We start from the raw sequence: 57671 nt of genomic DNA on the forward strand, positions 1-57671 counted from the left end.
GGTCCATATCCTCGATAGGCTGGCCGCAGAAATAAATCCTCCCGCTTCGCTCACCGTGCGGTGTTAGAATCGTTTTCAGCTGCCTGAGCAGCGTGCTCTTCCCGCAGCCCGATTTGCCGCAAAGCGTTATGAACTCCCCGCTTGCGATCGTCAGGTTAATATGGGAGAGCGTCTCTCTTTCCTGTCCGGGAAACGAAAAAACTAAATCCTCGATTCGATACGTTTCCATTTCATATCCTCCACCACATTGATGATTACAGGCACCATGCATAGTCCAAAATAAGCGATGTAGACGGCGATGCTGCGCGGCGTTACCGCTAGCCATTTCACCGACGGAAAAAACCGTATCGTGTTCTCCCCCATCAAGGCGCCGAACAATACGAGGGCAATTAATCCGATTAAAACAAGCATGACGCTTTGATCCCGGGCATCGAACCGAAACAATGAAAAGCTTGTGCGCCCCGGCAGCCCGTAGCCGCGCGATTTCATGGAATCAGCCGTTTCGATCGCATTTTCGAGCGCCCAGGTCGTCATAATGGACAGAATCGTCATCCCGTTGCGCGCTCTGGCAAGCAAATTGCCTTGCGTAACATCCCTGCCGATACATTTTTGCGCATTCGAGATCACCTTGATCTGAGCCAAATACCTCGGAACAAAACGCAGCACCATCGAGAAAATCAGCGATAGCGCGGGCATGATTTTGCCAAACAGATAAATAAATTTATCCGAAGTCATTACCGCATTATAGCAGGAGAACCAGACGATGACCGTCACATACATACAAGCAGCAGATATCCCGTACAAAATGGATTCCAGCGTGATGGGATTCCCGTTTTTTAAATAAAACAAGATGGTAACGCCCGCATGGTTAAACACCGGATTTAAGACCGCCGCAACCAATAATAACGGCAGCATGTAAAGCAAATTGAATTTCACCGCTTTTTTCCCATTAAGCATAATGGAATAGACAACGGCACTAGTCAAGGAAGCGGCCTGCAGCACCGGATGCATAAAGACCATGCTAAACACGAGAATGGAAGCAAAATAAACAAAATTAACAAGGGGATGAAAGCTCGCGAACCGGTCCTTCATTATCCTTTGCTCCCCGCGGCGCCATTTTCCCCGCCAATATCTCTTCCTAAATCACAGGTGTACACCCAGTCGATGACATCGCCGTCCTTAAGCAGGTAGCGGCTGCTCCCGTAATTCGGAAACCATCCATTTACTTTGTACATCCAGCCACTCAGCTCGCCGCAGTCAAATTCATAGATATTGTTAATTCCTTCTATATAATTGCTGTTGTAAATGGGCGTCATTTCAAATTCCATATGGATTTTGCTCTTTTTCATTTCCCTAAGCAGGACGTCAAACACAGACTCCCCCTCGTAAAAGGTAACCTTCTGAGCTTTATAAATAATGCCGTCTTCGGGCAGCACTTCCAGCTTGTCTTCATTGAACAAGTCCATGTTGTCCAAAATGGTAGCCGCCGTAACGGACAACGTTACCGTTAGCTTCTGGTTCTTATCAACGGTGGTGTCCTGCCATTCGACCGGCTTCGGCTTTCCTTCCGGCACCGGGTCCGTCAAATATTTATCCTTGCCTGTGTCCGGCTTGCTAGTTTCCTTCACCGGCGCTTTGGTAGCAGGCGGCGCTTTGCTTTCATTCCCTGCTGCCGTTGCCGTCGGTTTTGGCGTTGCTTTCTCGTCAGGTGCAGCAGGTTTGCCCGACGTTTCCGGCTTCGCAGTCTCATCTGGATCTGGTGTAGCCGTAGGCTCCAGCGCTGGCTGACTCGATGGTTCCATGCTATTTGTTGCTGTCGCTTCTTCACCCGCACTTGGTTCTATCGTATCGGATTGTTCAGCTTGCTCGGTGGACGCTGGCTCAGCGGATGACTGTGCTTCCAGACTGCTTTCATTCAGCTTTACCGAGCCTTTCGGATAATTGCCGCCCCAAAAGAATGCAATCGCCAATACGCCGATAACCACAATCGCGGCCAGCCACTTTTTTTTGCTCATTTCACCCATTCCCTCCTTAAATAACTAAGCAAGGGTCCACTAGCTACCCTTGCTCAGCATCCGATTTAATGGTTATTTCACATCCGTCATATCATAAAGACGCGTTTGCTTGGTCACGAACCGATCATAAGCGACCAGTGCATAAAACGCCTGATCCGATGCCATGAGGTCCACTTCCCCGGGCTTCGCCCCGCCATTATCGACGCCGCCTTGCTTCACATGGTAGAAGCCGCCGCCAGCCGCAGCGTAGCCGAGTAACGCGTCAACAACCGAGTGGCCGTTTTTCACAAATCGCGAATCTTGCTGCGGATCAATGCCAAGTCCGGATAAAGCTACAACGACCTGCGCGGCGCTCTCCGAATTGGCAGAGCCTCCGCTCGCATAACCGCCATCCGCTTTCTGAGCTTTCGAGAGCCAGTCAAGGCCGCGATCGACGGCAGCTTTGGCTTTATTATTCGTTTCGTAATAAGGCGTCAGTCCTTGGATGACCATCGATGTAATATCCGGGTCCGCTACCTCGGCATTCGCCCCTAAAGCCCAGCCTCCGGCTTTAATTTCCCTGTTCAAAATAAAATCGACAAGCAGCTCCCTTGTTGTCTGCGTCTTCACGCCTGCCACGACAGGAATCTCGTAATGCTTGCTGTCAAGAGCAATCAGCGCGAAGATCGGTCCGTTAATGCCTTGCTTGATTACCGTTTCGTAATCAGCGAGCGGTTCTCTAAGGTTATAACCCGCTACGTCATCGATGCCTTTGCCAATGGCTGTCAAAGCCAAAATGACGCGGTCATACTCCGTATATTTAACATTATGCAGCTTGCCTGCTTTTTCCTTCAACGTTTTTTCTACGTTAGCGTAGTAATTGGCATAATATTCATCCGGAATCTTTACGCCTGAACGGGCCAGGCTGAGTACGGTCCACTCCCCGCCAACGCTTGCTATAACCGGATTCGCCACAGCCTTCTGCATAAAAGCAGCCGTCGCTTTTATCTGCTTCGTTACCGCTTCGTGCTTGCTTGGATCGCTATTTCCTTCACTCGGCTTGCTAATCATCTCAAAATCATATGCTCTCATGGCTACTACGGCAGCCATTTCTCTGGTTACGAATGCTTTTGGTTGGAATTGGTTCTGGTCGCCCTGCATTAATTCAGAAGCGACGATCGTTTCGATATCGGATTTGGCCCAAGCGGATGCTGCTTCGATATCTTTGATGTTGGCGGCCGGTTTAGCCGGCTCCAAAGCCAATGCCCTTGCAAGCGTTGCTGCCAATTGCTCGCGCGTAATGCTTGCCTTCGGATCAAATTTTTGGTTAAACCCTGTCATATAGCCCGCATTGGAGGCTGCTGTTACGTAAGGATAGAACCAATCCTTTGCCGTTACGTCAGTGAAGCTGCTGGTTGCGCCGGCCTTGGCTTCCAGATTCAGCACAGCAACAAGCATCTTGGCGAATTCCGCTCTGGTCACGGTTGACTTCGGATTGAACTTCCCATTGCTGCCTTGAACGAAACCGTTGTGCGTAGCCTTGCCAATCGCGCCAGCAGCCCATGGGGAGATGGCATTGGCATCGGAGTATAACGATTTTATATCCACGTCATTTTCCGCATCAGCTGCATAAGAAAGATTGACATTCGCAGAGAAGATAGACAAAAACAGGCTTCCAACCAACAGCCACGCAAGAAATGGTTTGCGAATTTTCATAAATAAGTCCCCTTTCTATTTAGATAGATAGTCAGACACAAACAGCAACTGCACAGAAAAAAACCTCTCAACAGGAATTGTTAAGAGGTTTAATAGAGTATACAGTCACATTTTGCATGCACTAATAAACACCTTCCTATCCATCGTAGAGTTCATGGTGTATTAAAAACAGGCAGGTCTTCTGGCTCAGAATCATCGCCCTCGCAGCCTTCCCGGTTTCCCAGTGGCATTCTTGCAAGGGCTCCTCTCTTACAGTGGCGGGACCGCGCAGGAATTTCACCTGCTTCCCTTTTAACCAATCCATGCTTTTATCGTTTAAACGCATCGTTGGCACCTGTTTTTCATATTAAATTATCTTGCTCATCATATCGAATTATGGCCTGTTTGTCATGTTAAACTTTTTATTGGCAAACGCTCATCCCGACTTTTCCTAGTTTTCCGATCTTTTAACCTTTCGTCCCGCCTTGCAACCCAAAGCCTTTGGACATAAACTGCTGCGAGAGAACATACATTACGATCGACGGCACGGCATAAAGGACGGAAAATGCGGCCAGCTTGCCGTACTCCACCATGCCGTACTGGCCAAAAAACTGATAAAGCTTCAAGGATGCCGGAAATTTCTCGGGCGATTGAAGCAAAATGTAGGGAACGAAAAAATTACCCCAGCTGCCGGAAAAGGTAAAAATGGCAACCGTGCATATCCCAGGCACCATTAATGGCGCGACAACTTTACGAATGCCTGCAAAAACAGAAGCGCCATCCACCCACGCCGCTTCCTCCAAATCATTCGGTACGGAGTCCATGAAGTTCTTCAACATCCAAATGCCATACGGTATGGAAGAAGCGACATAAAATAGAATGACTCCGAAAATATTGTCATATAATTTCAGGCTCAGAAACAATTGGTAGACCGGCACCATGACCGCCGTAATCGGCAGCGAGGTCATAAATAATATGGTCAGCATAAACGACTTCTTAAACTTCAACTGGTAACGCGACAATGGATAGGCAGCAAGCAAAGCCAGCGCAACAACAAGAACAGCTTGGCCCAAGGACATAATTAGGCCAATCAAATAAGCGCGCTGATTGACGGGGCTGGTCATCACATCCGCATAGTTGGCCCCCGTAATCCGATTCGGCATTTTCAGAGACTGCATGGCATTCGCATCCACCGAGGCCACGAGAACCCATAGCAAAGGCAGAAGGAAACAGATCGCGATCAGGACGAGTATCGTGTACGGTAAAATTCGGAAAATCGCTTTACGATGTTTCGCATTCATACGAAGTCTCCTTGTCCATTTACTCTTTCATCGAACGGATATAGAACAAACTCAGAACGACGCCAATCATGAGCAGAAGCAGGGAAATGGCCGTACCGTAGCCGAGCTGGTAATTGACGAAAGCCTGATTGTACATAAAGATAGGCAGCGTTGTCGTTGAGGTGCCGGGTCCTCCTCCGGTCATGGCATAGATTAACCCAAATACCCCCAGCGTTTGCAGCGTAACGAGCATCATATTCGTTGTAATCGTATCTTTTATGTAGGGAAGAGTGATCCGCGTCAGCACCTGCCACCTTGAGGCTCCGTCCACCACAGCTGCCTCTTCGATTTCCGTCGGCACATCGTCCAGCGCCGCTTGGAAGACAAGCATAGAAAAGGCAGTTCCATGCCAAATGTTTGCTAAAATGATGGTCAGCATCGGAACGGTAAACAGCCAAGCAACCTCAGTAAAGCCAAACGACGTAACGATAGCGTTAAGCGTTCCTTCATCGCCAAAAAAGCTGTAAAGGCAAAGGGCGCACACAATCTCGGGTGTCACCCAGCCCGCTAGCACAATGGTCCCGACCACACGACGAAACAGCTTGTTTTTGCGTTTCATCAGAAGAGCGATCAGAAATCCGAGCACCTGCTGGCCAATGACGGCAGAGCCGATTAGAAATACTAGCGTGTTCCAAATGCTGACCCTAACTGTTGGGTCCTCAAACATGCGCACATAGTTGCTAATGCCCACAAATTTCAGTTCCTTCGCAGCCTCTCCCGTCAATGCAAGATTCGTAAAGGAATAAAAGAACGTTAACAAAATCGGATAAACAAAAAACACCAGCATAATGGCTATCGAAGGAATCAAGAAATAAAGCCAAGTGTACGTTTTTCTTTTCTTATAGAGAACATTACCTGCCAAGCTGCTCATGCCCCGTTCTCCTCCCGCACGTTGAAAATCTAAAAAAAGCGGCTGCCCAAGCCAATTTTCTGATAAAGATTGGCTTGAGCATCCCCGTTTTCTCTATTTTTCCATCACATGGTCTTTGCCAACGATTCTTGTGACGTCCTGCGCATATTTTTGCATGGCATCGGCCGGAGATGTTCCCGTGGTGACGGCTTCCACCATCGTCTGGATTTGAGTAGACACCTCGGGATATTTATCCTGCGCTGGTCGGAATTCCGCATTTTTCAAATATTCCGTAGCAATTTCGTTAAATGGCAACTGCGTATAGCCAGGGTCCTTCGCAACATCGGCCCGCACCGTAATATTGCCTGTGGCAATGACGAGCTTCTGCGTATATTCCTTGCCAAGCGCGTATTTGATAAATTCCCATGCCTCATCCTTGTTTTGCGAATTGCTCGGAATCGACAGCGCCCAGCCGCCGGCCAGCGTAATCGATCCCGGCGCTTGCCCTTGGCTCGTCGGCATCGGAGCGAAGCCGAGCACATCCTTGTATTCCGGCCACGGCGAGGCGCCATCCTCAAAGTAATTGCCGGTAATCCATGAGCCGTCCAGCGAGATCGCAAGCTTGCCTTGCGGCAAATATTCGCGCGAAGCGGTATTTCCGGCCTGACCGTTTAGAACTTTGGAAAGCGGCGGACCAAGCTTCTCTTTGTTGATTGTTTCAATAAAGGTTAGCGCATCCAGAATGCCTTGGCTGTTGATGATCCATTTGCTGCTGGCATCGTCATACAATCTCTCTCCCGTTCCGTAGAGCAGCATCTCATACGTCTGCATGGAGGTCGCTTCCCCGGTTGCCTTGCCCATGTTCATCCAGATGGGAACTATGCCGTCGCCTGCTTTTTCCTTGATCGTTCGCGCGGCCTGCAGCACTTCGTCCCATGAGGCCGGAACCCAATTCTCCGGCAGTCCGGCTTTTTTGAATATCTCCTTGTTGTACCAAAGTCCCCTTGAATCCGTATTATACGGCACGCCATACACTTTGCCGTCACTAGCGGTGACTCCCTTCTTCATCGCTTCGATGAAGGAGCCGTTGGTCCAGTCTTCCCACCCTTTTAATTTCTCGTCCAAGGGCTCTAGATAACCGGCGCTCGCATCGGAATTCAGAATAAAGGTGTCTTCCGTCACGATATCCGGCGCCGTATCCTTCGATTTGAGCGCTAGCGCGATTTTGGCAAAATAATCTCCTTCCGATGCTTGGATCGGCGTTGGCTTGATCTCCACGTTTTTATTAGGGTAGCTGGCGGCGACCTCCTTGATCCATTTGTAAAGAGCTCCCTCCTCGCCAATGCCATCGTCTCTATAGGTAATTTTTATTACTTTTTTGACCGTTTCCGTCTTGCCTTCCTCTGCTTTTGTATTGGCTGGCGTGTTGTTGTTATTCTTGCTGCTGGTGCATCCAAACAACAAGGAAATGCTCAATAACGCTGCCGTAATCAGCATCCATCTTCTTTTTCCGATTCTCACGCTGTTCCCTCCTTTGAGTACTTGCAATTGCTTCGTCCATGGCCTTTAAAATTGAATGCGCTTTCCAATCGTATAAGCTATGCTTATTTGCTTAACAAACGATATATTCAAACTTTTCTTAGGTATCTGGACTAGCCTAACGCTAAACCCCCGCCACAGCGCTATCCAAAAAAAAAATTGCCATGATCCTAGACCAAGGTCCTGCCAAATTTCAGCCCGGAGACAAATGCCTAAGCGATGCTAAGCTTCTATACTGGTAACAATATGATCCGGAGAGGAATACGAAGATGAAAAAACAAAATGCATTTAAAGCCTGGAACCTGCTTATCCTGTCATTGCCCAAAGGAATCATTGCCTTTGTCGTTGCCATTGCGGGGATATGCGTTAGCTTGCCGCTCGCCATTTTATGGATTGGATTGCCTATGCTGGCACTAACCTTTGCTCTATGCCGAGGGTTCATGGAACAAGAAGAACAACAAGTCAGCCGATGGATGCGGGGCAGCGATCCGAAGCATTCAATCACAGACCATTCGGCAGCGCTAAAATCCGAAGGCTCATCGTTCTTTTCCCTGCTCAAGGAGGGACGCTCCTATCGCAGTATCCTGTATAGCCTAGTGCAGCTTCCAATTGGCATTGCGGCTTTTACAATCGCTGTCGTTCTGCCGATTACGGCCTTTGCCGTTATGCTAGCCCCTTTAGCTTATAAAATCAGCGAATCCTTCTTCTCCTATGAGCTTGATGCGTTCGAATGGGTGAACTATCCGTTGTTCACAGAACTAACCTCCTATGAACGGTCGTGGGTAGCTGCCGGCGTAGGTTTGGTGCTCGTATTGCTGCTGCCGCTCATTCTGCGCGGCTTCGGAAGGTTATATGCGGCATGGATCCAAGCGGTTTCCCACGCGTAAGCTTTATTATCAAACACGCAGTTAGAAGAAAAAAAAGCTGTTCCTGCGATTCAAGACCGCAAGGAACAGCTTTTGATTAGCCAAATCATGTCATACTCCATTACTCAGCCGTTACCGTTTCTCCCTGCAACGGAGCCATGCCGTTCTTCCAGTTAATATTTAGCGAGAGGGACGTGAACAAATCTGCGCCATCCGATACCTGATAATGAAGATGAGCTTCGCTGGAATTGCCGGAATTGCCGAGCAGCCCGATTTCATCGCCGCTTTTCACTTTGTCTCCTACCTTTATCGTAACGGAACCTTTCTTCAGGTGGGCCAGCACGCTATACTCCCCGCCATGATCAATGACAACCTCATTGCCTGCGGGCACCTTTTCGTTCATGACGCCTACCGGCTCGTTATCTGGCACGTCATTGACGACGGCGACTACGGTTCCGTCCGCTGGCGCAAGCACGGGCTTGCCGAAAGCGTAGTAGCTTTCATTTTTTAGCGGGTCGCCCTTATAGGAATAACCATCCTTGGTCTGAATAATGTCATAAGCGTATCGCTGGCCTTCATGCTCGTAATGATAATTAACAAGCGCGTTCTGACCGCCCCAGAATATAAACCAATCCCCCTTCAGAGGGAAATCCAATTCCGTCTTCGTCAAGCGGTTGTCTGTTTCCGGCCACGTGGAAAGCGGTTTAGCCTGAAGCCCCAAAATGACTCCTTCTTCATCGAATACGACCGTCATTCCCATTTTCCCGGAATCACTAATCCATGAGCGGTAATCGCCTCCATTAAGCTGCATAGTCGAAGCCTGCTTGAACGAGCTTATATCCTTCAAAAATTCGTTAGACATGCTCACAAAATCGGCTTCGCTGACTTGTTTTTTAAATTCATCGCTAAATCCTGTATACACTTCCGCGTACTTGCCATCAAGCAAAGCCTTTGGCAGATCCTCGGGCTTGATCCGCTTAACCTCCGTGCTCGTTGTTTCTGTCGGTACCTCCGTGGTCACTGCCGGTTTGTCCGTTGCCACTGCCGAATTCCCTCCTCCGCATGCCGTTAAGAGCGCTGCAAGCGCACCGGCCGCCAGTACTGTTTTGCTATAATGGAGCATATTCCAATTAACCTTCCCGCCTGTTCTCTTCACTCCCGCACCTCCGTTTATATGGATGTCTTCGCTTCTGCCTTTCTTAGTCTAGCAAGCCAGACTTAGCTTCCGCATAACACAGATTTAACTGCGGCTTAACTCTTCGCCACAGACTTTGCAGACAATTAAGGTTCCGTTAAGGCAGCGCTTCGTTCATTTACAGCAAAACATGCTATGATGAGGGTAACGATACAACGAAAGAAAGGAATATACGAATGAACGATGCGGCTATATTGCTTGTCGATGATGAGCAATCCATCCTTGAACTATTGCAAACCGTACTGCGTAAGGAAGGCTACACCAATATAGATATGGTCATAACAGGAGAAGCGGCCATTGCTGCTTGCGAAGCCAAAACCTATGATCTGATCGTATTAGACGTCCTTTTGCCTGGACGCAGCGGAGTTGAAATATGCCCTTTTCTCCGTCAAACGACGGATGCGCCCATATTGTTTCTCACTGCTCGCGAATCGGATTTTGACAAGCTGACCGGCTTTGCGGTAGGCGGCGATGATTATATTACAAAGCCGTTTAATCCGCTGGAGGTCGTTGCCCGCATTCGCTCCCATCTGCGCCGCTACTTGGCCGCTCGTCATCAAGCCCAAGATTCGGCAGCAGTATCCGATCTCTCCTCCACCAAAACAAAAACTGTCTATGATTATGGACATTTCCAGGTCGATGAAGCGGCAGGAGAGCTTCGCGTCGGACAAAGCCCCGTAGCTTGTCCCGCACTTGTCTTCCAACTGCTACTGTTTCTGTGCAAAAACCCTAATCGCATATTCAGCAAAAGCGAGCTGTATGAATGCGTTTGGGGCGAAGAGGCGCTGCATGACGACAATACGGTTATGGTTCATATCCACCGCATTAGGGAACGGATCGAGCCTGACCCTTCCAACCCAATCTTTATCGTAAATGTGAGAGGGCTTGGCTACAAGCTTGTTCAGCCGGAGAGAAGGGGCTCCGATCGATTATGAATATCAAACGGAAACTCACTCTGCGCTTTGTGCTTCAGCTAGCTACTGCCGGCGCCTTCGTTCTGCTCATAGCTGCTATCACCATCCTTTGGGCCCTAAACCGTTTTGTCGAAATCCGGATCTCCCACGATTTTGCATCCATTGGCCTAGCTCAACTGGTCGAATCCTCGGAGATGGGCAAGGATGGCATTCATTTCGATCCCGATTTGCTGGACAGAGTCAAGAAAAACGGCGGCTGGCTGCAAAGCATTGACGAGAATGGCGTGGTCGAGCAATCCTATAACACCCCCAAGGATGTACCAAAAAAATATGCGCCCGGCGAGTTTATGTCTTATTGGATGGGAACCACACCGTTTCCCTACCAATTGTATCTATGGATTCAAGAGAAAGACGAAAGGATATTTACTTTGATATACGGTGAGCATAATGATTTAGGCATGCTATTAGCAAACATAAGCAGCCAAGGAACCTTCTCTTCCGAGGATGGACTTCTGCTGCCCGGTGACACGGCTGCTAGAGTTAAGCAGCTCGGGGGCTTCATTCAGCTTCTTAATGCAGACGGATCCGAGCTTGTCTCCTACAACCGTCCTGAATCAGTACCGTCTGCCTATACGCTGCAGGAGCTAGCCCTGCGCTCGATATATAATGAAAGATACGGTTATCATCTGGCTTCAACCTACGATAATGAAACCGGCCGCACATGGGTCGTCTGCCTTCCCAATGCTGACGGCATCGCTATCGGCAATCGCTTGTTTCTGCCCGCGGAAGAGCGTACGATTCTAATCGGGATCACGGCCATGTTTACGGCCATCTTCCTTTCATTCGTCTTCCTCTCCCTATGGCAGGCGCACCGCTTTGGAGTCCCCCTGCTGCATATGCTCACCTGGCTCGACGCGCTTGGCAAAGCCGTATATCATGAGCCTGTGGATCACCGGGGCGTCCATCGCAGCCGGATGCGGTCAGGCAAATGGAGGCGTCGTTACCGTATTTTTGCCGACGTCATGAATTCCATCGATAAGCTCTCGGGTACTCTGCAGAAGGATCAGGCGCTGCGACAACAGACGGACAGCCTAAGAGAGGAATGGATCGCAGGAGTTAGCCATGATTTGAAAACGCCGCTCGTTTCAATTAAAGGTTATGCCCATTTACTCGCTGAACCGCAATATGATTGGACGACCGAGGAGGTGCGCAAATTTTCCGGCACCATGCTGGAGAAATCTGCGCATATGGAAAATCTGATTAACGACCTTGCTCTGACCTATCGCTTAAAGAGCGGGGCTCGGGCGCCGGATTCCGAGGAAATGGAGCTCAATAGCTGGCTGCGCGACATGTTAAAGCAAGCAGGAGCCAGTCCCAGCTATGTCAAAGAATCGATCTTGTTTCAGGCTGCTCCTTTCGACATCACGGTTACGCTGTATGCCCCTTGGCTCGAGAGGGTCATTCATAATTTGGTCGCCAATGCCCTGCTGCATAATCCTCCGGGGACGATCCTTACCGTCTCTGTCGCAGCAAGCGCGGATGGCGAACAAGTAACGATTCAATTCGCAGATAATGGAGCAGGCATGGATGAAGTTACTGCGGCTCGGCTGTTCGAACGCTACTATAGAGGAACCGACACATCCGCCACACCAAACGGGACAGGCCTTGGCATGGCCGTATCCAAAGGACTGATCGAAGCCATGCACGGCCACATTCAAGTGGATACGGCTTTGGGCAAAGGCACTGTCATTCGCCTCATTTGGCGCGACGCGGCCGCTCGCGCTAAACACCGGGAGCAGCTTACCATTGATGAATGAACGGAAAAGAAGCTGTCCTTTATGAAGGAACAGCTTCTTTTCTGTGATATCCGATATTGAACGATCTTTTTCGCAGCCATTAAAGCCTATAGCTGCGCTTCTAACCTCTCTATCGCATTCAAGATGCGGACGTCCAGCTCTCCCATGCCTCTTGTTATATTCACCTCAGAAAAAGAAGACGGCTGCAAAAAATCGAGCATCGCCTCGATTGCCACCCGTGGATCGACGGTTTCACCGCATGTATAACAATCCAGTGCAGCGAAGCCTTTCTCGGGATAGGTATGAATCGACATATGGCTCTCCGACAACAGCACAAGCACCGTAGCGCCCTGTGGCTCGAATTGCTTGGACTGAACCGATAAAACCGTTGCACCGCTAGCTTCAGCAGCTTGTACCATTTGAGCGAGCAGCAAATCCGCCTCATTTAAATGTTCAAAGGCAATCCCCCAAGCATCAACCGCCATATGCCGACCATACGTTGAATATTCCACCATTTAGCACTCCCCTATTGTCATTTTGTCCGATAGCTTCTCGTATAGAGCAGGTCGGCGGTCATAAAAAGGCGCTACTGCGCCATTCGTACGGTTTTCATGTAGAAGGCTAAAGTCCAGCTCCCCCAAAACAACCTCATCCTCATTCAGCCTTCCCGCTCCGATTAAACCAGAGGCTGTAAAGGGCATATCGCATGGGGAAAATAGCCCTGCTTGGCAGTAGCCCTGGTCGATTTGTGGACGCTGCTCGGGCAGCGAGCCTACGATTCCGCTTAGCGCAACAAACAGCTGATTCTCGATCGCCCTAGCTTGGCAGCAATAGCGTACGCGGTGATAGCCATAAGCCGTATCCGTGTAGGATGGGCATAAAATCAGCACTACGCCTTGGTCTGCTGCGATTCTTGAAAGCTCGGGAAATTCAATGTCGTAGCAGGTCAGAATCGCCCAGCGTCCCCATTCCGTTTCAATGATATTCAGCTTATCTCCTTCAGAGAGCGGCCATCTTATCCGTTCCTCGGGTGTCAGATGAAGCTTGTTTTGCTCCTCGATACGGCCATCCGGGAAGAACAGGCTGGCTTTGTTCACAAACCTTTCCCCTTCCCGGCAAATGTGGGTACCTCCCAAAATCATCACATTCAGCTCCCGGCTGCTTCGCTGAAAAAAAGAACGGTACTCATCGGTATACGTTTCTAAATGCATGCATGCCTCTTCATGGGACAGCTCCGGCTGGAAGCTAAGTAAATGCGCAGTCATATATTCGGGCAAAAGAATCAGTTCTGCGCCATTCTCGGCTGCTTTACGCATCTTCCGCGCTAATCCAGCCCAGAACGCCTCTTCGGACGGAACATCCGAAAGGCTGTATTGCGCCGCTGCGACGTTTAATGTATTCATGGCTCTTCCTTATCTATGAGCGAATTTGAAGGGAATAGATATCCGTTCGGCGATCACGGAATGTGAGCACGTCAGTCGATTTGCGGTGACGCTGCAAAATTTCCATATCCACCTCGGCCATAATCACCGTCTCCGTATTTTCACTGCACTCTCCGGCAATGCCGTCGCGCGGAAACGAAAAATCGGCAGGCGTATATACGCCTGACTGCGCATACTGAATATCGACGTTATCCACATGCGTAAGATTGCCAACGGTTCCTGACGTCACGGTAAATACTTGATTTTCAATTGCGCGTGCCTGCGCGCAATATTTGATACGCAGAAAAGCTTGCCGATCCTCTGCGCAGAACGGCACGAAAATGATTTGAGCCCCTTCCTCCGCGACGATTCGCGAAATTTCCGGGTACTCGATATCGCTGCTCAGCTGAATGGATATTTTGCCGCAATCGGTATCGAATACTTCCAGCTTCGAACCGCCGTTAATCCCCCACCACCTGCGTTCATTCGGCGAGATATGCAGCTTATACTGCTGCTCAATCGTGCCATCCCGCCGGAATAAGTGACCGACATTATAAATCCGGTTGTTCTTCTCAACAAAATGGGAGCCGCCGATAATGTTCACGTTGTACTTTACGGCAAGCTCGGAGAACAGCTCGACATACTGAGCGGTAAACGTCGTCAGCTTCCGAACGGCAAGGCTTGGTGAGCGCTCCTCCAAAAAAGAGAGCAGCTGCATCGTAACGTTTTCCGGAAACACGGCAAAATCCGATTTATAATCCGCTGAAACGTCCACGTAATGCTCGCACTGCGTGGCAAACTCCTCGAAGGAATCGATTTTTTTCATCATATATTGAATGACGCAAATCCGAACGGGAAACGAGAGCTTATAATGCGTTTTGCTGCTGCTTATCTTATAGTCAATGTTATTCCACTCAAGCAGCGCAGCGAAGTTGTGCGAATCCTCGTCATCGGACAAATAATTCGTAATGATTCGCTTCAGCGTGAAGCCGTTCATCATTTGAAAAGTTAGCACCGGATCATAAATATTTTGCTGGAGCACCTCTTCGGCATATTCTCTTGGCGACATCTCGTCGCTATGCTTGTGATAACCCGGAATGCGCCCGCCGACGATGATGCTTCTAAGGTTCAGCTTCTCGGCCAAGCGCTTGCGCGCCTCATACAGCCTTCTGCCGATCTTCATCCGGCGATAGTCGGGATGCACCATAACCTCCATCCCATACAAGCTCCCGCCGCGCGGATTATGGTTGCGGATAAAGCCGCGGTCCGTAATTTCTGAATACGTGTGCTGCTCTAAATAATCGTCAAAGTTAACGATCAGGCTCGAACAGGAGCCAATGATCTCCCCATCCAGCTCCACGCATATTTGCCCCTCGGGAAAAATTCGAATGTGACTCTCCAAATGATCCATTTGCCAAGGGTTCATATTCGGAAAGCAAATATGCTGCAGCGCGATGATTTTAGTAAAGTCTGCCGCTTCAATATTTCGGATGATCACTTTCTTTTCAAATTGCGAAATTTGATCGGATGTCATATAGTCTCCTCATGCAAACGTTAGTTTGACTTCATTATAAGAGGAGAGTTTTATAGCCGTATTAATGGATAGTCATCGGATTGTAAATTTTTGAGGTCATTTGGATGTAAATCGTGGTTATACCTAAGCAAGATGAGGTATGATTTAGATCAAATCCTTCAATACAGAAAAGGATAAGGTATTCAGGATGGGAAAAACAAATAGGAAATCCAAGAGGTTTCGATGGTTAAAATTACTGGGGATTATGTTTCTGCTGCTTATGATCGGGACAATTTGGCAGCATTACATGATGCTTCGCGAAAGCAGCATGTTCTCGCGGCCTGGAGAGATTTTTGCAAATAAATCATTTGACTTGCATGCCTATCGCACAGGAGAAGGAGATACTGCGGTTGTGTTTGTTGCTGGCTCCGGAACCCCTTCGGCTTATACCGATTATTATCTTTTACAGAATCAACTGCGGCCTTACGCAAGGACGGTAAGTTATGACCGGGCAGGATTTGGATGGAGTGGGGAAACTGACAGACCAAGGTCAGTAGAAATTATGGTTGAGGAACTGCATGATTCGCTTGAACAAGCGAATGAAGCGCCGCCTTACTTATTAGTGGGCCATTCGCTTGCTTCGCTTGAAGTTTTACACTTCGCCCAAAAATACCCGGATGAAGTTATGGGCATCGTACTGCTCGATGGAGGAAGCCCTGAGTTTTACGCTAAAGAATGGGAAACCAAATCTTATATTGTGAATCGGTTAGTTGCGGCTCTTCGGGTGACCGGGATTATTAGGGCATTAGGTACTGCTGGGATTTTATTGCCGTTTGCTGCTGAAAACCTGAGGAATCCACAGCTCCCTGAGGAAGTAAGAGCGATGGACAAAGCGATGTATTACAACAAAGCAGGAAATACGAGCAATCTAAGCTTTATAAGCCTAATGAATGAAAATGCGCAAATCGTTCTGGATCACGGTCATTTAAAGGAAATTCCCCTGCTTATCCTGTCATCAGACAGTGGAGCAGCATGGCAAGACGTACAGCATGAGCTTCTCCAATGGTCAGGCAACAGCATGCAAGAAACGATCGCGAATGCGAATCATTATGTCCATTGGAACAACAGCAATCTCGTGTTCAATAAACTATTAGACATGTTGAACAAGAAATAATGGGGCTGCCGCAGCTCACTACGGCGGTATTCAGCATTTATTTATTACTCATCATACTTCTTTGGGCTCGTGCAGTTATGCGATGCGTTGCTTTGGTATCCGATCTATCCAGCCAATCGCTGCAAATGCGTTTCACCCAATCCGGGTTAGTCTTGCTGGCGTCATTTAGCCAATTGCCTACGGAATCTTGGACATATTTAGACGGATCGGACATTACGGGTGCCAAAAGGGAAATGGCCATCGCAGGGTTCAACTTCAGCTCCTGAATATGTTTGGCCCAAACGCCTTGAGGGCGCGTCAATTCCACTGCAAAACGTCTAATATTGGGATCAGGATCAATGACCCATACGCTTAGCAAATCAAGTGCCCGCTTCAAATCTTCAGCAATGGGCTGCCTTAAAGCCATCCAAGCGATCTCACGAACGCCAAAATGCAGATCTGCGGCAAATATCCGAATGGCTTTCAATTTTTGTTGCAGGTCGGAACGCGCATCCAGCCCAATGATATATGCTGCCCAGCAGCGAACACTATCGGATGAATGCGCGGAGAGCCTATCAAAGATATGGGCTGCCTTCTCATCCTGTTCAATAAGAATAAGCCATTCTTTTGCAATCGCAGGTATAAGCTTCATCACTTTCGTTTCGTTTAATTGCTCCAGCCTCTGCAGGATAGAACCTGATTCGCTCTCAAGCCCGAACTCAATCAGTACATTTTTCAGCAATAGCAGATGATTAACAGATAACCACTCCGTTAAATTAACCGATTGCAGTTTCCCTTCCTGCAGCAGCAGCCTAACTTCCTCCATAATATCACAAATTCGGATAGCACCCTTTCGCTCCAAAAGCGTATGGGAACCTCTCCGATTGTTCTCCTTATCCATTGTAACCACACTTCCTCTGCAAGTCCGCCGTTAAACCGGCGTTTCCAATAGCATACACCCTTTTGGCAGGATAGGATGTAATGTGGTTTACAACTGGACTTGATTTCGCTGAATGTCCAATAATTTGTCTTTGTGAATCCAGACGGTTTTAAACCCTGTTTTGATCGCTTCTTCCTTCACCAGCTCTTGCAAGGCTACAGTTACAGCCTCTCTTGTTGCGCCTGTAAAATGAGCAATCTCCTGATGGGTCAAGGATACACCGATTTTGCAATAGGAACCCTCATTAATGACCCCAAATTGATTGGACAGCTTCACGAGCGCAAACAAAATTTTATCATGCAAGTTCCCAAGGGCCAGATACTGGGATAAAAGACTCATCGAAGCGATCCGCTCACTCAATACGCCTAGCAGTGCCATCATAAACCGAGGATGGTTGATGAGAAAATCGTCAAACCTTGGTTTGTCCAGCAAACAGATATCGCTAGCCTCGATCGTTTCAATGTAATGATCCCGCGTTCCGAACGAGATTTTAGCCATCTCGCCAAATACATTGCCTTCATTGAGTATATCTGAAGTAAATTGCTTTCCTTCGGCATTGAGCCTATACAGGCGAACCATTCCTTTTTTCACAAAATAAAGTCCTTCGTGAAAAGTATCCGGCGTTTGAATAAACGTACTCTTGGGAAACGTCGTGATGGAGGTTAGCTTATCCATTTCAATCAAATCTTCTATCGATAGCGAGTGAAGCAAATTAAATTGTGACAAATACTGAATTTTATCCATAGCTTCTCCTTGTTTGAATATAACCCCCTTAGGTTGGTTGTGTTCATTATATTACTTTGCCTAAAGTACTGACAATTTTAACGACTTAATGAATGCCAACCGTAGCGCCATCTGTTGCTTTTCCTGTGGAAGGGTTCGTTTTTAAGCGAGTGCTCGCGAGCAGGCTTAGACAAATCAATACGAGATTAAGCAGCATCGCGCCGAAAATGCCAATTTCCATAAATAGCCCGGCAGCTTGGCCAATAGCAATGATTGCGCCTCCGATCCCGATAACGACGCCTGGCGTAAATGAATCGGCAAACTGGAGGTTGGCGGATACCTCGCCCGATTCTCCTTCTTTGGCATTTGCAAAAGCAACGGCCCCGCTAGTCGGATGGGCCAACCCGATTCCTATTCCAGTGATCATCTGGCCGATAACCGACAGGGCAATATTAAGGCCAGGCACCCAAACCACGATGCCGATTCCGACAATCATGAGCAGCACGCCTATTCTTATACGCTTGTGTCGGCCTCTTCCTTGATCCGCAGCATCCCAGTGCGACTGCAAATAGGATACGATACACCAGCTAAGTGCAGCGCTTGCTACGATAAGCCCCGCCAAGTCTGCCGTCAAGCCTTTGGTTTCCGTCAATGCCAGCACTAGAAAGTTTTGCGTACTTACATACGCCGCAAAAAACAATCCGCGCGAAGCAATTAGCGATGGCAAACCGGTGCGCAAGCCCAGCGTACCGGCCGGAAGCAATTTCCGAAGCGGCTGCGCCATGAGCACTAAGCCAACCAGCACCAGCATGATTCCCGCTATGCTTGGAAGCATGCCTAAGCCGCTTAAGAATAGCCCGGTTCCAATCGCAAGCAGGATAGCCAGCAAGGTCGCGCCTCTGCCGTTTTGCTTTTGAACACTGGGAATTTTCAGCTTTCGGAAAACAGGAAGGCTTAGAAAGGTTGCGAGCACCAGAAACGGAAGCACACCCCAAAACACGAACCTCCACGAAAATTGCTGGGCAATGAGGCCCGCAACATACGGACCGATCATGGAAGGCAAAACATACGCGGTTCCGAAAGCACCTAATATTTTCGCCCTCAGCTCATCAGGGTAGCTTAATGAAATCGCCGTATAAACACAGGTCATCATCGCGCCTGCGCCAAAGCCCTGCAAGGCACGGGCCACGATCAGAATAATCATATCGTTAGCCATGGCGGCTGCTGCTAATCCAACAGCAAACAAAACAATGGCTGCCGTAAAGAGCAATGCAGGCCCTCTTCTGTCAATCACACGTCCAACGACCAGTGTTCCGATAATTTGCGCTAACAAGTATGCACTAAAAATCCAACCATATAGCGCCATTCCTTTTAAATCATTTGCAATCGCCGGCGCAACCGTCGTTACGGCCAAGCCTTCGAATCCAACAGCCATAACAGCCAAAATAATTCCAATCGTCAACGCAACATAACGCGGTCCAAAAATACTTTCGTTCTCAGTCATCATGCCTAGCCTCCCTAAATCTGCGGTTTATGTATACGTCGTATCCGAATACTTTGTAAACATATATCTATACAAAATCAAATATAAGGTTTCGCTTTGACTTAGTCAACTTTTTTCTTTACAATGTTAATATATCGTTTCATCTACTTTTCTATAAAAAGAAGGTGCTGCAACATGGCAAAAACAACCACAGCTTCGAAAGAAGGAACGGCAATACGAACGAAACGCGAGATCATCAAGCTGCTGAAGCAAGAAGGCGCTATAGACGCCCTTCAACTGGCCAAGCTGCTTGGATTAACAGGCATGGCCGTACGGCAGCATTTATATAATCTGCAAGAGGAACAACTGGTCGCATTTGAAGAGGAAGCGAGACCCATGGGCCGTCCTGCGAAAATGTGGAGACTCACACCTGAGGCAAATCGCCTTTTTCCTGACGGTCATGCGGACCTACTGGTGAGCATGATTGAGTCCATGCGGGAAGCCTTCGAAGAAGAAGGCTTGGAAAAAATGCTAGAGATCCGCAACCGAAAGCAAATTCTCCAATATTTAAGTAAAGCCCCCTCCGTTCTTCCGTTGAAGGAGCAGTTGGAAGCACTTGCGCATGCGCGCACGGCTGAGGGATATATGGCGGAAGTCATCGACAATGTTGATGGTTCCTATAGCTTTGTGGAGAAGCACTGCCCCATCTGCGAAGCAGCGAAAGTATGCTCCGGCTTTTGCAGCAAAGAGCTGGAGATGATTCAGCAGGTGCTTGGGGAGGATGTTGACGTAGAGCGCAAAGCGCATATGCTGACGAACAGCAACCGCTGCATTTACTCGATCAAGCCTAAGGATAGCATAGTGCTTTAAGTAAACTATCCAAGCCATATATGAAGAAAACGCCGCTCCCGAACCTTAATGCCCGGATACATGATCAGGGCCCATGGTTAGAAGCGGCGTTTTTATTTTCGAATAGAGATGAGTGCCGAAATTCGGAAGCTGAACATAAAGAGACATGGCTGCGGAACCGTCTAATGTCTAAAGCGCGGTCTTTCCCAAAAGGCTCAGAAGCGTTTCGGGCTCACGCGTTGTTATGGCATCCACGTTCATCTCAATAAAATGCTGCATAAGCTCTTGTTCATTGACGGTATAGACCCAAACCTTTAGGCCACGATGGTGAGCCGCTTCTACGATGTAAGGGCGGCAAGTCGTCCCCTTCATGTTCAGCCCGGTATATCCGCGTTGCTTCGCCTGCTGGCATGTCGTTTCCGCATAACTCTCATAGTTGTCTAATTGTTCCGGCGTAAGTTCAACGGGGGTATTCAGCATCACTTGAATATCCGGATATTTCTCTGTAATTGATTCGGAATAACCCGTAATGTACGACCGCTCCTGCGCACCGTATTTACGGATTAGTGCGATCGTGGGTTCAATGCTTGCAGCCGATTTGATATCCAAATTCAGGTTAATGCCGATCGGCTCGGCTGCCTGGAAAATTTGCTCCAGCGTTGCGATCTCATGCTCCTCGTAAGCCGTATTCAGCAGCACTCGCAAATGGGGCTGATTCCATTCCTCATAGGTATGCAATAGAAGTTGAGGTGTATCGTCATGCATAAGAATGGCAGTCCCATCCCTCGCTACAACAATATCCACTTCTACAATATCAGCGCCAGACCTTACGCCTTCCACAAAAGAAGCCATCGTGTTATCAGGACTCTCCCCGCAGCCCGTATGCGCGGCAGCCAGCGTTCGGTTCATATTAACCACCTCATTGACTATAAATTTTGAGCATATACCGTTTCAGCGATATTATAACGATTTTCCAATCCGTTTATCAACCCCTACTATCGCAAAAAATCCCTGAACAGCCAAAGTGTTATTAATCGAAAACAGAAGAAGCCCACTCATCACGAGCGGGCTTCTTCTGTTTGGTAAATCATCGATTAGCCATTCGCTTTCCGCTTGTCTCCTTTGGCAGCTCTAACCGACAAAACGCAGCATAAAAACAATACGATGGATGCTGAAATATACGGAAAATTAATATCGATATCAAAGAGAAACCCTGCAACGATCGGGCCAACGATGTTCCCCAAGCTGGTAAATGCCGAGTTCAGCCCTGCAAGATAGCCTTGCTGCTCATTTGCCATTTTGGAAATTTGCGTACCGATGGCCGGCCGCAAAATGTCGATCGACAAAAACAAAACAAAGGTAACGGCCAAAATCATCCAATAGCTCTTCGTAAACAGAGTAAGCAATACAAACAGCCCTGCCGTAAGCAAAGAAGCGGAGATGACATTTCGCTCTCCAAATCGGTTTAAGATCCATCCGAATATAGTGACCTGTACGACTGCACCCGCAATCGAGCCAAACGTTATAATAATGGCAATGTCTTTTGCGGTAAAACCAAACTTTTGATCCACAAACAAACCAAATACCGTCTCATAATTCGCTAATCCGAAGGAAGCAACCAGCACGATAATCAAGCTTAAAAAATACGGTTCCCGGTAGGAACGCAGCAGCTGCGAGGCAAAACTGGTCTCCGTCGCTTCCCTCAGCTTGGCGCTCTTCTGTACTTTCCTTACCCCCGAGTCCGGTAAAATAAATATGGTTAACAGGGCTGAAATCACGCCTGCAATACCTGCGGCATAGAAGGGCACACGAGTGCCGTATTCAGCTAATATTCCTCCTATTCCCGGACCAATGATAAACCCGGTCGTAATAGCCGCATTAATATAGCCCATCCCTTTGGCTCTTTCCTCCACGGTCGTTACATCTGCGATGTAAGCCATGACGGAAGGCATAATAAGGGCTGCACCAATCCCGCCCAGCATACGCGCTGCAAACAAATATACCGGTTCGCTAACCATCCCGAACAGGAACTCCGAAGCGGCGAAAATAATGACTCCAAACACGATATTCTTTTTCCGGCCATACGTATCGGACAGCCTGCCCGCCAGCGGCGAGAACAAGAGCTGCGTCAACGAAAAGGCGGCTACCATCAACCCAACGATGCTGCCATTCAAATGCAGCTCTCTCATATAAGTTGGCATGACAGGTATAACGAGACCGATGCCGATAAATACTAGAAGAATATTAAACATAAGGAGAAGCACGGCTCCCCTATTTCTTAGCAATAATGCCATTCTCAAAACCCTCTCATCACTTTCAAATCATACTGAATGTTCGGTCTGTATTTGGGCAGCAGCAGGCATCCCAGTATTGCTTATGGAATTGCCCGCCGCTCCCTTATTATGTTACTTTCGCAATACCATATAAAAAAACCTTCACGGCTGCATGATACAGCAGAAGCGCCTCCTCCGGCTTGTTTTTGCGACGCGACATTTGGCCAAGTCCCATAAACAAACCTTCAAAAACAATCGCCAGCCTATCTACGTTATCATCCTTAAATTCCCCTCTGTTTATTCCCTCCTGCAGCAACTCTTTATTGAATAGCAAATGCCGGTCCACCATCACCGCCATCCGCTCATCCACCTCATTGGTTTTCTCTTCATTATTAAAAAACTCGTCAGCTGCTTTGGTCAGTGGATGATTCAGATCATCAAGCACCATTTGCTCAGCAATCCCAAACAGCTTGTCTACCGTTGTATGGTACGAGCTCTCCTTCTCCCGCCATTTCCGTTCCCACTCCAAATCCCATTCGTCAAGCAAATAAAGAAACAGTCCTTCCTTGCTCTTAAAATGGTAATAGATGTTCCCTTTACTGCTGCCTGTCGCTTCGACAATATCTTCAATCGAGGTTCCCTTATAGCCTTTTTGAGCAAACAGTGCTCTAGCCGCGTCAGCAACTCTTTTTTTAGTAAGCTCGGTTTGCATTTGTTTTTTGTTCATTCGCCCACACACCTATTCGGAGGTTATTTTATCCCTCTATCGCAAATAATACTGAACGTTCGTTTTGTATTATATCAGTGAATGAAGACCGATAGCAACCTTTATCCAAAAAAAGAAGCTCTTATGCCCTTATGAAAATGAGCAATCAGAGCTTCTTCCATTTTAAAAATGAACCTAAGCTGGCTTTATGGGGAAGTAAACGCTGTAGGCCTCATCCTTTATTTCGTACAACGGAATAAAACGAATGCCGCGCTCCTGTCCTTTCGTGCGATAAAATCCGGAATTCCACCAACTATGGTTTCTTTCCCGATCCGGTACCAGCAGCGAATCCAATCGCTCGGGATGGCCAGCGAGACGCCTTTCTTCCGCTACTAAGCCTGCCAAGACGATTGGACCATCCAAGAACGCATAGGTGTCTGGCTCGCCTGGAAGCTGCTCCGCTGTTAACGCCTTCGGCAGCTCCACCTGAATGTGGTCCCCATCTGCCCATTCCCGCTCCAGAACAGCATACGCGGATGGCTGCCAATCGCCTTCCAGCAGCACGCCATTAACATAAATCAAGGCTTTGCCGTTTAGCCACCATGGCAGACGCAGCTTCAAGCCAAAGACTTTATTCACAGAGAGGGCAATTTTTATTTCATACTTAAATCGATCTGGACGAAAAGCGGGAATAGGCGGCTGATCCACTTTCGTAATGGCCGTCATGCCTGCCACGTTCCAGGAATGCAGTGGGTACAGCCCGTGCTGTCCGTCTTGTTCGATGGTTAACGTCAATGCTGCATCATCAACCGTTGTCGTTAAGGACGAGGGCAGCCACTGCAAGATGGCAATCCCATCCTCCTCCTTTAAAAAGATTTGCTCGTCATATGCCGCATTCGCTTGCACGAGTGTACCGTGACAGCACCAAAAATGCTGCGTCGGCGAGCCCCATTTTTTGCTGCTGCCCGCCCCTATGCCAAGAAAATAGGAGATCATGCCCGTTTCGTTATGCTGATGCGCAAGCACGCCATTTATAAAGCGGCGCTCCCAATAATCTGCATATGCCGGATCGCCTGTCCAACGAAGCAGCACATGCGTCAGCCGCATCATATTGTAATTCACGCAATGCTCCTGACCCACGCCCATCCTGGTCATATTTCCGGCAGGCATCCAAAGCTCCGCATCATCTGCGGCACCAGTTACAAGATTACCACGATCCTCAACTGCGCATTTCCAAAATGCTTCAACAACTTGGCGGTAACGCCGATCTCCTGTCACCTCCCATGCCTTGGCTGCCCCCAATATCTCTGGAATCTGAGTATTCGCATGCTTGTTGGTCAACGCATCTTCGCCTGCTAATAAGGCATCAAAAAAACGGCGCCGGTCATAACGACTCATGAGCTCTCGATGCTTCTCGTCCTTGGTGATCCCATAGAGATCCGCCCAAGTCTCCAGCATGCCGCCCGTTTCCAGATCAAGCAGATCGTCCATTTGCTTGCGCGAGAACGTATCCGTCCACCCATAAAACCATGATGCCATATCCACCATGATCGTTAGCGCCTGCCCATTCCCCGCCAGCTGGTGCATCTCGTAAAGGCCCATAAGCAGCTTGTGAACCGTGTAATGCGGTGCCCATACCCATTTGCCTTTTACAATCCGGTGCATATAGGTTTCTGGAAAAGCAGCCAGCCAACCGCTGCCGATCGCTTCCTGGCATCTCGCCAATTCAGAGACGATGAAATCAGCTTTCGCTTTGACGAGATTATCGCTTGTATGGCGATAGATGCGTGCAGCGGCCGACAACCAGTGGCCCATCATATGCCCGCGCAGCTCGCAGGTTGGCGACTCCCAGCCCCAGTGCCATTTTTCAGGGCCATCCATGCTCGTAGTTGTGGCGCTAGTCGTTCCCCCATTTCCGCTGTAGCTCCATAATCCTGCTTCCAAATAAAAATTCCGCAGCAAATTTTCATTCGTCAGGCTCATTACATATTGTTTATTTAAATCAAGCCGTGCTTGCAGCGGTCCCTGATTAAGCCGTACGCTTCCTTTAGGAAATTCCGTGAATGTAAAACGATTCATTTGCGTTAGCCTCCCTTTTTTTATCCGATAGCCTTATCGTATAATGAAGGGGAATAAAGAAAAATGCACAAACTCTCAGATTACCTATACTTTTTTTAGGTTAATTTATCTTTTTCAAAGTTCATCGTTCGGACGTTGGAGGCGAAGATTTTAGCATGAATGGTCAAATCTATTTAAGTGCCGACCGGATCCCTTTAGTAAGGGATATCGGAATGAGCCATACGGTAGCTGCTTATACGCATCCTGACCGCGTTGCCGACTATGATGTTTTTCTGTTTGTCGTTCGCGGCTGCATGCAGGTCATTGAGGATGGAGTAGAATATTTCGTAGGAGCGAATGAGCATTTATTTTTGAAAAGAGGAATGCGTCACTGGGGCCTTCCCGCAACAGCACCCGGCACATGCTGGTATTGGATTCATTTCAATGTCCCATCCGATAACGAAATGATATATCGCGAGCACCCGCCGTTGCCGGAAATGGATTACTATCAACCGGATCATTACCATTATCTAATCCCTATGCCAAAGTACGGAACATCACCTTTTCATTTAGGACTGGAATCACGCCTGAATGCTTTAACCTCGGATTATCTCCTACCTGCCACTCATGGCATGCTGGAGATAAGCTTGCGGGTCTGCCAGCTGTTTCTTGAATTACAGAAGGGATTTCAGCAAAAGGAGAACGGGCTGCAAACAGGAAAATCAGATGTAATCGCTGGGCGGATCATCGCTTATTTGCTGCAGCATGTGGAAGAGGACTTTGATTCAACAGGCATTGCCATCCATATGAGGCTAAATTACAGTTATCTCTCTGCCTCCTTTAAGAAGCAGACGGGGCAAACGATTGTGGAAGCGCATGCCCGCTTGCGAATGGGAAAAGCGATTGAGTGGATGAGAAATACCTCGATGAACGTATCGGAAATCAGCGAGCGTCTTGGGTACCGCAATCCTTATTATTTTAGCCGCGTATTTAAGAAAGTGCTGGGCGAACCTCCCTCCTCTTATATGAGCCGATTCTATAAAACATAAAAGCACCGTTATTCCATTACGAACCACAAACTATAGATATGACTCCATTGTTGGTCTACAAGAAAGGCTTGTTTCATATACATAGACAAGCCAAAACCGGGTTTCACTGACCAACAGTTGCTGAAAGGATGTGGTTACGTCTCTATGGAACATCTTTTGCCGCTCAAAATCGAATATCTGCTGATGATTGGTGTCGCTGTATTATGGACGGTCGTTTACCTTCTCGTTATTTACAAAGGGTATAAAGACCAGTCCTGCGGCATGCCGCTTGCGTCCATTTGCGCCAATATTACATGGGAATTTTTATTTACGTTTATCATGCCGTTTCATCCGCTTCAACAAATCGTAACTTTAATTTGGTTTTTGCTGGACTGCATCATTTTGCTACAATTTCTGTACTATTCCAAAGGTATGCCCTTCTCCAAACGCACCATTTACGCATCGGTCTTCTCCTTGCTCGTTATAGCCTTGCTGCTGCATTATGGAATCGCGGTTGAATTTCATGATAAAATGGGCATCTACTCCGCCTTTGGCATCAATCTGATGATGTCCATCCTTTTTATCAAATTATTGTTCACCAAAGAACTGCGCGGCCAATCCCTTGCGATTGCCTATTCCAAAATGTTCGGCACCCTATGCGCCTCTATCCTCTGCTATTCCCTTTATCCTCATTCCATTTTGCTGTTTATTATGTATGTTTTAATTCTCATCCTAGACCTAGCGTATATCTTGCTCGTCTACCGCCAGTCGATAAAGACGATCCGCAAGCCGGCGTTACCTGCAAAATAACAGAAAAAAGGACGGTCCCTTGGCTTAAATTCAACCTAAGGATCGTCCTTTGATTTCTACACCCACTACTTTTCATGCGAATCCACTTTCTCTAATGCCGCCATATACGCTAAAATGCAATCGACTGCCTTCGTTACCGGCATGTGGTCCGTCTGAATTTTTAATTCCGGGTGCAGCGGCACCTCGTAGGGGGAGGAAATGCCGGTAAACTCGGCGATCTCCCCTAGTCTTGCCTTCTTATATAACCCTTTTGGATCTCGCTGCTCACAAACCTCTAGCGGACAAGAAAGATAGACCTCGATAAATTCGTCATCAGCAAATAGTGCTCTCGCCCGGTCCCGATCTGCTTGGAACGGAGAGATGGAGGCAACGATAACGACTATTCCAGCCTCAGTAAATAATCTCGCAACCTCGCCAAGCCTGCGGATATTTTCCTTTCTTGCTTCGGGGGAGAAGCCAAGGTCGCTATTCAAGCCATGGCGCAAATTGTCCCCATCCAGCGTAGTCGTATGTATGCTTTGCTGAAACAATCGCCTCTCCAGCTCTGCTGCAACCGAAGACTTCCCGGAACCGGAAAGCCCAGTCAACCAGAATACCCTGCTGCGATGTCCTTTGAGCTTCTCTTGGACTAAGCGATCCGTGCCGCCTTGGTGCCATGTGACATTCTTCAAAAGATCGTCCATTTATTTTCACACCTCCCTGATCTGTCGCTTATTGTTATCGCTTATGCTCCACTTTTCTTTTATGGCTCGCATGCTCTTTCATGAACTCGGCACGATACTGCCCTGGCGTGAATCCCGTCCACTTCTTGAAGGCGCTCTGAAAGGCGCTAGGCTCCGAGAAGTGCAGCACATAAGCGATCTCTCCCACCGAATACTCCCATTTCCTCAAATAACCCATCGCCATTTCTTTGCGTATCCGGATAGAAAGGTCATTATAGGTGGTCTTTTCCTCCTTTAACTTGTGCTGAAGCGTTCTTGTGCTAGTGCCAAACGATTCTGCCGTTTGCTGCAAGGAGGGAAAGAAAGAGGGCATAGACTTCTTCATCCACTGTGCGACCTGCTCAGAGAATACCCCTGCCTGAGTCATCTCGTCCGAGGTTTCCTGCGCAATCGTCTGAAATAGGCTAAGCAGCCTTGCGTCTGAATAAATGACAGGGTAAATCAGTACTTCCTTGCTCATGCGCAGTGTGCTCACTTTCCGTCCGAAGGCAGGCAATCTCCCGAATACAGCTGAATAAGGATCAAGATCAGCAGTCGCTTCATGCGCAAACTCAACTTCAAACAATGGAACAGGACGGTTGCAAAGCTTACTGATTAAACGGTAGAGCGAGCTAGCCATATCCTCCACGCAGTGACGGGACATCCGCCCCTCATGCTGCAAAAACATACGGATGCATACCTCGCTATCCCGCACTTCCCAATCCAAATTAAATCCGCTGCACAATATTACGTTGTACCGCTGGTATGCCGCCAATGAATCGGCAATCGTACTCGAGTGCATCATCACGTAGCCGAGAATGCCTAAATCCACAAAATCCGTCATCTGGCCTTGATGCAGCCCAAAATGGTCATCCTGCGTATACTCAGCCGCAGCGATCATTAAACGCTCCAGCTCCTCGCTGGAAATTCGAGCTTCAACGTCGCGCAGCAAGTTAGCGTCAAACGATGCATAGCTGCAATAATCCTCCGGATCGCAGCCTTTATGAACTATCGATTTCATAATCGGATGGACCATGGAAATTGCCACTCCATCACTTTTCAAGCGGAGTTCCCCCTTTGCGTGAATCAGCAATTTTTTTGCGTCATTGATCATTCATTTATGTTGCCCTTCGTTTTAAGCTAAAGGAAGTCATACTCCACTATTTTATAACGAATCATGCATGATGGACAGCGCCCATCTTAACGAGGTTCATGAACCCAAGGAGGAAAAATAGAATGAAATCAAAAATTGTCATCGTCAATGGCCATCCTGATTCTCAAAGCTTCTGCTCGGCCTTATCAGACGCTTATGCGGAAGGAGTGAAGAGCACGGATGCCCAGATTAGAAAAATAGAGTTAAGCCAACTCCGATTTGAACCGAACCTGAGGTTTGGCTACCGCCAAAGAACGGAGCTGGAGGAAGATTTAATCGAAGCACAGAAGCTGATCAGCTGGGCAGATCATCTCGTATTCGTATATCCGACTTGGTGGGGAGCGATGCCCGCCATTCTGAAGGGCTTCATTGATCGAGTCTTTTTGCCTGGCTTTGCTTTCAAATACCGTGAAAATTCTAACCTTTGGGATAAGCTGCTCACAGGTAAATCCGCCCATTTAATTGTGACATCGGACACTCCTTCCTGGTACAATCGTTTGATTTACAGGCGTGCAGGCCTTCTGGTCATGAAACGGAACATCTTGCAATTCTGCGGAATTACTCCGGTACGCATAACAGAACTCGGACCGATTAAGCCCTCCTCCCCTGAGCGCCGTGCCGAATGGCTAGAAAAAGCAAAGCAGCTTGGCACTAAGCTCGCTTAACTAACCGCTGCTGCATACCCAGTATAAACCAACCTCTCCGTTATGAGGATTCAGCAAAAAGACCGCCTTCATCATCGAAGTGCGGTCTCTTTCCTTTCATTCGGCAACCTATAGTAACTTAGGCAGCTTCGCCATTCATATAGACGCTCTTTTCATTTACCGGATGCCGTCGAGCAATCTGCGGAGAGTCTGCAAGCAGTCCTCAAGCGATTGCTCAGCCTCGGCAGGATCCGTTATTTGTGCCAGCCAAAGCGCGGCTTCATTCATGGCTCCTGATAACAAATGCGTCGCTGCTTCCAGTCGAATGCCTTTGAGATACCCTTGACGCTGCATGATGTCCAACTGTTCATGCAGCTGCCGCATAGACTGCTGCTCGTCCAGCTGCCGCCATTCCTCCCAGCCGAGAACAGCCGGTCCGTCAATGAGCATAATGCGTCTGTTATTAGGCTCCGTGGCCACGATTACAAAAGCGCGACAGCCCAAATACAGCTGTTCCCATAAATCCTCGCTGCGTGCAGCCTCCTCTTCCAGCCGCTGTGCCACCTCGGATTGCACAAGTTCCAGCACCGCCAGGAACAAACCTTTCTTGCTTCCAAAATGATGATACACCGCGCCGCGCGTCACCTCGGCGTCCTTGGCAATATCCTCTAACGATCCGTCGGCATAGCCATGCCTGGTAAAATGCTGCCGAGCAACCTCCAGCAGTTTATGGATAGTCTCCGCCGTATCCTGTTTGGTTCTTCTCATCCTATTTCCATTGTCTCCTTCACAAACTGAAGCATAAAAGGCTTAGCTCAGCCACTTCGCTTTATTTCGCCTCTGATGGCCATACCGTTTCCGAGTAATTGGACTTTTCTTCCTCCGAAGGCGGAATGACGGTAATGACATCGATCAATACGCCGCCTGGATCGGAAATAATGAAATGCCGTTGTCCAAAATCTTCATCCCGGATATCCTGCTCCAGCTTCAGCTTGGCATCCAGCACCAACCGCTTGTATTCGACATCCACATGTTCAACTTCCATGTTCAAAATCAAGCCTTCTGCTCTTCTCCGGTAGCTGGAGGGTATCGTCGCGTGCCCGGCGTCCAATATCGCTAGCTCATATCGGTTTTGCCCGTCTCCGCAAGTACGCAAGCTTACATACCACTCCGACTCATAGACTACTTCAAAACCGAAATGCTTTTGATAAAACTGCGCGCTTTCTCCTACATGCTGGGACAGGACAACCGGATAAAAACTATTGATCTTCATTTGAATGTTCCTCCTATTATTATAATATAATTGCATAATAACATACATACAGTATGTATGTAAAATAGAAAAAGCTAAATCTTTTAAACTCAAGCATTCGAATGCCAGTTCAGCTTGATTACTAATCCTCCTCATGAAAAAAAGGGCTGACATCCACCGATGACAGACCCTCTTTCGTCCTTGTAGCCGTTAAATAAATGCTTAATTTAATAAGTAAGCTTGCTTCTAGCCTCGTAGAACCGATCGAACAAGCCTCTGATCTCTTCGGATGTCCATTTATCGAAATCAAGAAACGGAAAGAGCTTAGGGTAATCCGCCTTAAATTGCTCGTGATCATAAACATCCCTTTCTTCCAGCTTGCCGGTCTGAAGCAGATGCACGCACCATTTATAAACATAAAGAATGCTCTTGTCATAGCCCCATTCCAAGTTATGGTCCACCGCGTTTTGCAAAAAAAGCACCGCATTGCTGCCCCATCCCGTATTTGCCACTTGATAGATTTCGTTCTGTGCTTGAAACAGATCTTGCTTCATCGCTGGCAGCGGCTGATTCAGGCCAAAGATATGAATAAACGTGTGATAAAAGTCCACGAAACCGAATCGTTCAGCGTTTTGCTTCAGCAAATAAACCGTCCTATTCTGGCTTCTCGGTAAAATAAGGTAATGCCAATAATAAGCTAACAAAAGGTCATTGCTGGCCAGTCTCAGATGAGCAAGCGCTGTGTTCGGGAAACCACCGCTAAGCATACTTTCCGCCAGGGCATAACGCTGATCGACACTTTCCAGAGCCTGCTCCCTTTTCTTCGCTGTAACTGCCGGGTCAAACAACGTATCGTCATATGCCGCTTTAAACTTTGCCATTAAGCCAGACGGATCGTGAACGATCCGGCATTTGTAAATCTGGATCGGAAATCGAAGCACGGCTTCATTAGATAAGCTTTCTTCCATCAAAAAATCTTCTACCTGCTGTTTGCTGACCTGAATGATTTCTACTCCAATATTCTCCATGTAATTAAAATATTGAAGCTCCGGCAAATGCTGATCTACCAGCACACACAGTTCTAAATCGGAGTGCTTCCAAGCCATTCCACGGGCTAGACTTCCGCCAATAGCAACGGAAACAATGCCAGGGTGATCCTTAAATTGATTTGCCACACGATTCGCCGAGTCATAAAGCTGCTGCTTCCAATGCACCATATCCTAGTCACTCCTAAACGAATTAGATGTTACGATACGGGTTTTCACAGGTTGGGAAGTTACGAATAAAACTGCCAAAAAACAAGCAATAAAATAAGGATGATCATAATTATGATGGGAACGATAGCTAAAATTTTCCGACTTAAGGACAGCATGTGCTTCTTCATCGTCAACTGCCTGAGCAGCAAAACGATAAACAAGATCGCCAGCGCGGTTAAAACGTAATTAACAATAATGTGGATGATCATTTCCGAGTAAGCACGTTCATAATTGCTAAGCATTCTAAGTGCCAATATCGCGATATTTACGATCACAGCGGAACCGGTCAAGGTAAGCATGACGACATATTTTTTCAATCCCGCTTCCGTCCAAGCGGCTCTCTCATTTCTCTTTCTTTGAAGCAGCGCTTGAATGATCCATATGATTGGCATAAGGATGACATACGCAATCGAAATGACCGCTAAGAACGCACTGGCTATGAGCACAGGCACCGATTTGTTTGAAGGCAGCGGCAAATAATCGGTGGTGTAGGTCGTCATTTTCTCTACCTGATGCCCTTCTACTTTAAAATGAAGCGCCAGCCATGAATCGAGCGCTGTGTCACCTCCCGCCTTTTCATAAAGAAACGGCTTTATCTGCTTATAATCGGCAGTCATGCCTGCAATGGACAGCTGTATTTCATTGGTTCCTTTTGGCACTATTTTTAGTAGAGTCAGATAAGAATAAAGATTCATAAAGCCATAAAAAGGGCGGCGAGCAGCAATATAACTTCCGGCAAGCTCGGAGGAATCTGGCAAATCATTCGTCAAAGCTTCCGGCTTCCGCTGACCCAGCAGCGCCTTCGTTAAACCATGGACGATATCGGTCTCCCCCGCTTGATTGGTAAGAATGACGATGGCAAAATGATCTTCCGGCACGATCTGCAGTTGACTGGAGAAAGCAATCGTATTTCCGCCATGCCCCATTCCCTTATGCTCTCCTGCATATTCCCAGAAACCGTGCGCAATTCCTGGCATGTCGGCCTCCACCGAATAACTTGAAGCGAGCATTTCGCTTAGCGTACCAGGCTGATCAAATAACGCGGAACGCTCGCCTTCGGCTGGCATGAATGCCATTGCGAACTTCGCCAAATCCTCTGCTGTACCATTATTTCCGCCGTTCGGATACATCGACATGTAATTCCAAGAGCCCGGAGTGAAAGTGGCGGGACCGGAGTAAAAATATCCTTTGGATTTACGGGCAATGAGATCCGGGCGATCCTCCAATGTAGAAAGGGCCGAGGAATCGTTCATAGCCAGCTTGGTGAAAATATGCTCGTCTGCATATTCATTAAATTTCTGTCCCGTTATTCTTTCCACGATATAAGCCGCGAGAGAATTTCCGAAATTGGAGTATGCGACTACTTCACCTGGCTTATATACCTGAGCGGGCTGGGCAAGCAGCAGGCCTTCCTCCAATGTACGGACATCATTCGGGGATTGATAGGCCATATCGAACATGTACTCTTCGAAGCCCGCATTGTGGTTCATGAGATTCAGCATCGTAATCGGCTCTTCAAATTTGAGCTTCGTCAAAAAATCAGGTGGCAAATAGGTTCTAATATCTGCTTGGAGCTCCATATCCCCTTTTTCCACCAATTGCATAACCGCGGTCCAAACTATAAGTTTGCTTATGGACCCCCACTCTAATATGGTTTTCTGTGGCTCCATTGGCAGCTGGTTTTCGATATCTGCATAACCATATCCCTTTGATAGCACAATCTGTTGATCCTTAGCTATAACAACCGATGCGCCGGAGGTCGATTGGCCGATGTACTTTTTCATGTAATCATCAACAAAGGCTTCTAGGCCTGAAAGGGGTATCCCCGAGGGAGTAGTCCCCCCGCTTGCTGCGGGCGTGGATTGCTCTGCAAAAACAACGAAGGAATACGATAAAAACAGTAAAGCTGCGATTAGAATGGCTGCTCCTTTTTTAAACATGCTTGTCTCCCTTATTCGCATTAATTGTATAAAAGCGCCGTGTGAAATTAGCTATGGGCCCTCCACATTTCAAACGCCCCATACAAATAATACCATAGAAATGCCAGAATCGCTTAACGTGTGCGAAGCATTCGCCCAACGATAAACAGCATTTGCTTCCGAGGAACAAATCGAGACATTTGGGAAGAAATATAATTCATTAGCCCTGGGATGACATAGGATTTTTTGGCTTGAAGGGAACGAAGAGCCGTTTGAACGACATATTCCGGCGTGGCCCGTTTTCCCACCGATGCTTCTTCAGCCGCGACAACGTTGAAAAAGTCCGTTTCCGTTGACCCCGGGCATAACGCAAGGAATTGAACCCCCCGTTTCCTATTCTCTTCCCAAAGCGCCTGGGTGAATGACAATACGAAAGCTTTGGTGGCGCCATAGACCGCCATATTAGGAAGCGGTTGAAAGCCGGCAGTTGAGGCTACGTTAATCACCACGCCGCTTTTTCTTTGCAACATCGAGGGCAAGAATAAATGCGTAAGATCGGTAACAGCCACTACGTTAAGCATCATTTCTTCATGCTGCCTCGGACCAGACAATTGTTCAAATAGCCCATGCGTAGCGAATCCCGCATTATTAATAAGGATATCGACACTTAAGCCGCGCTCTTCACATTGTTGATAGAGTCGGTTGGGGGAACCCTCTTCTGCTAAGTCACAAACGATAACCTCCGCTTTGATCCGATGGTCTTGCTGCAGCTTCTCTGCCAAAGCGTGAAGTTTGGCTTCTGTACGAGCAACCAAAATGAGGTGGCTCCCTCTAGCGGCTAGTTCCTTCGCGAATGCTTCCCCTATTCCCGATGAAGCCCCTGTAATTAGTGTCCATTTGTTTTGTATCGTTATCATTCTTAATCTCTCCTCTTGTTTCCCATTAGAAACACTGTTTCTATATGAATTCATTGTATTCTACCAGAATTCAAGTGTCAACACACATGATTAACCACCTTATCATGGCCATACAGCACTCCATATCAGCCTGTTAGTACGGGATAAAGTGGCATTTTCGCTATGGAACAAGTAAAATAAACTTTAGAAAACATGGTTGCTTCAGATAAAACTATCGTTCTAAGGGTGTGAACTGAAATGAACAAGGCGTCCGACAAGCCTTCTATAGATAGCCGTACGGTTACAACTTACCCTGAAGCTAAACTCCAGCATGCCGAAATGCTGAAGCTTAACATTATTGAAGCCGCGGCAACGATTATGCAGGAGCAAGGACCTGAAGCTGTAACCATCCGCCGGGTAGCCGAGAAAATGGAGTGCTCCACCAAAATTATTTATAACTTGTTTGGCAGTAAGGACGGATTAGCCCGACAGCTTTATCTCGAAGGCTGCAAATTACTTGCTGCTGCATTCGAAGAGGTCCCCGCTCAAGCTGACCTCAAACAATATCTTCGTGAGCTTGCCGAGGCTTACTGGCAATTTTCTAAAAGCCATACGAGCTACTACATGCTGATGTTTGGCGGAGCCTTTGGCGATTTCAAGCCTGGCGCGGACAGTTTACAGGCGACCATAACCGCTCTTCAACAATTGATTACCATCATTAGTCAGGCCATTGAACAAGGGTTGATTTCCGAGAAAGATCCTCTGCTTGTTGTCAATCTGGTTTGGTCATCACTCCATGGAACCATTCACTTGTATTTAGGGGGCCATATTCCTAACGAAGCAACAGCCAAAGCGCTGTATGACCATTCGGTAGCGCTTTTAATTCATTCATTTTTCTAAGCAGCCATCAGAAAAAACCGCCTCTAGGGACCTATTTATCCCTAGAGGCGGTTTGTTTCTTTGTGTGAGTTTTCTTTAATCGCTGCGTAACTTCCTTTCGGTGCCTGTAAAGAAGAATGGAAAAATTACCGAGCCAGATGAGCAAGAGAATAACGGAGAACATTCGGATCGTCAAATAAATGGACAGGATAAGCATCCCTATCACAACCTGGAGGCCATCTCCATCGGAGGTTTTAGATTTGTTTTTGTAGAGGAAGCGGGCCGCTCCAGCCAGCAGCGCCAAAATGATCGCATACGCCAGTGAAGCCTCAAAGCCTGTGAGCGCGCTCCATACCCCGAAGGTAACAGCGATCGCCTTTCCGCCCCTCCCTTTAAGAAACGGAGAAAAAGCATGACCAGCGATTGGTGCAAGCGCTAGCGGAATAAGAACGAACCCTTTGGCGTAGCTGCTGCCAACAAGCAAAAGAACAGGAAGGTATCCTTTCAAAAAATCGAGCAATACACCGACAAGACCAAGTTTATAACCAGTTGCTTTCCACAGGTTTAAGGCACCCGGATTGCCGTCGCCAACAGCCTTGATATTTTTTCTCCCCAGCAGCCCCAGCCAGTATGAAAACATGAGGGATCCCGACAAAAAAGAGCCTGCAGTCAGCAAAATAATGATCATTTCCGTCTGCCCCCTACCCGGATGTACCTCCCTTTCCATTTTACTTGCCGCAGAACGACGACCTGGTACAACGAATAAAGCATAACCACAACAAAAAATAAGGAGGCAAGAACATGCAGAAGTGGAATCAAGAGGCCAAAGGAACCTACATATTTCATAAAATAAAAGAATTGCAGCATGTACAGGATATACCCGGCCAATAACGGAAGTGCCCACTCTGTATTCATAAAAATAAATAACGTGTTGGACATCAGGAGCCCCACCACCCAAATGGCTATGGGGATAATCGTTAACGAATTAAGCGTGGAGGTGCTCAGTACAGCACCTTTGCTAAAGCCTTCAATCTCGCTTCGAATACCATTTGGATACATACGGAACGAAACCAAGCCATACCCGATAAAATTGGTTACCGAAACGCCTGCGGCAATAAACTTTGCTCCGATAAGCAAATCATCCAGCACCTCCGATTTGACGCTCGCGTGGCCATTAATTTTTTCGTAATCCTCTCGCAAGGCGATAATGCAGGAGCCGTAAAGGCCTTTCCTCAAATTGCCTTTTTCAAATACGGAAGTAAACGTAAAAATGCCAAGCATGTTCATGACCAGCGCGAGTCTTTCATAAAGCTTCTCCGTATAGTGAAAAGGAACAACCGAAATGACACCATTCGATCGTTCCCTTGCTTGACATAACGAAGCCAGCGCGTCGGGCGCCAACCGGATATCCGCATCCAAAAAGATAAACGCATCGCCCGCAGCCTGCAAATAACCATTCCAGACGGCCCAGCTTTTCCCCGTCCAGCCCTCCGGAAGGCTGCTGCCTGCAATAACCTTTACCCCAAAACTTTCTGCTATCGCCCTCGTCCGGTCTTCCGAAAAATCATCTACAACAATAATCTCAAAGGGCTGAAGGGTTTGTGAGCGGAGTGAAGCAAGAAGATAGGGCAAATTGCTTTCTTCATTTCTAGCTGGAATAATGACAGACAGCTTCATAAGCTGCTGATTAGGCGCAGGCGACCGTGGCACTATGTTTCTTCTAAACAAAATAAAACCGCTTAGGCATCCGGCTAGCATAAGAATAAGCATCCACATATTCTGACCCCCTTCCCTATCTATATATATGAGGAGAGCCGCGGTATTATATTCATTCTCAAATCTGACAAGGAAGAGACTTTAAATTTGCGGTTTAAAAAAAAGCCCGCTATGGCATTAGCGCCATAACGGACTTCTCTATTTCGCAAAACTATGATGGCCAATGGTAGCGATGACATCCAAGCCGGACCAGAATGATCCTTTGGACACCTCGGGGTTAAAGAAATAAACCGCATTCTTAATGTTATTTTTCCCATTTAAAGCATCCTTGGCAGCGCGCAATACGCTTGCATTGGGTTTACTCTTGTCAAGCAAGCCATTATGGGCCGGCGGGAATTGCTTTCCCGAATAAATAACGTCTCGTATCGAATCCGGAAATCTGCTATCCTTCACTCTGTTCAATATCACATTCGCTAACGCAAGCTGTCCCTCATAAGACTCATATCCTGCTTCAACCATTGTAATTTTGGCAAGCAGTGTGAGTTCTGCATCCGTAAACGGTTTTGCTGCCGTATCCAAGACGGAAGGAATAATAATCTTAACCTTAGTCCCAGACTTGATCACGGCTTTGCTATCGAATCCGTTCCGCTTCAACAGTTCCGCCTTGCTCATGCCAAATTCTTTGCTGATTTCATCCAGCCCATACTGTTCCTGAATGACGGCGGGCTGCACCTTCGTAAGTTCAACCACATCCGATTCTGTATTCAGACTCAACTTCGCATGCAGCATTTCCGCTAGCTGGCGCAATGGAACATACAATCTGCCATCCGTTAAGAATGGAGCCGCATCCATCAAATACCGGCTGCCATTGAAATACACAACCGGCACGCCGCTTCCAAGCACGATTTTATCATTTAATGCGGTATGTATGCTTGCTTCCTCATTGTCTTCATCCCAAGTTGCCTTTGCACCGAACAAATTCGCTACGCGAGCCATAGGAACATACAATCTACCTTCCCGCATAAGCGCAGGATCAGTCATTTTCACCGTTTCACCGTCTAGCTTTATCGTTACTTCACTCGCAGCTTCTGCCGCCGAAACAGCAGTCAGCGGTCCGATACAAAGTAGAAACATTCCCAAAATCATGGTCAAGATAAGATTTTTAACTGGCTTGCTTTCTCTGAACATGCGTACCTCCCAGTCCATCCAGTTGGCGTAATCTCCCAACGTTTATCTTCTGGGCAAAATTATAACACAGCTTATCGCTTACATAAGATTAACATTTTCACAGAATTCATCACTCTTCGTCAAAAGGCTGATTTTCAGCCCTTCCTAACCGGTAACGCTTTCAATTTCTTTGCCGTCCAAATCCGTTCGTGATGATTGAACGAGGAAGGAATCGCCAGTATCGATCATCTCGTACAACCTGCATCTGGATTCGGGCATGCGGAACGGTGAGTGTAGAATAAGCATCCAATCGCCTTGGAACGTTTGAAAGAGCATCCCATGGCCGCTATCGTCCAAAACAAGTGGTTCTAACTGCTCCCACGGTCCTTCCAGCTTGCCTGATGCGGATCGCGCGATCGTCTGCACATAACTTCCCTTGTCATAAGTAGACCACAGCATAACGAGCTGATTGCGACTCGTCCGGTACAGCTGGCATCCGTCGGTTACATACACGGGCAAAGAAGCCTCTTCCGATTGTTCTCCGTTTTCCCAAGGCGCTTCGGAGCCGTTAAACAAATGAATAGGCTCTGAGGCACAGCCGGTGAGATCGCTCTTTAATCGAACGGCTTCCACCGTGCCATCTGCCGTCTGAACCCATTCGTGGCAGTATACCATCCACGGGCTGCCGTCTTCGTCAATATAAAGCGAACCATCAAGCGTCATCAATTGTTCGGACACAACGGGAGCATCCTGACTGACTAATTCGAACGGCCCCTCCAGTGAATCGGACACAGCAATTGCGGTCCCTCGCCACTGAAGCGGAAAGCCTCCATGCCCCCGACCTTCCAACGCTTGATCGTTATTATGCAGCGTAACAAACAAATAATAGCGTCCGGCGTAAGCATGCACTTCCGGCGCCCATGCACCATGCTGCGGATTCGCCCAGCCTCCGTCCGGAATAGTGAATACGACGTAAGGCCCGTCCCAAGCGGCCAAGTCCCTGCTTTTGTAGGCGAGAACGCCATAGCGATTCATCCCGTTTAATCTCGGGCTGCCGCCGGTATACAAATAATAGGTTTGCGAGGCTTCGTCTGCAACGACAAAAGGATCATGAGCCGGGATGTCGGACAGCTTGAGACCGGATCTTGGATTAGCAGCATCGGAAGCGTTATTATACACGTTCATCTGGACTATCCCTCCAACTTTAAATTAAGATGCAAAGCACTTGATTAACCTGAATAGGAAGACGCCTTGCTTAGGGCGCCTGCCTACTTATGGTACCATGAATTTGGTTTGCTGGATGTCCTTAGATGATAAAATAAATGTTTTCACCCTGTACGCTTATTTCTTAGCCCCATTGATACGAAAACGCATAGCTGCCCGATCCAACTACAACCTTAACGCCGTCCAGAACAAGCTCGATGCCGCGTATCCCTTCCGCTTGCTTCAGCGGAACGCCACTTTCCAATATTCGATCAAGCTTAGCGCCAGGCAATAGGACCATGCCCTCGGCATTTGCCGGAATCGTAACGCTTATCTCCAGTCCATTACTTTCAATCCGCTTCCAGCATGAAGCGACTGGACCGTACATCGTTTCAAGCTGAGTATCTGCCCAATCAAGGCCAGGGCCTGGGTACGGCTTAACATGAACCACTCTGAAGCCTGGCTGCGACTCGTCTGGCTTAATTCCGCCAACATAGCTGTAAAGCCACTCGCCAATGGCACCATAAGCGTAATGGTTGAACGAATTCATATCCGCACTCCAAAAGCTCCCGTCTTCCTTGATGCCATCCCAATGCTCCCAGATGGTTGTCGCCCCTTTTGTTACCTGGTACAGCCAGGAAGGGTAATCCTGCTGGAAAAGCAGCTTATAGGCCAGCTCGTTTTGCCCGATCTCACTGAGCACGGGATTTAAATAAGGCGTACCGACGAAACCCGTTGTTAAATGATCGCCCGCCTCGGCTAACAGCTCCACCAGCTTCTGAATAGAACGTGCCTTGGCTTCCCCCTCCAGCAGGCCGAAGCGAAGCGCCAATAGCTGAGCCGTTTGGGTAGGTACAGACAATCGGCCCGATGGCGTTACGAATTCGCTGCGGAATTCGTTCACGATTTTCCCATGCAAGTCGCGGTAATACTCGGCATCCCCCGTCTGATCCAGCGCTACTGCTGCCTTCAACGTGAGCGAGACGGCATAAGCGTAGAAGGCTGTCGCAATGTAGTCACGGTCTGTCGCGCCAACATAGCTGTCCGGTTTGGAATCCAGTGCCAGCCAATCTCCGAAGTGAAAGCCTGTATTCCACAGATATGGATTGTCCCCTTCTCCATGAATGTAGGAAACCCATTTCTTCATGCTCTCGTATTGCTCCGCAAGCAGCCGGTTGTCGCCATACATTTCATAGATCGTCCAAGGACAGATTACGGCAGCATCTCCCCAAGCCGAAGAGGAATGGCTTGTTTCTCCCCAACCGATAGAGAAGGACTCCTGAAGGTTCGGAACATAAAATGGGATGCCCCCCTCCGTGGTCTGGTCCGCTTTCAAATCACGCAGCCATTTAGTGAAAAACGGCGCCGTATTCATCAAATAGGAAGCTGTACGAACGAACATTTGCGCATCGCCGGTCCATCCGAGCCGCTCATCCCGCTGCGGACAGTCGGTTGGCACATCGAGAAAGTTGCCTTTTTGTCCCCAAAGGATATTATGATGAAGCTGATTAATTAGAGGATCGGAGCAGTTGAAGCTCCCGGTAGGCTCCATGTCCGAATGCAGGACGACCCCCGTGAAATCTTCAGCCCGAATGGTGTCAGGAAAGTCGGTCAGCTTCGCATAACGGAAGCCTTGAAACGTAAAATGAGGCTCATACGTTTCGGGCTCCCCGCCCTTCAGCGTATAGCGAATGAGCTGCTTCGCAGCGCGAACGTTGTCTCGGTAGAAATTCCCACCCGCGTCCAGTACTTCCGCATGCTGCAATTCGACCGTCTGCCCGGATTGACCGTTCAAGGTAAACCTCAACCAGCCGACCATGTTTTGTCCCACGTCCAGAATCCGATCTCCCTGCGGCGTTGTCAAAATCGCTAGCGGCTTTAAAAGCGTGACTTGGGTCACGGGCACGTTCTCCTGAGCAACGATGATAGCCTTAGAATGCTCGATAACCTCCACTTGATGCCAGCCTGCTTCAGACGGATTCGTCCAATCCCGTTCAAGCCGAGCATCGTACGTTTCCCCCATATAAAGATCTGACATTCTTATCGCGCTTTCCGCCGCTTCCCAATTCTTGCCGGAAACGATGCGCTCTTCTGAACCATTCTCATAGCGAATATGCAGCTCCAGCAGCAGGGCCGTCGTTGTGCCATACATCTCCATTTGATTTTTCCAGCCGAGATGCCCTTTATACCAACCGTTCCCGAGCCACGCGCCAAGCGCATTGGACCCTTCCTTTATCAGCGAAGTGGCATCGTAGGTTTGATACTGCAGCCGTTTGCCGTAGCTGGTCCATCCCGGGGTGAAATAGTGTCCGCTCACGCGCTGCCCATTTAACTGCAGCTCATACAAGCCAAGCGCCGTCACATAAATGGTTACGCTTGCAACAGGGCTCTTAACGTCTACGAATGTTCGCAGCTGCGGACAAATCTCCGAGTTCTGAGGGAAGCGTGCGCGCGGTGCTCGAATCCACTCCGCCTGCCACTGGCTCGAATCCAGTAGACCCGTTTCAAAAAAAGCTGGCTCTGTCCAATCCGAGCCCTTACCCGCCTGATTCCATGCTCGGACGCGATAGTAATACCTGGTACGTGCTTCTGGCAGCAGGCCATCCAAACCAACGTGAATCGATTGCCCGGAATTTCGTTGGCCGGAATCCCAGAGCACCGCTTCAAAGGAAGCATCTCTAGCTGCTTGGATTTGGTAAGCTGACTGCACGCAATCCCTATCATCAGAACGCAATTGCCAACTGATTCTTGGCTCAGCCACATCGATTCCTATCGGATTTTGTTTGTACTCACAGCGAAGCTTGGCTACACGAAACATAGACCTATCTCCTTCTTTTCCATAGAATTAAACTTGCTTTTATTTTATAATTATAGCCGTGACGATTCTAATATCACCCGGCGATAAAGACATAATATCCCTGTAATCATGACAATTTATTTGAAGGGGAATCCGCAATGAAACCGTCCGCTCAATTGTTTAAGGCTGAGTTTTTCTTTGACCATACGATTCATTTATTAGTCAACCGATATACGGAAGACTTCACCGTTCCCTTTCATGCGCACGACTTTATCGAATATTGTTATGTTGCTGAAGGAAAGGGCTTTCATCATATTGAGCAGGAAACCATTCCAGTCAGCAAAGGCATGCTGTTCGCGATTCCTGTTGGCGTATCCCATGTATTCCGCCCGACTACGCCCGATGCTAAAGGCAATCCACTGATTGTATATAATTGCTTGTTTGACTCGCATATGGTCGACCAACTCACTGTCATGCTAATGGAACAACCCATACAAGAGCATCTCACAGACCTCAGAAACCGCAGGATCCCTTATTTCTCCGTCAGCGATCACGACGGCTCAATCGAGAGCCTTGTGCAGATGCTTTATCGTGAAATGTCTGTTCAAGGCATCGGCTCCGCCACAATGCTGCACACCCTGCTTAGCCAATTAGTCGTAACCGCATACCGCAAAAACCTGTCTAACTCCGATAAGCCAAGGTCTGAAGTGGCTAATTTTGATCAGATACTGCAATTTCTAAAGCAGAATATGCATGAGGCAGTAACGTTATCCGAGTTGGCCCGTGTGTCCAAGTGGAGCGATAGGCATTTGCAGCGTTTGTTCCAGCGGCAAACCGGACAATCCTTCGGCTCCTATCTCCAAAATCTGCGCGTACAGAAGAGCTGCGAGCTGCTTCGAAGCTCTGAGCACAAAATCAGCAGCATCGCAGAACGGGTGGGGTACCGCGATATGGATTCCTTTAATGCCGTATTTAAAAAAATCGTCGGACAACCGCCTAGGCAGTACCGTAAACTTTACAGGCCGAACGGTTCACCATGACAACTTGCGGTTTCAACTAAAGCGGATAAGAAAAATACTTTATCGCGTGAAACCTATAGATTCTTTTATTTACAAAAAAAAACGCTTGGGTTCCCAAGCGTTGCGAAGTATATTATTTACGCTGTAATTAACATGCGTAGTGAAACGAAGCAGCCCCTTATGATTGCAAATTAGCGGAATAAACATCCTTCCAACGATCATTCGTTAAAATTTCTGCCTTTTTGCCGGTAAAAGCCTTTTTAGCCTCTAGGTCATCCATTAACTGGTATCGCATCCAGGCTGTCAAATAACCTCTGTGCTTGCCACCGTCCTGTTCAATCGCTGTATGCGCGGCTCCTTTGGCCATGGCCATCAATGCCGGAATTTCGGGATTGGCCGTTGTCAAAGCTAATTTGTTGGAGGCAGACGGCGAAATAATAAAATCACGGGTTCCGCCCATCACGAAAAAAGGTACCTGCAATGCCGAAGTATCATATACATCCTCTGGATCACAATATTTCAAGTCCGGGAGAGCAATCGAAACCACGGTTTGGATAAGTTCTCCGCTCTCAAAATGAGTATGAGCATTAATGACGCCAGTGGAGCCTTGAGAATGGCCTGCCGCTCCGATATGATCCACTTGAATTCGCTGATAGAACGGACTGCCCGACTTATCATTTTCGTCAATCATATATTCGGTCGCGGCAATAATCTCTTTTCCGGTTCCCGTTGTTTTGCTGTACGTATCAACGACAACAAATCCCCAGCTCGCCAAGTGGCTGAACAGCTTATCATAATTATCGGGCAATGCCCCTGTTCCGTTGCCCCAAACAATGAGCGGATAGTTGGAACCTTCGGACTTCGGGAAATAGACTCTGTACAGCTTCTCTCCGTGCTCATCCGAAATTTCTTGCCTTTCTACTTGGTACGTTCCCCGCGCAGCATATTTCTCTTCAACGCTGCCTTTCGTAAAGGTGGCAGAAACCGAGTTCACGAGAAGGAAAGATACCGTCGAGAACGCTGCGATAATCATAACCATAAAACCAACGAGCCATAGCAACCATTTTCTTCTTAGCACACTCTTGATTTGCGGCATGCAATCTCCTCTCACTATGAGGTCAGACGTATCCGTTTTCCGAACCTGCATGTTCATGCAAAACTCACGATAATTCGCCTTATGAGCATTCATAGTTGTTTAATAGGGTAATTATACCATAGCTATAGCGCTTCATTTAATTTTGCTAACAGGATCCACCGATATTACTACATTTCCTTTTTTGTGGCCCTTCTCTACATAACGATGGGCTTCTGGCGTTTGTTCAAACGGATAGATTCTATCTATGACCGATTTCATTGTCCCTGCCTCCACAAGCTCTTTGAGAAAAATTAAATCATCAAGCCGAACCTTAGCGATGCCCTGGCCTTCAACGGTTACATATACCCCGTCCGGTACCAAAACATTCTTGCATTTCGATTTGGTGGTTTTCCCTACAGCGTCGAAAATGATATCGTAACGCTCACCGCTTGCCGTCCAATCCGCCTTCGTATAATCAATGACAACATCGGCGCCGAGAGATTTCACCAATTCAAGATTGCCGGTACTGCAGACCCCGGTAACCTCGGCGCCAAAATATTTTGCAAGCTGCACCGCAGAAGTTCCTGTTGCGCCGGAGGCTCCGTAAATCAATATTTTTTGGCCGCTTTGAATCTTTCCTCTCCTAAGGAAATGCAAGGCTGTCGTTCCTCCAAAAAGGAGCGAAGCAGCCTCCTCATGAGTCGTATTGACCGGTTTTATAGTCACCGTGCTATCCGCTGCGAGGCAAATATACTCCGCATAACCGCCAAATCTCATCCCCGTAAATGCATATATCGGGTCGCCGCTCTTGAATCCCTTAACCGATTTCCCTACCGCTTCGATTACACCCGATAACTCCGTGCCAAGAATCGGGTTTCTTGGTCTTCGAATGCCTAAAAATAGCCTCATAGGAATTTTGTACAAGAGAGGGCTTTTGAAGCTGCGAACTCTGCAGTCGCCTGAAGTAACGGTTGTCGCATGAATTTTGATCAACACTTCATTATCCTTAGGAATAGGCTTCTTTATTTGCTGAAGCTTCAGAACATCCGGCGATCCATAATTTGTGCATACAATTGCTTTCATGGTTTTCCTCCACACCTGAATTTGCAATTAGTATAGCTGCTGCATGGGATTGAAATATAGATACTAAAGTAGGGTTTGCCGATATTTAATTCTTCGCTTCACTAGCATAGCTTACAGCAAACCTAATTTGCGGGCACATGCAACTGCTTCCGTTCGCCGCGTAACCTGCAATTTGTCAAAAATCATCCGATTATGGCCTTTCACTGTGCTCAGAGCAAGAAAAAGCCGCTCGCTGATTTCAAGGTTTGACCGTCCTTCTGCGATCAGCCGCAAAACCTCCAGCTCCCGTTCGCTTAACGGCTCAATCAGCAGCTCGGGATCCTCGAGTCTCTGTTGCGCACGTTCTACATCCAATTCAAAACCCTCAATCGTATAAGCAGTCAGCAGTTGTTCTAAGTAAGGCTGCATCCTTCCCGTTGCCGCCGCTTCGCACAATAGCCGATGCATCGGCCTTCCTTCGTCGACAAAGCTTCGGATAAAGCCTCCACGTTCAGCCATCTTCAAGGCTTCTGCTAGAATTTGCGAAGCCCGTGACTTTTCGCCAGATGCTTGCAGAACAACGGACAACAGCACCCTCACCTTCAGCTGCTCATGCTTTTGCTCTGCCGAATCCGCCTCCTCCTTAAGCCGTCCTAGCAGTGCCAGTGCCCCAGCCACGTCTCTTTGAGCCCATTGTACTCTAGCTTGACTAAGGCGACGCTCATGCTTTTGTGCCAGATCGTCGGCTGCGGGCATATCCCCCTGTTGTAGCCGCACAAGCACGAGCGTATCAACAATCGTAGGCAGCTGCTGCGTATAATGATGCTGCCGCGCCAAAAGCTCAGCATTAGCCAAGAGAGCAGCCGCTCCATTTTTTTCTCCCTCGGCAAGCTTTACCTTTGCTAAAAGCACCTCGCCCGCAACGACTCGATCCGTGCTGTCAAACTGCTTCGCCAGATGCACGCTCTGCTCGCCATGCTGCTTAGCTCTATCCAAGTCGTTCCATTCATAAAAGATGCGGGCTAATCCCAGATGCGCCTCGCAAGCCACTGGAATAGGCGAGTCTCCTGTTATCGTTAGAACTCGCCGATAGGACTGTAACGCTTCTTCAAGCTCGTTTTCCGTTTCATGGATGTGCCCCAAGCCAAGGGTAGCCATAATCGAAATGATGGCATGCCCGATCATCTGGCTGCTCGATAGAGCTTCCATATAGGCTTTGCGGGCAGCGATACGATCACCTTGGAGATGATATGCATAGCCAAGAGCCCAGTTCGTGGCTGTGCGGACGGGCAGGTTGTTAGCGTGCAAATATTCAAGAGCACGATTCGATTCAGTTATGATGGTGTCTGCTTGATGCGTGCTGACCGCCAGTGAAGCGCGAATTGCGGAAATATGTCCCAAAAGATCACGATTGTTATCGTCTGGCTCTGCAGTCCGCAGTGCTTGTTCAGCGGCTTGCAGTTTTTGTTCAACACCCGTCAATTGGCCAACCATCAGCATGGCCGAGGCATGCATCACCCATAAAGAGGGCATTTCATCCCGGTCTTTATTGGACAAGGAGTCGAGCCACTTCATGATAGGGTACACCGCTCCGCGAAAGAGCAAAGGCATCCCGTTTCCCTCCGCAAGCCGGGCAGCGCGCCGATGATCCCCTGCCGCGCCTGCGTGATGAAAGGCGTCAAGCTCCTGGCCATGCTCTTCATACCATTTGCTCGCGCGTATATGCAATTGTGCCACTTGGCAAACGCCATCTCCTGCATTCAAGGAATTGTTCTGAAGGAGTCGTTTCCGCAGCAACTCAGCAAACAGATGATGATAGCGATACCACTGCCGCTCGTTGTCCAGCGGGACGATGAATAAGTTGGCGCGCTCGAGAAGCTCCAATAATTGTTGTCCGGAAGGTGAGGGGGGCAGCTGCTCCTCGTCTTCGCTGCAAAGAACGGCATCGCAAAGCGGGCCGGACAATCGCTCGAGAATGGAGGTGCGCAGCAAAAAAGCTTGGATGCTCGAGGGCTGCTGCAGTACTTCTTCAACAAGATAATCCATGACGAACCGGTGGCTGCCTGTGAATGATTGAATGAAGCTAACGGGATCTTCATGTCCCTTCATAGATAATGCGGCTAGCTGCAGTCCGGCAATCCAGCCTTCCGTTCGGGATTCTAGCAAAGTAATATCATTGGCCGAAAGGCTTAACCCCATCACGCGAGTCAAAAATTCGGCAGCTTCACTCGAAGTAAAGCGCAGGTCTGAGGCGCGTACTTCCGCCAATTGGTTTCTGGCACGTAACCGCGCCAAGGGCAGCCGCGGAGCTTGGCGGGTAGTCATGATTACATGCGTTTGCGGCGGCATCTGCTCAATAAGCATCGCAATGGCATGGTCAATAGGTCCTGCATCCACTACGTGGTAATCGTCAAGAACAAGGATGAAAGGGTATGGAATGGCAATGATCTCATTAAGCAAGGCTGTAATGATCGATTCGATTGGCGGGGGCTGTGGGGATTGGAGCAAAGCCAATACCCCTTCTCCACTGCTAGGGGCAATGGTTTGCAAAGCCGCGATGAGGTAGGTTAGAAAGCGTGTAGCGTCGTTATCCCCTTTGTCCATGGATAGCCAGGCAACTGGTCGGTCACAAGTGGCCAGCCATTCGGTAACGAGCGTCGTTTTGCCGTAGCCTGCAGAGCCAGAGATAATCGTTAATTTGCCCTGCAAGCCCTCTGCCAGCTGCTCAAATAGACGGCGTCGCATAACAATTCCGGGACGGGACGGGGGCATATGTAATCTTGTAAACAGGATTGGAATAGTCATATTTAAATTATAAAGACCGTCGTTCTCCACCGTCAACTAAAGCACGGGATACGGATGAATATTATTTTCGAAAATACAAGGTGAAACGGCTCTTTAGCTAGGCTTAGCCCCGAACCGCTTCATCTTTTCTTGAATACCCTTATTCCTTACCTATAAAATGCTCAATAAACACATCCAGTTGGTATTCCAAGCTCAGCGGATCATTAAAGTAGAAGCGCTTGGCATCGACTTCGAAGACGTGATTGTTTTGGACAACGGGAAGGCTCTTATAAACCTGCGTATCTTGAAAAGAGTTGTCTTCATCGGCATCCTTGCTGAATATAACGTAATCGCCAAGGTAATCATTTAACACTTCCGTTGACAAAGCTAAATAACCTTCCGTTTTCGTTCCCTCTTCGACTTTCTGGGGCATAGCAAACTTTAAGTCCCCATAGAGCAGCTCGGTTCCGCGACCAAAGTTATACCCGTATACGTAGAGCTGCTTGTTAAACGTCTCGATAACGGAAACCGTCGCGTTTTCCCCAATTTTCGCCCGAATCTCTTCTCCAGCCTTTTGGGTTCGAACTTGAAAATCGTTGACCCAAGCCTGCGCTTCTTTTTCTTTATTGAGCAATTTCCCAACTTCCAGCTGTTGCTCCAAATAATTCAATTTATTATACGTGTAAGTAACCGTAGGCGCAATTTGCTCAAATTTATCGATATTCTGAATATCGGAGAGCCCGATAATAAGGTCTGGCTGCAGCTCAAGGATTTTTTCCAAACTTTCGTCACTTACCGCCTCAACGTCCTTTAACTGCTCTTCAAAGTTCGGATTCGATTTGGACATTTCGTCTACCCCAACCAAAGGCACGTCCAGCGCCATAACATTACCGGTCAAAAAACGCGTAAGCACGACGACGCGCTTAGGATTTCTTGGGACCTCGACAGGCCCTTTCTCCGATTGATAGATTACTGTAGCAGATTCCGCATCCGCAGAAGCCTCTGGGGACGCGCTTGGCGCATTGCTAGCTTGATTGGCATTATTTGCTTGGTTTCCGCTGCAAGCTGTCACAAGCACCCCCAAAATGAGGACAAGCGGAATAAAAAACTTTCTCATACAACGACTCTCTCCCTTTTGAATAACGATGTGGCCATGATTTTATCTGATTATGAAAATCATTATCATCATTATAGGGGGCCATCCTGCACCTATCCATGCCTTTTTGTACGGAAATGAGCTTGGACTATTGGTTGCCAGAAAATAAAGCTACCGCACGCCCAAGCTGCAATTGAATGGAAACCGGGTTGTAAGGCACCCATTCATCCTTATCCAGCAGCTTCACATGATTCTGCCTTACGGCGGGAAGCTCTCTCCAATCCGAAGACAGAAATATTCTTTCCGCATGCGCCGTAGAGCCTTTGGTATCGGGAAATACAATGACAAATATTCGTGATCCTGCATAATCAACAAGCTCTGATCTTTCAATCGGAACGGAATGAAATTCATCACCCAGCTTTTCAAGCTCTTGTCCAATCTTTGCTGGGGGCTGTAACCCTAGTGATTGATACATCACATATCCGACATTACGCGCTCCGTAAACGAGCAGCTCCTCGGGCTTAATAACCAAAATCGTGAAGGTTTCATTTGCAACTCCACTTTGCTGCACGATGGCTCTGGCAGCCTGCTCCTCCTTTTCAAATACAGCAAGCCATTCCTCTGCCCGTTCGCTGCGCTGAATCGCCTGAGCGATAAGCCGGAGATGATCCTTCCATCCCATTTTCATCCATGGAACTTCAACGATGGGTGCCGCACCTCGCAAATGGCCTAAAGGAAGACCAAATTGATGCATATGCTCATTTGCCGCAATAATCAGCTCGATGTCGTGATCAAGCAAAACCGACCTCACCTGTTCAGCAGAACCATTGGCATTAATGAACATCATGCTTTGCGTTGGCGGCAGGTCCATCGTATTCAAGTATTCACTGCTTTCCGAAATAATGACAGAAGGCACCAGCCCAAGCAACAGCAAATGACTAGCATATGGCGCGAGCAGCACGGCGATTCGTTGTAATGAGCCGCCGCTGTAATCCGAAGGCGAAACACCGGTTTGCTGCTTGAAGCGTCGGCTGAGATAAAATTCGTCCTTGTACCCCACCTTCTGCGCGATCTCCCGCAGTGTGCCCGAACCGCTCATTAATAGCTCCTTGGCTCGGTGAACGCGCAGCCTTGATAAATATCCATTAGGCGTGAACCCTGTTAACTGTCTAAAGAGGATCGAATAGTGAGATTGGCTTATGCCTGCCATGGCGGCCAATTGCTCACGCGTGATTTTTTCGCCATAGTGGTTCTCCAAATAAGTAATGCTGCGTTCCATATAAGGCTGCTCACTTGCCGCATATTTAGCGTCCTGCTGCTCCAGAAGCCTTAGCATGATTTGATAAAAGGTTATTTGATTTTGTACATGTCTTGCCTCGTTTGCCGGCAACCGGTGGATATAAAGCTCTTCCACATCAGCCACAATCTGAGGCTTATGCGAGAAGAACAACACACTTGAACGAGAGGCAATCTCGCTTCTTTGAACCATCGCACCGGATGACAGCGGGCTCGCCTGCTCCTGGGAACTGATCGAAAGCATGTAAGTATGAAGAGGCTGCGATAAGTTTCCAATTAAGGCGGCATGGCTTTGTGCCGGGAGAAGGATGACACTCCCCTCCGCAAGTTCATAGGATTGATCATTGATTCGGAAAGTGCCCTTGCCTCCGGCAATCGCAAGAATCACGGCTAGACTCTCATGAATTTTATGCATGGGCTGATTTGAGGTGCTGTACAGCGAATGTATGCTGCCAATCGTATATAAAGGAAAGTGGGACTCCGCCCATTCCGAGACCACGTTTTTCATAACCAAAGCCTCCATTAAAGTACACGGTGCATTTATGCTAATGATTGTGTTGACTCCATCCTATCATATTTTTCAATGAGAAATTAGCCCAGCGGGATCGGTATGACCAGCACTTAGGCAAAAAGAAGAGGGCATCCCTCTAAAGGTCATAGAACCTTCATTGGAATACCCCCTATTTTTTTAGAAAAACATAGGTTAGTCAATGCCATTCTTTTCCCGAATGTCATACAAGCCTTGAAGCAATAGCTCCCCTGGATCCCGATTCAGTTGCAAATGTGTGAGCAGGATATGCAGAGGAATAGCGCAAACATTATTCCCTTCGATAATCGATGGAAATCCTGCTTCAAAGACCGGACCGTGGTCTTCGTTCCAAGCTAGGCCGGCATGTACCTTCTCAGGGGCGAACTCTTCTGTAACCGCTTTGATGCATTGCGGGACGAGAATTTTGTCAATGATTGCCTTTGCTTCATCTTCGCTCGAAGCCGGTTGCGGAAGAGTTTTTCCGCCTTTGGTCTCCATAAGCTCAACAAAAAAAGAAGCCATCCAAAGGGCAGGATCATTGCCTGATTGGAATCTAGCAATCAACTCACGCAGAAAAAAACCGCAAGAGTATACACTATCCGATTCGTCCTTCACATGAAATACAAAAACCGGGCCGTAAGCTTCAAGGTTCAACACTTGCCCTTCAACGTTGTCAAATTGCGTTTTTAGAGCTACAACGCCATTATGATGAACAGCCTTTAGAAGCTCTGCCCATTTCTCCTCTGTCATGACCGGTTCCGTGCTGTTTACTTCCTCGTTTGTTGTCTCATTGTTCATTTTCATTGTCACCCCTCAGCTTCTATCATACCATTGAGAGAGAGCCGCTGGAACTACCTTAATGCAAGAGAAAATAGGTTAAATTTAGAATTGAAACATTATTGGATCCCTCAGGTTATAAAACCTTCCTTAACCATACGTCGGATACACGACACCCGGCGATGAAGCTGAATAAAAAGCACCATTCTCATACACTAATGTCTCATTTCCGTCCACGCCAAAAGAAATCTGTTTCTCACCGTACTCCATAATACCTTCAACCCTGCGCGCAGTCATCCCGATCACCGCCTTCAGATTGCCTGTGCGGTCCGTCACCAGACGGATGCCTGATGGGAAACGATACCGCAGCTTGCCGCTGACATAAATACTCGCCATCTCCTCTGTATTAATTAGCTCATAAGCTGTTCCATCAACCGTACGGCTGTAGGCGGTATGCTCGGCCAATGAAATGCCATGATCCAGTGGATAAGGCAGCAATCCGGTAAACCATAGCTCACTCCCGGTTGTCGGGAAAATACCACAGAGCCTTTCAATATAATCAAGCAAGCATAGTATGGACGGGGAATACGATTCCGTATAGCCCTCCTCTCCGGTCCACGGGCTGAGGCATTGCCCGAACTGTGTCATGCGTGACAGCGCCGATATAATCGGCTGCAATATCCAGGTAAGCTCCACATAACGCTGATGATATTCAAAGGCATGCGGAGCACGAATGAGGCTGAGAAAGTTCGTTGCACCCGCCCAAGTATTATAGCTCGAAAAGGGATCAAACCGCGGATCCTCCATCGACAGCGATGTAAACGGATATTTTGCAAAAAACTTGGAGGTATTGAGCAAATATCGCCTCAGCATCCCGTCAAAAAAATCCCTGTCTCCCACCTCACTTGCAAGGACGCGGAGCAGCACATCGGATTGAACGCGCACGAATTGCCCCTGCTTATCCACATCATAAAAAAAATGATCCACTTGGTCAAAACAATGCTTCATCAGACTCTCCAACCCATGCTCCGCCTTTTCCCGCCACTGTTCGTCCGAGAGCCCAAGCTCGCGCGCCATTTGACCAAGATATTTGCGGCTGCAATATACGCTGGCAGTCAAATCCGGTGCTAAAAACGGCAAAATAGGAGAATCGGGATTCACGAGCGCCGGGTCATTCAAATGAGGAGTATCCGGCACATGCCAAAACCTTGGCGATAAATCATGGCCTGTGTCAAATGCGCAAAACGCCTCCACACAGCCCTTTCCCCGCGTATTGCGATATTGCGACAGCCAGTTATCATATCGAGATAACGCCTCGTACATCTGTGGTAAAAAGGATGGCGCTGTCTGATTTCTATGCAGCGCATAATGGTTCCAGGCACTTCTAGCCGGCGGCGTAACGAGCTGAATTTGCTTAAATACAGCGCCCTCTGCCGTAATTTTGTAAGGCACCAAGCCGTCTTCACGCTGCAGCGCTGCAAACTGGCTGTAGGTTGCTTCAGCAACAGACGGGATAAACCGAGAGCAAAGCTCGGCATTTATCGTTCCGGTACTCTCCAGCCAGCAGCCTAGATAGACCCCTCCCTCCTGAAGAATCGGTGCTTGTTGTGCATTTGGAACGATGCAATCCAGCAGCTTGCGCACCGCCCGGTAATACACTGACTCCAGAACAGGCGACGAAGCAGAGAATTTCACCCCAGAGTCGATAAACTGCTGCAAAATAGCTTCGTCGGACGGTTTGCCTAGCTCACCTACCCGCTGAGCCACATCCAGATCCCCAAACAATTGCCGAAAGTAGTTCAGCTCACGCGGAGCATTCGTACTCATAATTGATTCTCCTCCATCCTATTGTGCAGCATTACGCCGTATCATCGTTCTTAGCTTAGAGCAGCCTCACCTTTTTCCTTCTCTATGCAGGCAAAAATAAACGGTGCCACCCCTTTGGAGTCATTAGAGACCACCTGTTCGCTAATATAATAAGTGAAGGAACCGTCGCGATAAGGCTCCCCGCCTAATCCCGCAACACGGTTAATGCCATGCACATGCACATTCCCAGCCTCATCTATCGCCGCTGCATGCTGCAGCAGTCCGTCATACCCTTGGTCAGCCGAAGCACGGTACTTCCCGCTAAGATAGCCCTGATTGAGCGCCTTTTGAGCTGCGTACACGATCATGGCCGAGCCGGAGCTTTCCAAATAATTACCGAAGCGCCCTTCCTCGCCAAGCACCTGATGCCACAGCCCGGTCGCGCTGTCCTGCACTCGTATTAAAGCCGCAAACAGCCGCTCATACGTGCCGATAAGCTGTCCTCGCAAGCTATGGCTAATAGGCATAAAGTCAAGAACATCGACGATAGCCATGCCGTACCAGCCAATCGCCCGTACCCAAGCATGAGGCGAACGGCCATGCTCCGGGTGCGCCCACTCCTGCTCCCTGCTTTCGTCGTAGGCATGGTGCAGCAGACCCGTCAGCGGATTACGCGTGCGAGACTCGGCAATCAGAAGCTGGCTGGCCACATCATCCAGAAGTTCCAGCCGCTTCTCCATCCGTGCATATTCAGCAAGAAATGGAGCAGCCATATATAACCCATCCAGCCATACTTGGTAAGGGTATACCTTTTTGTGCCAGAAGCTCCCCTCCTCCGTGCGAGGCTGACCTTCCAGCTGGCTAATCAGCAGACGGGCTGCCTGCATGTAGTTGTCGGCCCCTGTTTGTTGATGCAAAAACAGCAGCACCTTGCCCTGATTGACCTGATCCAGATTGTAATCATTTAGATTATAGCTGCGAATTGAACCGTTTTCGGCAACGTAGGCATCGATATTTTTGCGAATATAGGACAAATATTCCTGTGAGCCGGTTCGCTCATACAAACGGGCGATCGCCAGCAGCAGGCAGCCGCTTTCATAATTCCAGCAATCACTCAAATAGGGGTGATCCGACAGCAGAGGATATTGCCTCATCAAAGAATCTACCGTTAGAACCGACCAGCTTTGTGTGGGCATAGGACTCCTCTCCTCCTCATTATGCTTTAACGGAACCGAGCAGAGCGCCTTTGGCAAAATGCTTTTGCAAAAACGGGTATACGAGCAGCACTGGCAGCGTTGCCACGACGATAACGGCCATTTTCACTGCTTGCGAAGGCGGCGGTACATCGGTATACACGGAATTGTCATAGCTCAGGCCGCTTGCCAATACGATAATTTGCCGCAGCAGCACTTGCGCCGGCCACTTGGCCGCATCGCTTAAATAGAGAATAGCGTGCATATACGTATTCCAATAGGTCACCGCATAAAAAAGTGAAATCGTTGCAATTGCCGGGAGAGAGCAAGGAATAATAATACGGAACAATATACCGAAATCGTTGCAGCCGTCCATTTTAGCCGATTCCTCCAATGCACCCGGGAGCCCCTGAAAGAAGGTTTTAAGTATGATCATATTAAACACGTTAATGGATACCGGAATAATCAAAGCCAGATATGAATCCAGCAAGCCCGTTTCCTTAACGGCCAGAAATGTAGGAATCATTCCGCCGTTGAACAACATCGTAAATACGAACAAAAACATGATCCAATTGCGTCCCATCAAATCCTTGCGTGACAGCCCGTAAGCCGTTAACACCGAAATGAACATGCTCCAAATGGTTCCAAACGCTGTCACGCCAATTGAAACGAGCATGGATCGAGTTAATGTACTAGTAGAAAAAATAAATCTGTATGCATCCAACGTAAATTCCGTTGGAATCAGCAAAAATTTTTTGGATGCTATTTCGCCTGCCGTCGCAAAGGAGCTGCCAAAAACGTGAATAAACGGCAGTACCGTCACCAATCCGATGATGCCTAGCAGTAGAACATTCACTCCATTAAAAATCCGTCCGCTCCATGATTTGTCGCCTACCATTTGTTTTCCTCCCCCCGTTCACTCTCGTGCTTCTAGTAAATGCCATCCTCGCCGTGTTTTTTCGCCAGCCAGTTCGCGCCAATAACCAGAACCAGCCCTACGAATCCTTTGAAAAAGCCGACTGCCGTGGAATAGCTGAGCTGCCCTTGATGGATACCCGTCACATATACATACGTATCGAATATTTCTGCCACCTGCCGATTTGTGGAATTGAGCAGCAAATACACATGCTCAAACCCCAGCTCCAGCACGTCGCCAATTTTCAGAATTAGCAAAACTATAATCACGCTTTTGATAGCCGGTAATGTAATGCTGACCATCTGTCTGATTCGACCCGCACCGTCCATCTTGGCCGCTTCGTACAGCTGTGGATCAACCGATGCGATTGCCGCTAGAAAAATAATGGTTCCCCAGCCAGCCTCACGCCATATGACCTGAAGAATATACATCGGGCGAAACCACTCTTCTTTAAGCAGGAAGTTGATTTTTTCAAACCCAAGCAACTCCAGCAAACTATTAAAAATACCGCCGTCCACCGTGAAAATAACAAAACTAATCGATACAACGATGACCCACGACATAAAATGCGGCAAATAAATCAAGGTCTGAACCGTCCGTTTGTATTTCTCCGACCGCAGTTCGTTAAGCATCAAAGCCAGAATAATGGGTATAGGAAAAAAGATCAGCAGCTGCAGAGCAAATAAAATAATCGTATTGGAGAAGATCATCCAAAAGTCCGGAGAGCCAAACAATCGTTCAAAATGCTCAAAGCCTACCCATTCGCTGCCAAGAATCCCTTGATAGGATTTGTAGTTCTGAAATGAGATAATCAGACCATACATGGGAATATATTTGTAAATCAAAATATACAGCAGTCCCGGAGAGATCATCAGGTACAGCCACTTGTTTTTTAGAATGTTACGCATGATATGGGCTCGCTTGCCTGACGACATTGTCAGTTGGTTGTTCATCTTTTCCGCCCTCCTAAAGCGTTTTATAAACAAGTTTAACTAGCGGAAAACAAGGATATATGACTATAGGCGATTAGGTTTCTATTCAAACTGCTATCTAGCAAGCAGAAATACAAGTATCGTTATGACAGCGGCTGTCCCCGCTTGTATTCAGCAGGAACACGCCGCTTAGCAGTACATTATTTGTTTTGCTCGTAGGCAGCGTTAAACTCATCGATCATTTGCATACCGCCCTCAGACTTCCAGCGTTCCACTGCCTTGTTAAATCCGGCCTCATCCATTTCGCCCAGCATATAGTTGTAGGTTGCATCCGTTATGATTTGAGCCAATCGGTCCTTGTGCTTGGTAAATGTATCGGAATCCAGCATAAGCGTTGGATCGGGCACGACAAACGCTTCATTGTCGACAAACAATTCCTGCGCTTTCTGCATTGGTG

General features: G+C 48.1%; 51 protein-coding genes and 1 riboswitch (2 of these 52 cut by a window edge). Of the genes, 10 read left to right on the forward strand and 41 right to left on the reverse strand.

What is annotated here, in order from left to right; genetic code table 11:
• The 7 genes from FJQ58_RS15785 to FJQ58_RS15815 form a co-directional block, all read right to left on the reverse strand.
• On the reverse strand, positions 1-229 hold the start of the coding sequence (locus FJQ58_RS15785; RefSeq protein ID WP_139995077.1) for an ABC transporter ATP-binding protein. 1442 nt of this gene lie to the left of the window's left edge; only the first 229 of its 1671 coding nucleotides appear in the window; its start codon is at positions 227-229; the stop codon falls past the left edge of the window.
• The gene (locus tag FJQ58_RS15790; RefSeq protein WP_139995079.1) at positions 202-1092 is read right to left on the reverse strand and encodes an energy-coupling factor transporter transmembrane component T; all 891 of its coding nucleotides are present in this window, start codon (positions 1090-1092) and stop codon (positions 202-204) included. The genes FJQ58_RS15785 and FJQ58_RS15790 overlap by 28 nt, the downstream gene beginning before the upstream one ends.
• Positions 1092-2015: a DUF4430 domain-containing protein gene (locus FJQ58_RS15795; protein ID WP_139995081.1), complete on the reverse strand. Its 924-nt coding sequence runs from the start codon at positions 2013-2015 to the stop codon at positions 1092-1094. Before FJQ58_RS15795 ends, FJQ58_RS15790 begins: the two co-directional genes overlap by 1 nt.
• A 72-nt stretch (positions 2016-2087) precedes the next feature.
• The gene (locus tag FJQ58_RS15800; protein WP_139995083.1) at positions 2088-3710 is read right to left on the reverse strand and encodes an S-layer homology domain-containing protein; all 1623 of its coding nucleotides are present in this window, start codon (positions 3708-3710) and stop codon (positions 2088-2090) included.
• Between the two features lie 154 nt (positions 3711-3864).
• A riboswitch (cobalamin riboswitch) is annotated at positions 3865-4063 on the reverse strand.
• 93 nt (positions 4064-4156) lie between these two features.
• Positions 4157-4990: a carbohydrate ABC transporter permease gene (locus FJQ58_RS15805; protein WP_139995086.1), complete on the reverse strand. Its 834-nt coding sequence runs from the start codon at positions 4988-4990 to the stop codon at positions 4157-4159.
• Positions 4991-5009: 19 nt separating this feature from the next.
• The gene (locus tag FJQ58_RS15810) at positions 5010-5900 is read right to left on the reverse strand and encodes a carbohydrate ABC transporter permease (RefSeq protein WP_139995088.1); all 891 of its coding nucleotides are present in this window, start codon (positions 5898-5900) and stop codon (positions 5010-5012) included.
• Between the two features lie 93 nt (positions 5901-5993).
• Positions 5994-7400: an ABC transporter substrate-binding protein gene (locus FJQ58_RS15815; RefSeq protein ID WP_139995091.1), complete on the reverse strand. Its 1407-nt coding sequence runs from the start codon at positions 7398-7400 to the stop codon at positions 5994-5996.
• 287 nt (positions 7401-7687) lie between these two features.
• Here FJQ58_RS15815 and FJQ58_RS15820 point away from each other — a divergent pair, with 287 nt between their 5' ends.
• Positions 7688-8305 (forward strand): sensor domain-containing protein, encoded by a 618-nt coding sequence (locus FJQ58_RS15820; protein WP_139995093.1) that lies wholly within the window; start codon positions 7688-7690, stop codon positions 8303-8305.
• 100 nt (positions 8306-8405) lie between these two features.
• On the opposite strand, the gene FJQ58_RS15825 is transcribed toward FJQ58_RS15820, so the two are convergent.
• A complete protein-coding gene (locus FJQ58_RS15825; RefSeq protein WP_238404087.1) occupies positions 8406-9440 on the reverse strand; it encodes a peptidoglycan DD-metalloendopeptidase family protein in 1035 nt (344 codons plus the stop codon).
• 215 nt (positions 9441-9655) lie between these two features.
• On the opposite strand from FJQ58_RS15825, the gene FJQ58_RS15830 reads away from it, so the two are divergent.
• Positions 9656-10414: a response regulator transcription factor gene (locus FJQ58_RS15830; protein WP_139995095.1), complete on the forward strand. Its 759-nt coding sequence runs from the start codon at positions 9656-9658 to the stop codon at positions 10412-10414.
• Positions 10411-12210, forward strand: a complete 1800-nt coding sequence (locus tag FJQ58_RS15835) for a sensor histidine kinase (RefSeq protein WP_139995097.1) — start codon at positions 10411-10413, stop codon at positions 12208-12210. The genes FJQ58_RS15830 and FJQ58_RS15835 overlap by 4 nt, the downstream gene beginning before the upstream one ends.
• Positions 12211-12296: 86 nt before the next feature.
• On the opposite strand, the gene speD is transcribed toward FJQ58_RS15835, so the two are convergent.
• From speD to FJQ58_RS15850, 3 genes are read right to left on the reverse strand one after another with little or no spacing between them, the layout of a single operon-like run.
• On the reverse strand, positions 12297-12701 hold the full coding sequence (speD, locus tag FJQ58_RS15840; protein WP_139995589.1) for an adenosylmethionine decarboxylase: 405 nt from the start codon (positions 12699-12701) through the stop codon (positions 12297-12299).
• Between the two features lie 3 nt (positions 12702-12704).
• Complete coding sequence (locus FJQ58_RS15845; RefSeq protein WP_139995099.1) at positions 12705-13592, reverse strand: carbon-nitrogen hydrolase family protein; 888 nt, start codon at positions 13590-13592, stop codon at positions 12705-12707.
• Positions 13593-13605: 13 nt separating this feature from the next.
• Positions 13606-15144 (reverse strand): bifunctional GNAT family N-acetyltransferase/carbon-nitrogen hydrolase family protein, encoded by a 1539-nt coding sequence (locus FJQ58_RS15850; protein WP_139995101.1) that lies wholly within the window; start codon positions 15142-15144, stop codon positions 13606-13608.
• A gap of 187 nt (positions 15145-15331) precedes the next feature.
• Between FJQ58_RS15850 and FJQ58_RS15855 the strand changes: the two genes are divergently transcribed.
• Entirely contained in the window at positions 15332-16297 is a 966-nt protein-coding gene (locus tag FJQ58_RS15855) for an alpha/beta fold hydrolase (RefSeq protein WP_139995103.1), read from the forward strand.
• A gap of 37 nt (positions 16298-16334) precedes the next feature.
• Here the strand turns inward: FJQ58_RS15855 and FJQ58_RS15860 are convergent, their stop codons facing one another.
• The 3 genes from FJQ58_RS15860 to FJQ58_RS15870 all read right to left on the reverse strand — a co-directional run bounded on the left by FJQ58_RS15860 (position 16335) and on the right by FJQ58_RS15870 (position 19446).
• Positions 16335-17177: a DNA alkylation repair protein gene (locus FJQ58_RS15860; protein WP_139995105.1), complete on the reverse strand. Its 843-nt coding sequence runs from the start codon at positions 17175-17177 to the stop codon at positions 16335-16337.
• A gap of 87 nt (positions 17178-17264) precedes the next feature.
• Positions 17265-17960, reverse strand: coding sequence for a Crp/Fnr family transcriptional regulator (locus FJQ58_RS15865; protein WP_139995107.1), 696 nt, complete (start codon positions 17958-17960; stop codon positions 17265-17267).
• An 85-nt stretch (positions 17961-18045) separates the two neighbouring features.
• The gene (locus FJQ58_RS15870; RefSeq protein ID WP_139995109.1) at positions 18046-19446 is read right to left on the reverse strand and encodes an MFS transporter; all 1401 of its coding nucleotides are present in this window, start codon (positions 19444-19446) and stop codon (positions 18046-18048) included.
• A 171-nt stretch (positions 19447-19617) separates the two neighbouring features.
• Between FJQ58_RS15870 and FJQ58_RS15875 the strand changes: the two genes are divergently transcribed.
• A complete protein-coding gene (locus FJQ58_RS15875; RefSeq protein WP_139995111.1) occupies positions 19618-20292 on the forward strand; it encodes a helix-turn-helix transcriptional regulator in 675 nt (224 codons plus the stop codon).
• 168 nt (positions 20293-20460) lie between these two features.
• Here FJQ58_RS15875 and FJQ58_RS15880 read toward each other — a convergent pair whose 3' ends face one another.
• From FJQ58_RS15880 to FJQ58_RS15895, 4 genes are all read right to left on the reverse strand, one after another.
• Positions 20461-21180 carry a glycerophosphodiester phosphodiesterase gene (locus FJQ58_RS15880; RefSeq protein WP_139995113.1) on the reverse strand — a complete coding sequence of 240 codons (720 nt, stop codon included), beginning with the start codon at positions 21178-21180 and terminating at the stop codon, positions 20461-20463.
• A gap of 185 nt (positions 21181-21365) precedes the next feature.
• Positions 21366-22565: an MFS transporter gene (locus tag FJQ58_RS15885; protein WP_139995115.1), complete on the reverse strand. Its 1200-nt coding sequence runs from the start codon at positions 22563-22565 to the stop codon at positions 21366-21368.
• A 106-nt stretch (positions 22566-22671) separates the two neighbouring features.
• Positions 22672-23271, reverse strand: coding sequence for a TetR/AcrR family transcriptional regulator (locus FJQ58_RS15890; protein WP_139995117.1), 600 nt, complete (start codon positions 23269-23271; stop codon positions 22672-22674).
• A 174-nt stretch (positions 23272-23445) separates the two neighbouring features.
• Complete coding sequence (locus FJQ58_RS15895; protein ID WP_139995119.1) at positions 23446-25329, reverse strand: beta-L-arabinofuranosidase domain-containing protein; 1884 nt, start codon at positions 25327-25329, stop codon at positions 23446-23448.
• Between the two features lie 155 nt (positions 25330-25484).
• On the opposite strand from FJQ58_RS15895, the gene FJQ58_RS15900 reads away from it, so the two are divergent.
• Both FJQ58_RS15900 and FJQ58_RS15905 read left to right on the forward strand, forming a co-directional pair.
• Positions 25485-26357: an AraC family transcriptional regulator gene (locus tag FJQ58_RS15900; protein WP_139995121.1), complete on the forward strand. Its 873-nt coding sequence runs from the start codon at positions 25485-25487 to the stop codon at positions 26355-26357.
• A gap of 144 nt (positions 26358-26501) precedes the next feature.
• Positions 26502-27146 (forward strand): transmembrane-type terpene cyclase, encoded by a 645-nt coding sequence (locus tag FJQ58_RS15905; protein WP_139995123.1) that lies wholly within the window; start codon positions 26502-26504, stop codon positions 27144-27146.
• Positions 27147-27211: 65 nt separating this feature from the next.
• Here FJQ58_RS15905 and cysC read toward each other — a convergent pair whose 3' ends face one another.
• Together cysC and FJQ58_RS15915 are read right to left on the reverse strand one after the other, a co-directional pair.
• On the reverse strand, positions 27212-27829 hold the full coding sequence (gene cysC, locus FJQ58_RS15910; protein WP_139995125.1) for an adenylyl-sulfate kinase: 618 nt from the start codon (positions 27827-27829) through the stop codon (positions 27212-27214).
• 34 nt (positions 27830-27863) lie between these two features.
• Positions 27864-28910, reverse strand: a complete 1047-nt coding sequence (locus tag FJQ58_RS15915; RefSeq protein ID WP_139995127.1) for an AraC family transcriptional regulator — start codon at positions 28908-28910, stop codon at positions 27864-27866.
• Positions 28911-29083: 173 nt separating this feature from the next.
• Here FJQ58_RS15915 and FJQ58_RS15920 point away from each other — a divergent pair, with 173 nt between their 5' ends.
• A complete protein-coding gene (locus FJQ58_RS15920; protein WP_139995129.1) occupies positions 29084-29665 on the forward strand; it encodes an NAD(P)H-dependent oxidoreductase in 582 nt (193 codons plus the stop codon).
• 156 nt (positions 29666-29821) lie between these two features.
• On the opposite strand, the gene FJQ58_RS15925 is transcribed toward FJQ58_RS15920, so the two are convergent.
• The 5 genes from FJQ58_RS15925 to FJQ58_RS15945 all read right to left on the reverse strand — a co-directional run bounded on the left by FJQ58_RS15925 (position 29822) and on the right by FJQ58_RS15945 (position 34988).
• The gene (locus FJQ58_RS15925) at positions 29822-30412 is read right to left on the reverse strand and encodes a TetR/AcrR family transcriptional regulator (protein ID WP_139995131.1); all 591 of its coding nucleotides are present in this window, start codon (positions 30410-30412) and stop codon (positions 29822-29824) included.
• A 61-nt stretch (positions 30413-30473) separates the two neighbouring features.
• Complete coding sequence (locus FJQ58_RS15930; protein WP_139995133.1) at positions 30474-30917, reverse strand: VOC family protein; 444 nt, start codon at positions 30915-30917, stop codon at positions 30474-30476.
• Between the two features lie 206 nt (positions 30918-31123).
• Positions 31124-32113, reverse strand: coding sequence for a nucleotidyltransferase domain-containing protein (locus FJQ58_RS15935; RefSeq protein ID WP_139995135.1), 990 nt, complete (start codon positions 32111-32113; stop codon positions 31124-31126).
• Positions 32114-32172: 59 nt separating this feature from the next.
• Positions 32173-34092 carry a serine hydrolase domain-containing protein gene (locus FJQ58_RS15940; protein ID WP_162341510.1) on the reverse strand — a complete coding sequence of 640 codons (1920 nt, stop codon included), beginning with the start codon at positions 34090-34092 and terminating at the stop codon, positions 32173-32175.
• A 113-nt stretch (positions 34093-34205) separates the two neighbouring features.
• On the reverse strand, positions 34206-34988 hold the full coding sequence (locus FJQ58_RS15945) for an SDR family NAD(P)-dependent oxidoreductase (RefSeq protein WP_139995139.1): 783 nt from the start codon (positions 34986-34988) through the stop codon (positions 34206-34208).
• Between the two features lie 237 nt (positions 34989-35225).
• On the opposite strand from FJQ58_RS15945, the gene FJQ58_RS15950 reads away from it, so the two are divergent.
• Positions 35226-35867, forward strand: coding sequence for a TetR/AcrR family transcriptional regulator (locus FJQ58_RS15950; protein WP_139995141.1), 642 nt, complete (start codon positions 35226-35228; stop codon positions 35865-35867).
• 31 nt (positions 35868-35898) lie between these two features.
• Here FJQ58_RS15950 and FJQ58_RS15955 read toward each other — a convergent pair whose 3' ends face one another.
• From FJQ58_RS15955 to FJQ58_RS15975, 5 genes are all read right to left on the reverse strand, one after another.
• Positions 35899-36534 (reverse strand): glycerol-3-phosphate acyltransferase, encoded by a 636-nt coding sequence (locus FJQ58_RS15955; protein WP_139995143.1) that lies wholly within the window; start codon positions 36532-36534, stop codon positions 35899-35901.
• Positions 36531-37622 (reverse strand): glycosyltransferase, encoded by a 1092-nt coding sequence (locus tag FJQ58_RS15960; protein WP_139995145.1) that lies wholly within the window; start codon positions 37620-37622, stop codon positions 36531-36533. The genes FJQ58_RS15955 and FJQ58_RS15960 overlap by 4 nt, the downstream gene beginning before the upstream one ends.
• 138 nt (positions 37623-37760) lie before the next feature.
• Positions 37761-38750: a cell wall hydrolase gene (locus FJQ58_RS15965; RefSeq protein WP_139995147.1), complete on the reverse strand. Its 990-nt coding sequence runs from the start codon at positions 38748-38750 to the stop codon at positions 37761-37763.
• Positions 38751-38894: 144 nt separating this feature from the next.
• The gene (locus tag FJQ58_RS15970; protein WP_139995149.1) at positions 38895-39914 is read right to left on the reverse strand and encodes a glycoside hydrolase family 43 protein; all 1020 of its coding nucleotides are present in this window, start codon (positions 39912-39914) and stop codon (positions 38895-38897) included.
• A 163-nt stretch (positions 39915-40077) separates the two neighbouring features.
• On the reverse strand, positions 40078-42750 hold the full coding sequence (locus FJQ58_RS15975) for a family 78 glycoside hydrolase catalytic domain (protein WP_139995151.1): 2673 nt from the start codon (positions 42748-42750) through the stop codon (positions 40078-40080).
• A 137-nt stretch (positions 42751-42887) separates the two neighbouring features.
• On the opposite strand from FJQ58_RS15975, the gene FJQ58_RS15980 reads away from it, so the two are divergent.
• On the forward strand, positions 42888-43769 hold the full coding sequence (locus tag FJQ58_RS15980; protein ID WP_139995153.1) for an AraC family transcriptional regulator: 882 nt from the start codon (positions 42888-42890) through the stop codon (positions 43767-43769).
• Between the two features lie 157 nt (positions 43770-43926).
• Here the strand turns inward: FJQ58_RS15980 and FJQ58_RS15985 are convergent, their stop codons facing one another.
• The 11 genes from FJQ58_RS15985 to FJQ58_RS16035 form a co-directional block, all read right to left on the reverse strand.
• Positions 43927-44844 (reverse strand): poly(ethylene terephthalate) hydrolase family protein, encoded by a 918-nt coding sequence (locus FJQ58_RS15985; RefSeq protein WP_139995155.1) that lies wholly within the window; start codon positions 44842-44844, stop codon positions 43927-43929.
• Between the two features lie 132 nt (positions 44845-44976).
• On the reverse strand, positions 44977-45906 hold the full coding sequence (locus FJQ58_RS15990; protein WP_139995157.1) for an NAD(P)-dependent alcohol dehydrogenase: 930 nt from the start codon (positions 45904-45906) through the stop codon (positions 44977-44979).
• A gap of 111 nt (positions 45907-46017) precedes the next feature.
• Positions 46018-48630 carry a winged helix-turn-helix domain-containing protein gene (locus FJQ58_RS15995; protein WP_338016145.1) on the reverse strand — a complete coding sequence of 871 codons (2613 nt, stop codon included), beginning with the start codon at positions 48628-48630 and terminating at the stop codon, positions 46018-46020.
• Positions 48631-48829: 199 nt separating this feature from the next.
• Positions 48830-49786, reverse strand: a complete 957-nt coding sequence (locus tag FJQ58_RS16000) for an iron-hydroxamate ABC transporter substrate-binding protein (protein ID WP_139995161.1) — start codon at positions 49784-49786, stop codon at positions 48830-48832.
• Between the two features lie 127 nt (positions 49787-49913).
• Positions 49914-51569, reverse strand: coding sequence for a helix-turn-helix domain-containing protein (locus FJQ58_RS16005; RefSeq protein WP_139995163.1), 1656 nt, complete (start codon positions 51567-51569; stop codon positions 49914-49916).
• A 195-nt stretch (positions 51570-51764) separates the two neighbouring features.
• On the reverse strand, positions 51765-52388 hold the full coding sequence (locus tag FJQ58_RS16010) for a hypothetical protein (protein ID WP_139995165.1): 624 nt from the start codon (positions 52386-52388) through the stop codon (positions 51765-51767).
• 129 nt (positions 52389-52517) lie between these two features.
• Positions 52518-54194 (reverse strand): MGH1-like glycoside hydrolase domain-containing protein, encoded by a 1677-nt coding sequence (locus FJQ58_RS16015; protein ID WP_139995167.1) that lies wholly within the window; start codon positions 54192-54194, stop codon positions 52518-52520.
• Positions 54195-54244: 50 nt separating this feature from the next.
• Positions 54245-55369: a glycoside hydrolase family 88/105 protein gene (locus FJQ58_RS16020; protein ID WP_139995169.1), complete on the reverse strand. Its 1125-nt coding sequence runs from the start codon at positions 55367-55369 to the stop codon at positions 54245-54247.
• A gap of 19 nt (positions 55370-55388) precedes the next feature.
• Positions 55389-56264 carry a carbohydrate ABC transporter permease gene (locus FJQ58_RS16025; RefSeq protein ID WP_139995171.1) on the reverse strand — a complete coding sequence of 292 codons (876 nt, stop codon included), beginning with the start codon at positions 56262-56264 and terminating at the stop codon, positions 55389-55391.
• Positions 56265-56296: 32 nt separating this feature from the next.
• Positions 56297-57217: an ABC transporter permease gene (locus tag FJQ58_RS16030; protein ID WP_420799845.1), complete on the reverse strand. Its 921-nt coding sequence runs from the start codon at positions 57215-57217 to the stop codon at positions 56297-56299.
• Positions 57218-57414: 197 nt separating this feature from the next.
• Positions 57415-57671 carry the 3' portion of an extracellular solute-binding protein gene (locus FJQ58_RS16035; RefSeq protein WP_139995175.1) on the reverse strand. The gene runs 1264 nt beyond the window's last position, so only the last 257 of its 1521 coding nucleotides appear in the window; the start codon falls outside the window, past its right edge — the gene reads right to left on this strand; the stop codon is at positions 57415-57417.

The organism is Paenibacillus paridis, from assembly GCF_006345825.1.
In the GTDB taxonomy this organism is placed as follows: domain Bacteria; phylum Bacillota; class Bacilli; order Paenibacillales; family Paenibacillaceae; genus Pristimantibacillus; species Pristimantibacillus paridis.

Coding starts and splice junctions, on each gene's coding strand:
- FJQ58_RS15855 (WP_139995103.1), top strand. CDS start 15,332: ATGGGAAAAACAAATAGGAAATCCAAGAGGTTTCGATGGTTAAAATTA.
- FJQ58_RS15860 (WP_139995105.1), bottom strand. CDS start 17,177: ATGGATAAGGAGAACAATCGGAGAGGTTCCCATACGCTTTTGGAGCGA.
- FJQ58_RS15920 (WP_139995129.1), top strand. CDS start 29,084: ATGAAATCAAAAATTGTCATCGTCAATGGCCATCCTGATTCTCAAAGC.
- FJQ58_RS15875 (WP_139995111.1), top strand. CDS start 19,618: ATGGCAAAAACAACCACAGCTTCGAAAGAAGGAACGGCAATACGAACG.
- FJQ58_RS15985 (WP_139995155.1), bottom strand. CDS start 44,844: ATGCCGCAAATCAAGAGTGTGCTAAGAAGAAAATGGTTGCTATGGCTC.
- FJQ58_RS15955 (WP_139995143.1), bottom strand. CDS start 36,534: ATGATCATTATTTTGCTGACTGCAGGCTCTTTTTTGTCGGGATCCCTC.
- FJQ58_RS16000 (WP_139995161.1), bottom strand. CDS start 49,786: ATGAGAAAGTTTTTTATTCCGCTTGTCCTCATTTTGGGGGTGCTTGTG.
- FJQ58_RS16025 (WP_139995171.1), bottom strand. CDS start 56,264: ATGGTAGGCGACAAATCATGGAGCGGACGGATTTTTAATGGAGTGAAT.
- FJQ58_RS15870 (WP_139995109.1), bottom strand. CDS start 19,446: ATGATGACTGAGAACGAAAGTATTTTTGGACCGCGTTATGTTGCGTTG.
- FJQ58_RS15950 (WP_139995141.1), top strand. CDS start 35,226: ATGAACAAGGCGTCCGACAAGCCTTCTATAGATAGCCGTACGGTTACA.
- FJQ58_RS15865 (WP_139995107.1), bottom strand. CDS start 17,960: ATGGATAAAATTCAGTATTTGTCACAATTTAATTTGCTTCACTCGCTA.
- FJQ58_RS15935 (WP_139995135.1), bottom strand. CDS start 32,113: ATGGTGCATTGGAAGCAGCAGCTTTATGACTCGGCGAATCGTGTGGCA.
- FJQ58_RS15830 (WP_139995095.1), top strand. CDS start 9,656: ATGAACGATGCGGCTATATTGCTTGTCGATGATGAGCAATCCATCCTT.
- FJQ58_RS16010 (WP_139995165.1), bottom strand. CDS start 52,388: ATGAACAATGAGACAACAAACGAGGAAGTAAACAGCACGGAACCGGTC.
- FJQ58_RS15805 (WP_139995086.1), bottom strand. CDS start 4,990: ATGAATGCGAAACATCGTAAAGCGATTTTCCGAATTTTACCGTACACG.
- FJQ58_RS15965 (WP_139995147.1), bottom strand. CDS start 38,750: ATGTTCAGAGAAAGCAAGCCAGTTAAAAATCTTATCTTGACCATGATT.
- FJQ58_RS15850 (WP_139995101.1), bottom strand. CDS start 15,144: ATGACATCCGATCAAATTTCGCAATTTGAAAAGAAAGTGATCATCCGA.
- FJQ58_RS15995 (WP_338016145.1), bottom strand. CDS start 48,630: ATGCGACGCCGTCTATTTGAGCAGCTGGCAGAGGGCTTGCAGGGCAAA.
- FJQ58_RS15845 (WP_139995099.1), bottom strand. CDS start 13,592: ATGAATACATTAAACGTCGCAGCGGCGCAATACAGCCTTTCGGATGTT.
- FJQ58_RS15900 (WP_139995121.1), top strand. CDS start 25,485: ATGAATGGTCAAATCTATTTAAGTGCCGACCGGATCCCTTTAGTAAGG.
- FJQ58_RS15790 (WP_139995079.1), bottom strand. CDS start 1,092: ATGAAGGACCGGTTCGCGAGCTTTCATCCCCTTGTTAATTTTGTTTAT.
- FJQ58_RS15800 (WP_139995083.1), bottom strand. CDS start 3,710: ATGAAAATTCGCAAACCATTTCTTGCGTGGCTGTTGGTTGGAAGCCTG.
- FJQ58_RS15890 (WP_139995117.1), bottom strand. CDS start 23,271: ATGAACAAAAAACAAATGCAAACCGAGCTTACTAAAAAAAGAGTTGCT.
- FJQ58_RS15930 (WP_139995133.1), bottom strand. CDS start 30,917: ATGAAGATCAATAGTTTTTATCCGGTTGTCCTGTCCCAGCATGTAGGA.
- FJQ58_RS15960 (WP_139995145.1), bottom strand. CDS start 37,622: ATGTGGATGCTTATTCTTATGCTAGCCGGATGCCTAAGCGGTTTTATT.
- FJQ58_RS15835 (WP_139995097.1), top strand. CDS start 10,411: ATGAATATCAAACGGAAACTCACTCTGCGCTTTGTGCTTCAGCTAGCT.
- FJQ58_RS15820 (WP_139995093.1), top strand. CDS start 7,688: ATGAAAAAACAAAATGCATTTAAAGCCTGGAACCTGCTTATCCTGTCA.
- cysC (WP_139995125.1), bottom strand. CDS start 27,829: ATGGACGATCTTTTGAAGAATGTCACATGGCACCAAGGCGGCACGGAT.
- FJQ58_RS15970 (WP_139995149.1), bottom strand. CDS start 39,914: ATGAACGTGTATAATAACGCTTCCGATGCTGCTAATCCAAGATCCGGT.
- FJQ58_RS16005 (WP_139995163.1), bottom strand. CDS start 51,569: ATGAAAAACGTGGTCTCGGAATGGGCGGAGTCCCACTTTCCTTTATAT.
- FJQ58_RS15810 (WP_139995088.1), bottom strand. CDS start 5,900: ATGAGCAGCTTGGCAGGTAATGTTCTCTATAAGAAAAGAAAAACGTAC.
- FJQ58_RS16030 (WP_420799845.1), bottom strand. CDS start 57,217: ATGTCGTCAGGCAAGCGAGCCCATATCATGCGTAACATTCTAAAAAAC.
- FJQ58_RS15990 (WP_139995157.1), bottom strand. CDS start 45,906: ATGAAAGCAATTGTATGCACAAATTATGGATCGCCGGATGTTCTGAAG.
- FJQ58_RS15940 (WP_162341510.1), bottom strand. CDS start 34,092: ATGTTTAAAAAAGGAGCAGCCATTCTAATCGCAGCTTTACTGTTTTTA.
- FJQ58_RS15925 (WP_139995131.1), bottom strand. CDS start 30,412: ATGAGAAGAACCAAACAGGATACGGCGGAGACTATCCATAAACTGCTG.
- FJQ58_RS15885 (WP_139995115.1), bottom strand. CDS start 22,565: ATGGCATTATTGCTAAGAAATAGGGGAGCCGTGCTTCTCCTTATGTTT.
- FJQ58_RS15795 (WP_139995081.1), bottom strand. CDS start 2,015: ATGAGCAAAAAAAAGTGGCTGGCCGCGATTGTGGTTATCGGCGTATTG.
- FJQ58_RS16015 (WP_139995167.1), bottom strand. CDS start 54,194: ATGAGTACGAATGCTCCGCGTGAGCTGAACTACTTTCGGCAATTGTTT.
- FJQ58_RS15905 (WP_139995123.1), top strand. CDS start 26,502: ATGGAACATCTTTTGCCGCTCAAAATCGAATATCTGCTGATGATTGGT.
- FJQ58_RS15895 (WP_139995119.1), bottom strand. CDS start 25,329: ATGAATCGTTTTACATTCACGGAATTTCCTAAAGGAAGCGTACGGCTT.
- FJQ58_RS15945 (WP_139995139.1), bottom strand. CDS start 34,988: ATGATAACGATACAAAACAAATGGACACTAATTACAGGGGCTTCATCG.
- FJQ58_RS16020 (WP_139995169.1), bottom strand. CDS start 55,369: ATGCCCACACAAAGCTGGTCGGTTCTAACGGTAGATTCTTTGATGAGG.
- FJQ58_RS15880 (WP_139995113.1), bottom strand. CDS start 21,180: ATGAACCGAACGCTGGCTGCCGCGCATACGGGCTGCGGGGAGAGTCCT.
- FJQ58_RS15980 (WP_139995153.1), top strand. CDS start 42,888: ATGAAACCGTCCGCTCAATTGTTTAAGGCTGAGTTTTTCTTTGACCAT.
- FJQ58_RS15975 (WP_139995151.1), bottom strand. CDS start 42,750: ATGTTTCGTGTAGCCAAGCTTCGCTGTGAGTACAAACAAAATCCGATA.